General features: G+C 48.0%; 43 protein-coding genes (1 of these 43 running past the window's edge). 5 read left to right on the top strand and 38 right to left on the bottom strand.

Features of this window, described 5'->3' with window-relative positions:
* Window positions 1-140 precede the first annotated feature (140 nt).
* The 4 genes from SB752_RS27455 to SB752_RS27440 are packed head-to-tail and all read right to left on the bottom strand — an operon-like array spanning window position 141 to window position 3,208.
* Complete coding sequence (locus SB752_RS27455; RefSeq protein WP_289139023.1) at window positions 141-464, bottom strand: antibiotic biosynthesis monooxygenase family protein; 324 nt, start codon at window positions 462-464, stop codon at window positions 141-143.
* On the bottom strand, window positions 464-1,171 hold the full coding sequence (locus SB752_RS27450) for an aspartate/glutamate racemase family protein (protein ID WP_410718642.1): 708 nt from the start codon (window positions 1,169-1,171) through the stop codon (window positions 464-466). The genes SB752_RS27455 and SB752_RS27450 overlap by 1 nt, the downstream gene beginning before the upstream one ends.
* Window positions 1,168-2,313 carry a phosphodiester glycosidase family protein gene (locus SB752_RS27445; RefSeq protein ID WP_410718641.1) on the bottom strand — a complete coding sequence of 382 codons (1,146 nt, stop codon included), beginning with the start codon at window positions 2,311-2,313 and terminating at the stop codon, window positions 1,168-1,170. Before SB752_RS27445 ends, SB752_RS27450 begins: the two co-directional genes overlap by 4 nt.
* A gap of 52 nt (window positions 2,314-2,365) precedes the next feature.
* A complete protein-coding gene (locus SB752_RS27440) occupies window positions 2,366-3,208 on the bottom strand; it encodes an NAD-dependent epimerase/dehydratase family protein (protein ID WP_410718640.1) in 843 nt (280 codons plus the stop codon).
* A 124-nt stretch (window positions 3,209-3,332) separates the two neighbouring features.
* Between SB752_RS27440 and SB752_RS27435 the strand changes: the two genes are divergently transcribed.
* On the top strand, window positions 3,333-4,247 hold the full coding sequence (locus SB752_RS27435) for a TIGR01777 family oxidoreductase (protein ID WP_410718639.1): 915 nt from the start codon (window positions 3,333-3,335) through the stop codon (window positions 4,245-4,247).
* A 355-nt stretch (window positions 4,248-4,602) separates the two neighbouring features.
* Here the strand turns inward: SB752_RS27435 and SB752_RS27430 are convergent, their stop codons facing one another.
* From SB752_RS27430 to SB752_RS27400, 7 genes are all read right to left on the bottom strand, one after another.
* Window positions 4,603-6,162 carry a xanthine permease gene (locus SB752_RS27430; protein ID WP_410718638.1) on the bottom strand — a complete coding sequence of 520 codons (1,560 nt, stop codon included), beginning with the start codon at window positions 6,160-6,162 and terminating at the stop codon, window positions 4,603-4,605.
* Window positions 6,163-6,403: 241 nt separating this feature from the next.
* The gene (locus SB752_RS27425; RefSeq protein WP_410718637.1) at window positions 6,404-7,354 is read right to left on the bottom strand and encodes a carbamate kinase family protein; all 951 of its coding nucleotides are present in this window, start codon (window positions 7,352-7,354) and stop codon (window positions 6,404-6,406) included.
* A gap of 17 nt (window positions 7,355-7,371) precedes the next feature.
* On the bottom strand, window positions 7,372-8,853 hold the full coding sequence (locus SB752_RS27420; RefSeq protein WP_410718636.1) for a cytosine permease: 1,482 nt from the start codon (window positions 8,851-8,853) through the stop codon (window positions 7,372-7,374).
* Window positions 8,854-8,950: 97 nt separating this feature from the next.
* Window positions 8,951-10,375 (bottom strand): YlbE family protein, encoded by a 1,425-nt coding sequence (locus tag SB752_RS27415; protein ID WP_410718635.1) that lies wholly within the window; start codon window positions 10,373-10,375, stop codon window positions 8,951-8,953.
* Between the two features lie 2 nt (window positions 10,376-10,377).
* Entirely contained in the window at window positions 10,378-11,922 is a 1,545-nt protein-coding gene (gene fdrA / locus SB752_RS27410) for an acyl-CoA synthetase FdrA (protein WP_410718634.1), read from the bottom strand.
* A complete protein-coding gene (locus SB752_RS27405) occupies window positions 11,904-12,806 on the bottom strand; it encodes an oxamate carbamoyltransferase subunit AllH family protein (RefSeq protein WP_410718633.1) in 903 nt (300 codons plus the stop codon). Before SB752_RS27405 ends, fdrA begins: the two co-directional genes overlap by 19 nt.
* Window positions 12,807-12,813: 7 nt before the next feature.
* Complete coding sequence (locus SB752_RS27400; protein WP_410718632.1) at window positions 12,814-13,422, bottom strand: ankyrin repeat domain-containing protein; 609 nt, start codon at window positions 13,420-13,422, stop codon at window positions 12,814-12,816.
* Between the two features lie 215 nt (window positions 13,423-13,637).
* Here SB752_RS27400 and SB752_RS27395 point away from each other — a divergent pair, with 215 nt between their 5' ends.
* Both SB752_RS27395 and SB752_RS27390 read left to right on the top strand, forming a co-directional pair.
* Window positions 13,638-15,332: a PucR family transcriptional regulator gene (locus SB752_RS27395; RefSeq protein WP_410718631.1), complete on the top strand. Its 1,695-nt coding sequence runs from the start codon at window positions 13,638-13,640 to the stop codon at window positions 15,330-15,332.
* Window positions 15,333-15,481: 149 nt separating this feature from the next.
* Window positions 15,482-16,336 (top strand): DNA/RNA non-specific endonuclease, encoded by an 855-nt coding sequence (locus SB752_RS27390; protein WP_410718630.1) that lies wholly within the window; start codon window positions 15,482-15,484, stop codon window positions 16,334-16,336.
* 30 nt (window positions 16,337-16,366) lie between these two features.
* Here the strand turns inward: SB752_RS27390 and SB752_RS27385 are convergent, their stop codons facing one another.
* The 14 genes from SB752_RS27385 to SB752_RS27320 all read right to left on the bottom strand — a co-directional run bounded on the left by SB752_RS27385 (window position 16,367) and on the right by SB752_RS27320 (window position 33,883).
* Entirely contained in the window at window positions 16,367-17,101 is a 735-nt protein-coding gene (locus SB752_RS27385) for a GNAT family N-acetyltransferase (RefSeq protein ID WP_410718629.1), read from the bottom strand.
* Window positions 17,102-17,263: 162 nt separating this feature from the next.
* The gene (locus SB752_RS27380) at window positions 17,264-17,821 is read right to left on the bottom strand and encodes a nitroreductase family protein (protein ID WP_410718628.1); all 558 of its coding nucleotides are present in this window, start codon (window positions 17,819-17,821) and stop codon (window positions 17,264-17,266) included.
* Window positions 17,822-17,944: 123 nt separating this feature from the next.
* The gene (locus tag SB752_RS27375) at window positions 17,945-18,202 is read right to left on the bottom strand and encodes a hypothetical protein (protein ID WP_410718627.1); all 258 of its coding nucleotides are present in this window, start codon (window positions 18,200-18,202) and stop codon (window positions 17,945-17,947) included.
* A 112-nt stretch (window positions 18,203-18,314) separates the two neighbouring features.
* A complete protein-coding gene (locus SB752_RS27370; RefSeq protein ID WP_410718626.1) occupies window positions 18,315-18,551 on the bottom strand; it encodes a hypothetical protein in 237 nt (78 codons plus the stop codon).
* Window positions 18,552-18,711: 160 nt separating this feature from the next.
* On the bottom strand, window positions 18,712-19,449 hold the full coding sequence (locus tag SB752_RS27365) for a PIG-L deacetylase family protein (protein WP_410718625.1): 738 nt from the start codon (window positions 19,447-19,449) through the stop codon (window positions 18,712-18,714).
* A gap of 11 nt (window positions 19,450-19,460) precedes the next feature.
* Window positions 19,461-20,480: an N-acetylglucosamine kinase gene (locus tag SB752_RS27360; protein WP_410718624.1), complete on the bottom strand. Its 1,020-nt coding sequence runs from the start codon at window positions 20,478-20,480 to the stop codon at window positions 19,461-19,463.
* Entirely contained in the window at window positions 20,480-21,988 is a 1,509-nt protein-coding gene (gene argH / locus SB752_RS27355) for an argininosuccinate lyase (RefSeq protein ID WP_410718623.1), read from the bottom strand. Before argH ends, SB752_RS27360 begins: the two co-directional genes overlap by 1 nt.
* 151 nt (window positions 21,989-22,139) lie before the next feature.
* Entirely contained in the window at window positions 22,140-24,671 is a 2,532-nt protein-coding gene (locus SB752_RS27350) for an NEW3 domain-containing protein (RefSeq protein ID WP_410718622.1), read from the bottom strand.
* Window positions 24,672-24,849: 178 nt separating this feature from the next.
* Complete coding sequence (locus tag SB752_RS27345; RefSeq protein ID WP_410718621.1) at window positions 24,850-27,378, bottom strand: NEW3 domain-containing protein; 2,529 nt, start codon at window positions 27,376-27,378, stop codon at window positions 24,850-24,852.
* 100 nt (window positions 27,379-27,478) lie between these two features.
* On the bottom strand, window positions 27,479-29,206 hold the full coding sequence (locus SB752_RS27340) for an ABC transporter permease (protein ID WP_103106670.1): 1,728 nt from the start codon (window positions 29,204-29,206) through the stop codon (window positions 27,479-27,481).
* 14 nt (window positions 29,207-29,220) lie between these two features.
* On the bottom strand, window positions 29,221-30,297 hold the full coding sequence (locus SB752_RS27335) for an ABC transporter ATP-binding protein (protein ID WP_410718620.1): 1,077 nt from the start codon (window positions 30,295-30,297) through the stop codon (window positions 29,221-29,223).
* A 104-nt stretch (window positions 30,298-30,401) separates the two neighbouring features.
* Entirely contained in the window at window positions 30,402-31,505 is a 1,104-nt protein-coding gene (locus SB752_RS27330; protein WP_410718644.1) for an extracellular solute-binding protein, read from the bottom strand.
* A gap of 53 nt (window positions 31,506-31,558) precedes the next feature.
* Window positions 31,559-32,740: an ROK family protein gene (locus SB752_RS27325; RefSeq protein WP_410718619.1), complete on the bottom strand. Its 1,182-nt coding sequence runs from the start codon at window positions 32,738-32,740 to the stop codon at window positions 31,559-31,561.
* 291 nt (window positions 32,741-33,031) lie between these two features.
* Entirely contained in the window at window positions 33,032-33,883 is an 852-nt protein-coding gene (locus SB752_RS27320) for an aldo/keto reductase (RefSeq protein WP_410718618.1), read from the bottom strand.
* A 206-nt stretch (window positions 33,884-34,089) separates the two neighbouring features.
* On the opposite strand from SB752_RS27320, the gene SB752_RS27315 reads away from it, so the two are divergent.
* A complete protein-coding gene (locus SB752_RS27315) occupies window positions 34,090-34,983 on the top strand; it encodes an AraC family transcriptional regulator (RefSeq protein WP_410718617.1) in 894 nt (297 codons plus the stop codon).
* 64 nt (window positions 34,984-35,047) lie between these two features.
* Here SB752_RS27315 and SB752_RS27310 read toward each other — a convergent pair whose 3' ends face one another.
* The 6 genes from SB752_RS27310 to SB752_RS27285 all read right to left on the bottom strand — a co-directional run bounded on the left by SB752_RS27310 (window position 35,048) and on the right by SB752_RS27285 (window position 41,963).
* Window positions 35,048-35,929, bottom strand: a complete 882-nt coding sequence (locus SB752_RS27310) for a LysR family transcriptional regulator (RefSeq protein ID WP_410718616.1) — start codon at window positions 35,927-35,929, stop codon at window positions 35,048-35,050.
* Window positions 35,930-36,086: 157 nt separating this feature from the next.
* Complete coding sequence (locus tag SB752_RS27305; protein ID WP_410718615.1) at window positions 36,087-37,058, bottom strand: threonine ammonia-lyase; 972 nt, start codon at window positions 37,056-37,058, stop codon at window positions 36,087-36,089.
* Window positions 37,059-37,086: 28 nt separating this feature from the next.
* Window positions 37,087-38,232, bottom strand: a complete 1,146-nt coding sequence (locus tag SB752_RS27300; RefSeq protein WP_410718614.1) for a M20 metallopeptidase family protein — start codon at window positions 38,230-38,232, stop codon at window positions 37,087-37,089.
* 18 nt (window positions 38,233-38,250) lie between these two features.
* Window positions 38,251-39,666: a YfcC family protein gene (locus tag SB752_RS27295; RefSeq protein WP_410718613.1), complete on the bottom strand. Its 1,416-nt coding sequence runs from the start codon at window positions 39,664-39,666 to the stop codon at window positions 38,251-38,253.
* An 83-nt stretch (window positions 39,667-39,749) separates the two neighbouring features.
* The gene (locus tag SB752_RS27290; RefSeq protein WP_410718612.1) at window positions 39,750-40,880 is read right to left on the bottom strand and encodes an aminotransferase; all 1,131 of its coding nucleotides are present in this window, start codon (window positions 40,878-40,880) and stop codon (window positions 39,750-39,752) included.
* Window positions 40,881-40,913: 33 nt separating this feature from the next.
* Entirely contained in the window at window positions 40,914-41,963 is a 1,050-nt protein-coding gene (locus SB752_RS27285) for an ornithine cyclodeaminase family protein (RefSeq protein WP_410718611.1), read from the bottom strand.
* A gap of 323 nt (window positions 41,964-42,286) precedes the next feature.
* On the opposite strand from SB752_RS27285, the gene SB752_RS27280 reads away from it, so the two are divergent.
* On the top strand, window positions 42,287-43,024 hold the full coding sequence (locus SB752_RS27280) for an SDR family NAD(P)-dependent oxidoreductase (protein ID WP_410718610.1): 738 nt from the start codon (window positions 42,287-42,289) through the stop codon (window positions 43,022-43,024).
* A 59-nt stretch (window positions 43,025-43,083) separates the two neighbouring features.
* Here SB752_RS27280 and SB752_RS27275 read toward each other — a convergent pair whose 3' ends face one another.
* The 7 genes from SB752_RS27275 to SB752_RS27245 all read right to left on the bottom strand — a co-directional run.
* Entirely contained in the window at window positions 43,084-43,851 is a 768-nt protein-coding gene (locus SB752_RS27275; protein ID WP_410718609.1) for an IclR family transcriptional regulator, read from the bottom strand.
* A gap of 98 nt (window positions 43,852-43,949) precedes the next feature.
* The gene (locus SB752_RS27270) at window positions 43,950-44,636 is read right to left on the bottom strand and encodes a GntR family transcriptional regulator (protein WP_410718608.1); all 687 of its coding nucleotides are present in this window, start codon (window positions 44,634-44,636) and stop codon (window positions 43,950-43,952) included.
* Between the two features lie 167 nt (window positions 44,637-44,803).
* Window positions 44,804-45,529 (bottom strand): maleate cis-trans isomerase family protein, encoded by a 726-nt coding sequence (locus SB752_RS27265; protein ID WP_410718607.1) that lies wholly within the window; start codon window positions 45,527-45,529, stop codon window positions 44,804-44,806.
* 12 nt (window positions 45,530-45,541) lie between these two features.
* Window positions 45,542-46,852: an MFS transporter gene (locus SB752_RS27260; protein ID WP_410718606.1), complete on the bottom strand. Its 1,311-nt coding sequence runs from the start codon at window positions 46,850-46,852 to the stop codon at window positions 45,542-45,544.
* 161 nt (window positions 46,853-47,013) lie between these two features.
* A complete protein-coding gene (locus tag SB752_RS27255; protein ID WP_410718605.1) occupies window positions 47,014-47,679 on the bottom strand; it encodes a GntR family transcriptional regulator in 666 nt (221 codons plus the stop codon).
* Window positions 47,676-48,605, bottom strand: coding sequence for a fumarylacetoacetate hydrolase family protein (locus tag SB752_RS27250; protein ID WP_410718604.1), 930 nt, complete (start codon window positions 48,603-48,605; stop codon window positions 47,676-47,678). The genes SB752_RS27255 and SB752_RS27250 overlap by 4 nt, the downstream gene beginning before the upstream one ends.
* Window positions 48,606-48,915: 310 nt before the next feature.
* Window positions 48,916-50,137 carry the 3' portion of a sodium:solute symporter family protein gene (locus SB752_RS27245; RefSeq protein ID WP_410718603.1) on the bottom strand. The gene runs 254 nt beyond the window's last position, so 1,222 of the gene's 1,476 nt are visible here — the last part of the coding sequence; its start codon lies beyond the right edge, outside the window; its stop codon occupies window positions 48,916-48,918.

Raw genomic sequence — 50,137 nt, 5'->3', positions numbered from 1 at the left:
TTAGGCTAATGGCTACTACTGCCTTCACCATTCGGGACTTTAACCCTAGAGATAACGCCCATGCTGGGCGCACATGATAAAGACGCTCCCATTGGAAGCGTCTTTTTTGGTGTTTTTGGCCGGCCCCTTGTTCTTACGCCCTACAATGTGTAATCCCGTTCCACCTTGCAAATGCGAGTAATGTAATAGCCGTACCACATTTCTCTCCCTTTTTCCTGCGCTACCCGGTGCTCCTCATCACGCTTCCAATCGCGGATCGCTTCGAGTGAGGACCAGTACGAAACCGTAATGCCAAAGCCAGATGCATCCCGGACACTTTCAACCCCAAGAAAGCCCGGCTGACCTGTCGCCAGCTCTACCATACGGTCTGCCATTTCCCCATAGCCATGATCGCCTTCTGTTCGCTGTGACGAAAAGATCACGGCATAGTACGGAGGTGCTGGTGTTTTGGCGAAGTTCTCCATCATGACTGCACCTCTTCTTCGAGCGCAGCTTCAACCGCGATCCGCGCATGAATTGCCGTCGTATCAAAAACCGGAACCGGGCTGTCCTCTGCTGAAATCAACAAACCGATCTCTGTACAGCCCAGGATCACAGCCTCTGCCCCTTGCTCAGCCAATCGCTCGATGATTTGGACGTACCGCTGCTTGGACTGCTCGCGTATGACACCGACACAAAGCTCATGATAGATGATCTCATGGACACTGTTGCGCTCCTCCTCATCTGGAAGCAAGACCTCGAGGCCATGCGCATCACGCAGTCTTCCGGTATAAAAATCTTGTTCCATCGTAAAACGTGTGGCGAGTAGCGCAACACGCCTATGTCCTTTTTCCAGGATGGCTGCCGCTGTCGCATCAGCAATATGCAAAAAGGGCAGCTTCGTCGCTTCCTCAATAGCAGAAGTCAGCTTGTGCATCGTATTGGTGCAAAGAACGATCAAATCAGCTCCTGCTGCCTCCAGGCTTCTCGCAGCTTTTGCCATCTCTTGTCCCGCTTCGTCCCATCTCGCTTCGCGCTGCAAGCGTTCAATTTCAGCGAAATCAACCGAGTACAGCACACATTTAGCGGAATGAAGTCCGCCCAATCGCGCCTTCACCTCTTCATTAAGCAGGCGGTAATAGACAAGAGAGGATTCCCAGCTCATTCCCCCGATTAACCCAATCGTTTTCATGGTTTGTCGTTCTCTCCTTTCGTTGCAATGGTTGCTGTTCTCGATTGAGAGTCCCACTGCACGCTAGTATCTAGCATCTCTGCGGCAAAACGAATAGGTATCATCAGTTTTCCGGCGATCATACGAGACCGAACCGGTGTTGTGGGATTTCCTCCATCAACCGTAATTCCTCCGCTTTCCCACAAATGAATCTCTCTTCCTTCTTTCGTTACAGCTATTATTTTTTCCTGTTGGATAATCGTCACTTTTGCCCCCAGCTTCGCAAAGATTTCTTCAGCCAAAACATAGACACTACCATTTATAATGACAGGCTGACGTGAAAAGGAGAGTACCTGTGAATCCCATTTCACTTGTATGGGAGATGACTTACGCTGTACCACGATCAATGTGTTGCTCAAATTTCTACCTGGTCTAGTTAACAGCTTTCCTTTTGCATACAGGCCAGATGATGCTCCACCATCAAGATTCATGGCCGCTTGCAATCCCATTGACTGACAAATGACGGCTAATTGGTTTAACGTAACGTTTGGCACGGTGCCCATCACCAATTGATTATCTGCGGTATAACCGATAAAGGAACGCTGGGCACTCAGTGTTGTCAGCTTTGGGTCCTGCATCCCTTCGCCCAACGGGTCTACAACAACTTTTCCATCTTGTACGAGTGTCGGTCCAGCACTTGTGATCTGTTCAAAGGAGTTTTCATTCATATTCCTGCTAGTCATGATCACAGGACGCAGGTTTCCGTTAAAGCCTATGGAAGAGCCGCTCGTTTTTTCATTCTTCTTTTCGAAATCAATCACGATCATTCCCCACGGTGGCTTGGGATCTTCCTTGTTATAAGCCATAAAAAAGGTTCCGTTGATGGCCGCTAACGCATTGTTCTGCTTCGCCATCTCTTGGAGGCTTTGCGTCTTTCCTATTTCATTAAAAGCAAGGACAGGCCGTACCTCCAAACGGGAGTCATTGAGATTAATTCTGACAATTTGTGCGGTTCGTTTTCCCGACGATGTTGTAAATGTTTGACTCATTGTACTTATACTTTTGGTTATTTCCTGTTGCTCTCCCTTTACACTAACAGCAGGTTGTGCAGTAAGTGATGCAATCAGAATAATGGAAACGACCCATTTTCCAACTTTCACCATTTTCCCTCCATCACAGTTGGCTTCAAACCATTTCGAACTTTCTCATTAACAATTACACCAGACGAAAACGAGTCCGTAGTACTCTACATGCCAGACGTGTATCCAGTGAAGTATCCAGAGGTACTCCCCGCTCACGAGCTTCATCTTCGGCAAGGCTACTCTCTTTAATCAGTTCAGCATCCAGCCCTAGTGAACCAGCCAGCTTGTGAAAAAAGGAATAGTAGCTCTCTTTTTCCTGCGGCCCCAGATGAAGCAGCCCCGTAAACTCTCCTGCGACCAGCTCACAGATGGCATGAGCTACATCCCCCACATGAACGAATGTTTTATACAGATTTCCAGGACGTAGCATCTCTCGTCCTGCTAAAAGCTCTGAAAGCATAAATGTTACTCGTTTATCCCAATTTCCAGCCGAGTTGCGGCCATAAATCGGACCAACCCTTACGATAACATGGTTGTCATGCCCCGTCTGGACAAGCACCTCGCCCATTCGCTTGGCATGAGAATATGGCGCCAGCGGGTTGACATCAGCTAGCGGAACTACCTCATCAGCCTCTACAAACGCTCCAGTGCCTTGTCCAAAAATACCGTCTGAGGATATGTAAATAAACCTGCTTTCTATCGGCAAATGCTCCAGCAGCGTATTCATTCCGCTCTTGATTATCGTGGGTTCATCGGTACTGCTCATCAACGCCCAAATGACGACATCAGGGGAAATCTCCTGCAAAAGCCGAACAAAAGAAGGCCCGTCCGTCACATCCAGTCGGATGAAATCATCTGCTTGTCTCTTAGAATAACAAGTAGCGATAACTTCATGTTCACCATTCTGCCTAAGGCAATCGTAAATTTGTGTTCCTAAATAACCACTTCCTCCAAGCAGTAGTACCCGTCGCCTCACACGCTTCGCTCCCTCATCCCGAATTCGTCTTACTTTTTCCTGTATTATCCAGTACAATGTTTATTATAACGCCTATCTTCCCCTCCCGCCCGTTCAAAAGTTCAGATAGAAAGAAGGGTGTCTCATGAATCAAACGATCGTTCTTGCAGGAGGCTCCGGATTTTTAGGAAAAGCGCTCGCGACATTTTTGCAGCAAAACGGATTCGAGGTAGTGATCCTCACCAGAGGAGCGTCACATGTCCGCGATCATATTCGCTATGTTCAGTGGGATGGAGCAACTCTCGGTGAGTGGACGAAAGAAATAGAGGGTAGCCGAGCTGTCGTCAACTTCACAGGAAAAAGCGTCAATTGTCTCTATACAAAGAAAAACAGAGAAGAAATCATTCGCTCGCGGCTTGATTCTGTTCAGGTACTCACAGATACGATTTTAGGCTGCAAAAAGCCCCCACCTGTATTCATCCAGGCAGGCTCTCTCGCTATTTTCGGTGACACCAGAGAAATTTGTACCGAGGAAGCCCCGCACGGCACTGGTTTTTCCGTAGAGGTTTGCCAGCTATGGGAGCAGGCTTTTTTTGCACGTGAGCTGCCCCAGACGCGAAAGGTTTTGCTGCGGATCGGCTTTGCCTTGGGGAAAAACGGCGGAGCGCTCGAGCCACTTGTTAATCTGGCCCGTTATCGTTTAGGCGGTACAGTAAGCTCTGGAAATCAATACATTAGCTGGCTGCACATCGATGATCTGAATCAGATGTTCCTCGCCGCGATCGAGGACGAGCAGCTAAATGGCATTTTCAATGCGACAGGTCCGACACCAGTTACAAACAAGGAATTCATGTCTACCCTGCGCAGCGTAATGAACAAAGGCTGGGCGCCCCCCACTCCAACCCCTTTTGTCTGGATCGGCGCCTATCTCGTCATGGGAACAGACCCGAGTCTTGCCTTGAGCGGGAGAAATTGTCTCCCCCAAAAGCTTTTGGACCATGGGTTCTCCTTTGCCCACTCCGATTTGAAGACAGCACTACGTGACTTGCTCCAAGACTAAAGAAAAAAGAGCCAGGCGAAAATCGAATACGGTGGTCGTTGAGACTGTAGTGGGGGGAGGAAAAAGGAGAAAACGCTCCAGCTTCTTGGGTCCCCTGCTAAGGTGATTGACTGCACTCTCCATTGCAAAAGCGAAACCGCGTCCAAAGTAGCCAGATCACGAAGTTATTCAGGGGTGGACGCTTAATGGCGTGTTTCGCTTTTTCCACTCCGCCTCGGTCGGGCCCCAAAGAGCTTCGGTTTTCTCCTTTTTCCTCGGCGAGACAGCCTATATACCAATAAAGAAACCAGTCCCTGAAGACTGGTTTCTTTACGTAATACCTTTCTAAAAAGCTGCTATTACTTTTTTCAGTCGTTTACGCTTTTAGTTTTGCCTCTGCCTCTTGCAGCTGGGCTTGCGGTGTATTGCGATCCATCATGTGCTTGCCTACAAAAATGGCGGTGATCATGAGGTAGGAGTACACAAATTGCATGGACGATTCAAGAGCGAAGCCGACCGTTGGCGAGTGGATAATGCCAAAGATAGAGAGGATCGCTCCCGCTGCCGCAGCGATGGCTGCACGCAGTGGTTTATCGGTAATGGCAAAAATCGCGATGCATCCCCACACCATGCTGCTGATCGGCGCGCCGTTGCCCAGATGAACCAGTCCGTTGTAGTACACACCTTTATTGGCCATGACGGCTGCCCCTACCTTTGCCCCGGTGGTTCCCGCTGCGGAAAGCACATTGTTGGTCAACGTCAGCGCCCAGTTTGCAATCCATGGAAACATGCAAATAAAGATAACCGGGACTTCCAGCTTAGGCGTTTCGCGCACGACCTGGTTGGCCGTGACAATCCCAATGTAGACCAAAATCGGCACAATCGCAGCGACAGGAATGACAGCCAGTAAAAAGGCTCCGATTCCGAACAAAGAAATGATGAACATCGACAAGCCCGTAGCTACCGTGTAGCCAATTCCAGCCCCGAGAGACTTCCAACCAGCATGTCCGACGTACACTGTCACTGGGTACGGATTTCCGCAAAAGCAGCCGATAATGGAAGAAATTCCGTTTGCCAGCATCACTTTTCGCGTGTTGTATTCGTCTCCTGCTGCATGTGCGCTTTCGATATTTTCCAGGTCAAAAATATAGTTGGCGAGGCCAAGCGGCACAGCCGAGGCCAGGTAAGGAAGCGCGTGCGGTAACCCTTGGATGAGACTATCAATATGGACAGTAGGTGGGTTGAAGCCAAATGATTGCATGGATGCAGCGATTGCTGCCGGGTCTTGCAGGCCGAATATCCAAGCCAGTGCCGTTCCTGTTGCGAGCAGCAGAAAGCCTGTCGGGATTTTGGCGAATAGCGGTTTTTTACCAAACCAGTTGAGGAAAATGATAATCAGGACAGCAAAAGCAACGACAGGAGTTTCAAACGATTGCAGCATCGGATTCATCGCTAGTAAGAGCAGGCCAAGACCCGACAAGCAGGATAAGAGAACCGTTCGCGGGATCATTCTTCTAATCGTATCGCCTAAAAACGAACCGACTACGAGAATCATCGCTTCAAAAAAGCACCAAACAAGGGCAATCTGAAAGGCAAATTCAGCATTTTTCGTAGAGAGATAAACGGGGAGAATAACGAGAAAGGTAACAGTAAAGATAGACGGTGCACTAGGTCCGGATGGGAGTGCGGTTACATTCCTTCTTCCGGTTGCTTTGGCAAGAGAGTAACCGAATATAAAATAGCAGGCACTTGCTAAAAAGATGGCGAGTCCAAAAGAAGGAACAACTCTTCCATATACAATCTCTTCTGGAAAGCCTACAACAAAAAGCAACAGGGCAATCATCGTCAACAAATTGGTTAAATTATTTGCCAGCAAGCCAAAATAGGCAGCCCAGTCCCCTTTTTTCCATAGTAACTCTTTCATTGCTTGATCCATTTCAAATCACCCCTACCGATTGGTTTATGAATCGTGACTAAAGAGTGTGGGATATTTGATAGCGCTTTCAAAAATTGAAGCTATCACCAATCTAAGATGTCTTGGATGTATGTTATCGTGCTAGGAGCAGCAACAAGCACAATGAATCGATTGCTGCCGCTGCTCTTTTGCACAGGAAGGTTGCACGCCTCAAAATGATGATGCAAAGGATATTCACCATCCAGGTCGAGGCTAAACATGCTTATTTAACAATGTGTGTCCCTGCTTTGTTCATAATCGCATCTTTTAGACTTTCGGGATTGGTGATGATTACACTTGTCCCATTTTTCTCCAAAAAGCTCAAGCTGGCCTCGATTTTTGGCAGCATGCTGCCTTTCGCGAAATGCTCTTCAGCCACATATTGCTTGGTTTCCTCAACGGTGATACGCTCCAGCGCCTTTTGATTCGGTTTGCCGAAGTTGATGCATACCTGTGGAACACCCGTGGTAATAATCAGCGTCTCTGCATCGATTTGCTCTGCCAGCAAGCTGGTAGCAAAATCTTTGTCAATAACGGCATCGATGCCCTCGTACGTATTTTCACTTGTTTTCACAACCGGGATACCGCCTCCGCCAACAGCGACCACCACATATCCCGCTTCAATCAACGATTTGATAGCGTCTTTTTCTACAATGTCGATCGGCTTTGGTGAAGAAACGACTCTTCTGTACCCGCGACCGGAATCTTCGATAAACACCCAATCCGAATGCTCTTTTTGCATTTCTTCCATTTGCTCCAGCGTGAAAAAGGAGCCGACTGGCTTCGTAGGATTTTGGAAATTCAGGTCTTCACTGCTGACTTCTACCTGTGTGATTACGCTAGCAACTTTTTTATTGATTCCTCTTTTGGCAAACTCGTTTGTTAAGGCTTGCTGGATCTGGTATCCAATTCCCCCCTGTGTATCTGCAACGCAATTCACTAGTGGGACTAAAGGCATCTGTGCTACTTCGCTCGCAATTTCGCATCTTTGAAGAGCAAATCCAACCTGCGGCCCGTTTCCATGAGTAACGACCACATTGTATCCCTCTTGAACCATATCAGCGATATTTACCGCCGTTTCACACACAGCCTCGTATTGGTCTTGAATGGTATTGCGACCATTATCCTTGACCAATGAATTTCCTCCAATTGCAACAATAACTAATTTTTCCACTGAACTGACTCCTTTTGTCATGATACTTTTGCAAGTGTTTCTTGCTTTTCGTTGATGCTTGGTTTAGTCAATTTGTAGCAAAGGGCATACAAGATGCTCGATATGATCAACCCGCTAATGAACGCAGACTTACTGATCGTGGCCAGCACTATCACATTCGGCAAGAAAGCACCGGATAACGTAATAATAAAGCTGACGATCAATACGCCACATGCCGTCATATTAAATCCGTTTTTGTATTCCCCGTTTTCACCAGGCTTCACGTAGATCGCAGATAAGTCGAGCTTCCTTTTTCGTTCCATGAAGAAACTGACCAGCATGATCCCCGTAATAGGTCCGTACATGGAGCCTATAAAACTATAGAACATATACAGCGCTGCTGTTCCATTCACCAGCTTCCAGGGCAAAATGATGGTGCCTAGAATGGCTGTTACAATTGCCGCTGATTTTACACTAAATACTTTTGGAAAAAGCGCAGTCATTTGCAAACCAGATGGGAGTAGATTACCAAACACAACATAGCTAGTCGAACCTATATTCAGTGCCAGTAATAAGATAATCACGGCAACAGGATTACCAATTTGATCAATCGCAGCTACTATATCGAAATTAGTTAAGCCAAACGCGATTTGCGTGCCAACCAACAATCCTACTGACGTAATCGCAAATAGGATATAGGATACAATCATCCCCAGCGGTAAACCCACCAGAGGAGCCTTTGACGTTTTTGCTCTTTGAGTAAGGTCTGCAATGTTTACAATGGGGCCACCCCAGTTTGATACCAATGCACTTACACACGCGATAAATACGAGCCAATTTTCGATTGGTTTGGCAGGTACATAGGCAAAGATCGGACCAAATCCGCCAGCCACATTGATCGCCCAAATCGCTGCGCCAACGATGAAAATATAGATGATCGGCGAAGACCATTTGCTAAACAAGCTGAGAATTTTCATCCCGCCCAAGAACAATCCAACCGTAATGACCCACAGGATGACAAAGGAAAGGAGAGTCGGGAAATCTATTCCGAGAAAATCAAACCCTGGGAGCAAATCCATATAGCCAGGGAATATTTTTGTGAAAATAACATTAAACGATTGTGCACCAATAATCGTTTTTGTGCCGAAAAACACAACACCAGCAATAAGCCCGCGACATATTGCAGGAATGACCGACCCTTTTACACCAAAGGAGCTTCGCAATAACATCGAATAACCTATTCCATATTTCGTTCCTGCATAGCCGTTCAACACATAGCCAATGGAAACGATTATGGCAGCAGTCATGACTGCCCATAAAACTTGTGGAACGGAAAGTCCGAGCACAAAGAAACCGGCAACTGTCATATACGACATGAGATTGTGCACGGCGCCCATCCAAACCGTAACGTAGTTATAGACGCCCCAATCTCGTGTCTCAGCTGTTTTTGGTAAAACTTCTTCTGAATAACCGTACGATTTCAGTTCTTCATGAGAAATGCTCAATTTCGATAGCTCCATGTTGTCACCCTCCTGTGCGTCCATCCTTCAACCCGACTTTCGCAGCAAAAATTGCGAGAGTCGGGTCATTACTAGATGAGCACCTGGCAAATTGGTATTAGCTGATTTTCTCACTCAATGCAAGCAGCGCTTTTTCAAACGCTTCCATCGGCGGGTGCGTAATACCCGCACCAATCATGCCAATCCCTGCGTCCTTATGGGCAATCGCTGTATTTATAATCGGCAGGATGCCTGTTTGCACCACTTGGCGAATATCGATACCAGTAGGTACACCCTGGAAGTTCAACAGTGGGATCGTCACGTTTGGATTTTCACCCAATGTGATTTCTTTCATTTTGGTAGAATAGCCGATTGCTTCATCAACCGTTCCACCTACCAGTGCTACGATAGCTGGTGCTGCTGCCATCGCAAAGCCGCCAATGCCGTATGTCTCGGTGATCGCACTGTCGCCGATATCCAGACCGGAATCTTCTGGCTTGTAGCCGGCAAACATAGGTCCTACTACTTTTTGTGCTGGACCCACAAACCATGTATTGCCTGGCATTCCGCTTACACGAATACCGAAATCAACGCCGTTACGAGCCATGGTTGTGACAACGGTGGAGTATTCAATTCCATGTGCTGCGTCAAGCGCACATTTGCTCATTGCCATCCAGGTCGGACCAGAGAAGTAGTCGCTGCTTGCTACGAAGTCGAATACTTCACGCTTTTGTTCCTTGGTGAAATCTGTCTCTAAGATGTAAGGAGTCAGTGCTTGAATCAACAGACTTGTACCTGCATTGTTGCGGTTGTGGCACTCGTCACCCATGTGCAGAGCTTGGGCAAGCATGAGGCGCAAATCGATTTCGCCTGCGATTTTCATCGCGTCGCGCAGCATTGGACCCAACACGTCGCGCATCCAGTTCAAACGAGTGATCACACTTTCATCGTTTGCACCCATGCGCAAGATTTTTGCCATTTGCTCACTCATGTTAGTGTAAGCGATGTTGCCATATGTTTTGTTTTTGACCACGTGCATGAACATCGATGCGGAAGTCACACCCGCCATGGAGCCTACGCAATCGTGCTCGTGGCAAGGAGAGAACGTGATCTCGCCAGAAGCTGCTACCTTCTCCGCTTCCTCGATGTCTTTTGCCAGTCCTTCAAATACGATCGCCCCGGTAACAGCACCTCTCATTGAACCGCACATGCGATCCCAAGTAATTGGCGGACCGGAGTGCAGAATCGTTGTTTTGGTCATACCTGGAACGACGTTAATCGCTTGGTCGTAGCCGATCAGTACAGGCTGTGAATTGATGATGCGCTCAACAGCCAGCTTGTTTGCTTCCTCAATTTTTTGTTCCAGCGTAGCGTTTTCCAGGCTGTCCAATGCTTGGATGATTTCTGGCTTTCCGCCGCCTGGAGGCTTCCATTCCAAATGAATGGCGTCTGCATTTTGCTTTTTGATATCATCTTTGAAAAATTCGATCCCTACGTTGATCGCATGAATTTTACTGGTAAAAAGCTCGTTGATTTTACTCATGGTTAAACCCCTTTCGCCACAAATTCTCTAGCCAGCAGACCAGCATTGGTACTGCTGCTTGCGATTGTTACGCCTGCGTCCATCAGCTTTTGCACTTGATCCTCGAATTTAGGGCTGTCGAGATCGGTTCCCATTACATAGCCGAGGATTTCCAAGTGTCTGCCTTCTTTTTCTGCCAGTTGCTTCACTTCGATGATCGCAGGCAGCATAACGCCAACTGGATCTTCATGAGAACCAAAGCCCAGGATAAAGTCCATCACAATCACGCCAACAGAAGGATCCTTTGCTTCCTGCAAGAATCTGGCGATACGCGTGGACGGATCGATCATTGGATGCGGCTTGCCGTTTGTGAAATCGTCATCTCCCATGTCGAGGAACGTATGAGCGATACTCTCATGCAGGTTTTTCAGCTTATAATCCGGATTCTTCTGAATGTTGCTGTATACATCTTCATAAGTGTCCATGGCCAGGTACATCGCTTCATCACACAGCGTTCCGCCGCAGAACAATCCGCGAATGTACTTTTGCTCCGGTGTCAATTTTGCGCGTACTTCTTCAATCAAAGGCCAATTGAGTGCACGCTTGTTAAGCTCATCCTCGTTGGCACCTGCCAGAACTACTGCTTTGAGGGCTGCTTCTTTTGTCGTTTTGGCAAAATGTCCGCCTGCGGCTACGACTGCGGTTTCTTCTCCGCCGATGAAGTAGACAACGACTGGCTTTTTGCAATTTTTGATCTGTGCCAATACTTTTTCTTCAACACTTGGTGCTGGTGGCTTGGAAATGAGTACGATTACTTTTGTCGCCTCGTCCTCGTCCAGTGCCTTCATTCCGTCCAGCATCATGATGCCGCCTACTTGCTCGCTCAAATCACGGCCACCTGTACCAATCAGCTGGGTAATACCACCACCGAAGTCGTGAATACGCACGCTTACCTCTTGGCTGCCTGTACCGGATGCGCCGACGATTCCGATGTTGCCTTTGCGAACAGCGTTTCCGAAGCACAGCGCTACGTTGCCAATGATCGCAGTACCGCAGTCAGGTCCCATCATCAACAGGCCTTTTTCATGAGCGAACTGCTTCAGTGCGATTTCATCCTCGATGCTTACGTTGTCAGAGAACAGCATTACGTGCAGATCGTTTTCCAACGCTTTTCTCGCTTCTCGTGCTGCGAACGCACCGTTCACGGAAATAACAGCCAGTTTTGCTTCCGGAATGGATTTTGCTGCAGAATCGATCGTTGCGTATTTGATCTCGCTTTTTCCTTTGGTGTCACCTTTTTTCGTGAACAGCTCCTCGATACCCACATACGCACTCTCGCACAGCTCATCTGTCGCTGCTTTTACTACGATCATTAAATCACTTGTTTTCGCTGCTTCCAGCTCAGGTGTGATTAGCCCTACGTTGCGCAGTACCTCTTTGTTCATTTCTGTCCCCATGGCAATAACGGCTTGCTCTACGCCTTCAATCTGATTCGCTTTGGTCGAAAGCGACATCAGAGACACGGAGTCAAAATACGTGCTCTCTTTAATCACGACTTTAATAGACATGCCCTACCTCCTGCTTCTATATTGAGTTCCAAGCCACAGACCAGCCCCAGCGCCATATCTGTTCCTGATGATGAACCGATGGACAGCACCTTTTCCAAAGCACCCAGCAGCTCGCTCGCCGTGCCCTTGGACAAGGCTTGCAGCAAATTCACTACTGACTCTCGCACTTGACCGCAGACTGCCTTTTTTACCATCATGTAGCTGATTTCGTTTGTTAATCGTTTAGCTTTTATTGCTATTTCTTCTAAAAAGTGGCATGACAAATAGTAGGGGGTGCCCTGCATATTCGCTATGCTGAACAATCCCACTAAAAAATCGTCACCAGAAGGTGTTAATCCTGGTCCAAGACCCACAAGCCCTAGTGCATGCTGCACAGCAACCTCATTCTTGCCTGCTGCCAAAGCTTCTCGCAGCAAGCCTGATCGCTGGAGCAGCATATTGGACATTTCCTCTTCAAACGGTGTGGACGGTCGGGAATTCCTTTTCATGCCGCCGCACTTGCCATGAGCGGCAATATATTCCTTCATGAACGCTATATCTACTTTTAGAGTTTCTATGTTGGAAGGATAGGGAGGCAGTGTGCACTCCCACTCTTTTGCTTGCGTAGCTGCGATTTCTATTTTATTTCCAATCTGTAGCGTCTGCCCCTGTGACAGAACGCGGTCGCCCACTTCCAGCCCCGTCTTATGAAAGCGTTTTACATCAAGGACTAGCGTGTTCGGCCCATTATCCAGCTGATCACAGGCGATGGTGTATAACTCGTCATTTTGATCACACTTCAGATTGATCGTTCGCTCGAAAATACTGTGAACCTTCCCGCTAAAGCATGAGCTTGCCAATATCCGTAAAAACTCGGCATCGCCAGACAGTGCGTGGATGTGCATGGAGGAATTACTTCGCTCCCGCTTCTAAAAGGATTTGCTCGATTTCGGTGTAGCCTTTTCTTCTAGCCAGCTCAAGTGGAGTGACGCCGTATTTATCAACCATGTGAACATTGGCACCATGCTCAATCAAAAGCTTGATGATCGTCTGCTGTCTTTCTCCGCCGTCATTCAAGATGATTGCCTCGATGAGTGGCGTCCAACCGCAAATGTTGGTATGATTCACATTGATTTCAGTCGTAGTCAAAAGCTCACGTACGATTTCAACATGACCTTTTTCACTTGCAGGTGTAATCCCTACCCCGCCAAAGCGAGTGAGCAAATCAATGTCTGTATTCGCTTGTATCATCATTTTGACAAGCTCCAGCTTGTTGTTGATACAACCGTACAAGAACGGATTGAAGCAAGTTTCATCCTGCAAATCAACGTTTGCACCTGCGTCTACCAAAAACTGTACGGCTTCATACTGGTCGTTCATTGCAGCAATGAGGATGGCTGTGCGCTTTTGTCTGTTTCTGACATTGATATCAATGCCTTGCTCAAGATGCTGCTTCAATGCATCGATATCGCCCTGGGCTGCGGCATCGTGAAATGCTTGTACTACGCTTTTGTCCGTCATATTTGCCCTCCATGTACCCGTATTCAATAGCTAGTTTTTTCGCGTACTCGCCTTTTTCTTGAAAAATAAATTAGACAAGTAAACCATTCTTACAGCATTATTTTAGACAGGAAGTATGCAAACGTCATTGTGTATCGAAACTAAAAAAACTCAGGTCCAATTGTGCACATTGCACAAACACATAGATGTCTAACATACCGAGGGAGTGAATACGGATGCTAACCATTAAAGATTTGCTCCAGATCAAATCGATAGACGGAATTAAAATTATTGCTGGAGAACAAGGCATCGATAATGTCGTCTCGATCGTCAATATCATGGAAAACCCGGATGCTTTCGACTGGCTTTCTTCTAATGAATTGCTTTTATCGACTGGTTATATTTTCAAGGACAATGAGGAATTGCAAAATAAAATCATCAAAGAGCTGGCAGAAATCAATTGCTCGGGACTATGTATAAAAATGCATCGTTACTTTGATCGTATACCGCAAAACATGATCGATCATGCCAACAAATATGGCTTGCCACTGTTGGCGCTGCCTTTTGAATATACGTTGTCCAAAGTAATTGCCATTATCAATGAAAAAGCATCAGGGCGCTATGATTTGTTGAACCGTAAAACATTGGATATGCACAATGCCCTCTTTCGCATCGCACTGGAGGGAGGAGGAATTGACCGGATTACCTCTGAGCTGGCGGAGACCATCAGCAATCCGCTGCTTATTTTGGACAGAGATTGGAATCTGCTTCACTATACCGAGATCGATCATAATCCCGTTCCCTTGAAGTCCTCCCTGACACTCGTAAAAAACAGACCAGTCTTTACGCGTGAATTCACTGACAGCATCCCGAAAAATATTAGTCAGATTAAAAAATCAATTAAGCGCATTTATCATGGAAAAGATCAGGAAATCAAGTGCAGAGTGCTGCCCGTAGCAGTCGCTAACTACATTTACGGCTATATCGTCGTCTGGCAAACCGTTCGGGAGCTGACCGAATTTGACTATATCGTCCTCGAACAAGCCTCGACGATCATGGCATTGGATCGCATAAAAGCCCGGGAGATTGAGGAAGTAAAGCTGAAAATCAGGCAAGACTTTTTCGACGATCTGCTTACGGGAAAAATTACATCGAGCGATTCGATCCAGACGCTGTGTGACCTGCATGGCTTAAAATCGACGTACATGTACTACTGTGCCGTCATCAACATCGAGCCGATAGAGCTGGAAAATTTGCAGGACATGGTCGATCGCAAATACGAGCTGGATCGGATCGCCAAAAAATGTGTGGATATCGTCTATGATTATGCGAACAAAGCCCACGGGGAGATCACCTGCTTTTATCGCAACAACCGGATTATCATTCTTGTGGGACAAAATGAGCACAAGCCGCCAATCTCTGTCAGCGAAGCCAGACAGTTCGCTACCGAGCTGCGCACGACTCTGCAAGAAAAGATCAAGAAAACGACGTTCTACATGGGCATCGGCAGACAATACAAAACGATTACTTCCTTGCACAAAAGCTTTTCGGAAGCACATGAAGCGATCAGGCTGATGCAAAAATTCGATAGCAAAGAGAACGTCTCTCACTTTGACGACTACTCCGTCTACCATTTTCTCGATTCCAATATTAAAGACATCGAACTGGAGGATTTCTTCTTAAAACAGCTGGGCACCCTCTATGAGCACGACCATGCTTTTGGTACAAGCTTTATGAGTACACTGGAAAATTACTTTGCTTATAACCAAAATGTGAGTGAAGCAGCCAAAGCGATGTTTATTCACCGCAATACGTTTATTTATCGGATCGACAAGATCAAGGAGCTACTGAACATGGATCTGAAAAATTCCGAGGAGCTTTTGCAAATTCAGCTCGCCCTCAAAATTGGCAAGCTGCTGCATAAGGAATAAAAGCAGGTGCTACTTTTTGAACACCCATTTCTAGTTCATTGGACAGAGTGCCTAATCGCGCCAAAATTTGTATAATCGAAATAAGAACGAGTGGCTTCTGCTAGTTTTACCCTTTTGCCAAATACATCTTCCTTAGGAGGAGAGGTTGCATGGGTACAAGCTATGATCCACATTTTCTCAGTGATGGGCACCCTGTTTATTTGCCTCAGCTATTGGGTGACACGGCCAAAGGCTCTTTGGCTGGAGGAAAGGTCTTTGATTTTTGTCATTTTGCAATCGCCATGAGCGAGCAAACGAAATTTGCCATTTTCTCTGCGGCATGCGTAGACAAGACACGAGCAGTCCCTGTCACAAGAGACAATACTTCCTGGCATTTTGATGAGCGAATTGGCATGGAAAATCAGGTAGGGCCAGAATATTACGCTGAAAATGATTATGATCGCGGCCATTTGACGCGCAGGAAAGATGTTTGCTGGGGAGACGTGCAAGAGGCTAGACAAGCCAACTACGACTCTTTTTGCTATGCGAATATCTCGCTCCAGCATCACAACTTTAATACAGGGATTTGGAACTGCCTGGAGGATTGGGTCCTGGAGAGAGTCCGGACACAAAAGCTGATCGTCATCACAGGTCCCTTTCACAAAGCAGAGGACGAAGAATATTGCGGTGTTCGAGGCAAACCGGGGTGTGCCGTGAAGGTTCCGTTTGGTTTTTGGAAAAGCGTTTTTTATGTAAATGAAGGGCAGCAGCTTACATGTCTCTCGTTTCTCATCCGGCAAAGCACAGAACGTTCAAAAGATCGCTGCGAGTATGATAGACTCGTCACCTATCAAGTCCCTCTAGACACGATAACAAAAGAAGCGCAGCTGCAATTCGAGGACAGCTTTTATGAACTCAATCCGCTCGTGTCAAAACTAGGCGTTACGAGACCTGCTTTCGACCAGCCTGCTCCAGTCATAAAAAGGATTTTACAGCCCAGCGATATCGAGCTCGGCTCCAAGTGATTTGTCCCCTTTTTGAATTTGCATGAAGCCCTACTCTTTTATCCGATACCAATGCACGTACTGTTCATGGTAGCCGATTTTTTCATAGAGTCGCAGAGCAGGCTGGTTGTCTTTCATCACCTGCAAATACGAATATTTTGCCCCTTTTTCCTGCCCCCACTGCAACAGGTGTAAGACCAGCTGCTCGCCCAGACCTTGATTCCGATACAATTCATCTGTCACGATATCAAATAGTCCGATATACTCTCGCTCCACTACTCCAAGTCCGCATGCTACGATTTTGTTGTCCAAATAAAGCGCGGCATAACAAGCAGGAGGGATTATTTTTCCCAGTGTCTTGGTCATCGTCTCTTTCGCCTTTTCTCCTTGGTGGCTTAGTCTGCAATAGGCGTCTCTCCACTCCTCTGTGCAATGCTCGTCAAAACGGGCAAGGTGGAGAGACGGCGCTGCCACATTATCCAGCGATACGGCCTGCATGCTCGTAAACGCTTGGGCGACATATCCCTTTGCTTCGAGTAACTCATCAAGATTGTCGGGCTCGGCGAACGGTGTCATTTTAAAAATGGTGGGAAGCCCCTTCCTCTGATAGTAGGCTTCACAAGCAGCTATTTTACTCTCCAGCTCCTCCGTTGAAGGATACAGGGGACATACAGCGTTTGCCCGTTTGGTATAGCCATCTGCGAACCGTAGCAACCAGCCGTCATATACCATCGTTTCTAATGCGGGCCAGGCGTTTAACGACAGCTCTTCTAGTTTTGGGTACAAGGTAATTACCTCCAATTTTTATAACAATACATTAATATGAATAATTATACATGTAGTGAATGAGTTCTTTCCAGTAGCAAAAACATGTACAAAAAGCCGCAGCATGCCCTGTTAATGCAGAACATACTACGGCTTATTACATCCAATGATCTATTTACGAAATTAAAGCCAAGTCGTTTTGTTCTCAGCAGCCACACGATCCGTCTCAGGAGTATCTCCATCCGGGTATCCGATAAAGAGCGTGCCAATCACTTTCCTGTTCTCAGTAGAACCGAGGAATTGCAGCAAGCGCTCGTCCCGAACCAATCCCACTCCTCTTGTACGCCATACCATTCCCAGTCCCAGCTCCCTGGCAGCTAGCCACATCGAATGAATCGCACAGCATACCGCGTATTCATTGTCTTCTGACGAAGCTTCATCGCCAGGAATCACATCTGCTGTTGCAACGATCACAAGAGGTGTTTTTTCCAGGACTTCCAGTGAACTGTTCACAAGATTCGGTTTGGTTGGAAAACGCTCCAGCAAAAACGCCTTCGCAATGTCCTCAAAGCGTTGCTTGGCTTCTCCTCTGATCACATAAAAATGCCACGGCTGACGCAAACGGTCATTTGGAGCGAGGACAGCGCAATCGAGCAGCGCTTGAATTTTTTCCGTTTCTACTTCTTTCTGAATATAGTTTCGTACAGCTCTGCGGTTTTTTAGTAGGTCTTGTACGATCACTTTGCATCCTCCTTAAAGTCCAAGCAGCTTTCACAAATTTACCATTCATTATATACAAGCCCGTTTGGTTCGTATAGCTTCATGCGTCACGGAAAGGACATTTACATGTGCCACTTGGGTGCGTCATTTCGCATGAATCGCCATTTGGGCTTTATGCTCGTCATCTTTTTTGACATAGATATCATACTGAGTAAAATCGTTCCTGGGAAAAAGGCCAAAGACTGGCGAGCCGAATTGATTCCCCTGCTGGGAATAAGTCCTGGTCCGAAACTGCACGCCAGCTGCCCTTAGCTTGTGAACGATTTGCAAATATTTTTCATGACCAAATGCTGTGTAAATCAGGCATTTATACTTGGAAAAAAGGGCATGGAAAAAACTCATTTCATCCCGCCTCTCGTTTCGTTGTGAAGGAAAGCTGGTACTATGGGGGGAAGAGAAAGTGGAAGGTTGCTTACATACGGTGAAATTTCCTCATACATAAAAAAGACTCTTACTAAAAGTCCCTTGGATTTGAATCACAATCGATTTTTAAAGACTTGAACCAATTCCTCAAGAAAGTACGCGTTTCGATGACTACTTTAGAGCTATCACCTTTTTGAATATCGAGATATAAGCTGTAGCCATCATCGGATTTGGATTCGATCGGAATCAAATCAATCCATTCGTTAAAATCTTTGACTGCTGAGGTGACACGATCTATTTGTGGCTGGGTTACATCACTTACGATCATTAAAAACTGCCTTTTCAATTATACACCCCATCGTTTTCTCTTTATTATATCACAGTTATTAGGATGGGGTAGGATGGGGCAAACGTGGATTATTGATAATAAGACCAGTCTAAAACATATCTTTCATGTTTTGACTGGTCTCTCGCATTTCTATGTCATATCACAGCTCGATAAGCGGAATTCCATTTGACGCTACTACAGGCTCGACTGCTTTTCCTGCGGAACGAACCAAGGTGTAATATTCATAGCAGCCGATCACTCCGAAATCCCCGTCAATTACGCCAGGATAGGCACGATTTACAGAATATACCTGACTTTGATGGGCCCTTAGAGCTTCCCCTTTTTGCGTTCGGTATAGAGTGATGTCCACTTTTCCCGTAATCGGTACAGCTGCTTTTGGTCCGCGATCCGGGCAGTGGTCATAGTAGTGAGGGATCGACACATAGTACAAATCAGGATATTCATCAGTTGTCAGCTGAAGCTCTGCTCGCTCTACTGCGATCGTGGTTGCCTCGCATGTGACGATATGATCTGGATGTCCTGTTACACCGTCTGGCGGAAAGGTAACCACTACATTTGGCTTCCAATCGACAATCGCTGCCTGGATTTTTGCAATCAGCTCCTCCCGATCCGCATGCTCCAGGGAGCCGTCCGGGTAACGGAACAAATCAAGCCGATTGATCCCCAGCACTTCCGCTGCTTTGCCCAGCTCCTGTTCGCGATGACGCGCCAGCTTCTCGCGGCAATCGATATCAAACGGACCCGAACGTCCCTTGCACCCCGATGTGATGCATAATAGGCATGTTTGTTGTCCTTGATCCCGGCATTTTGCAAGCGTGCCCCCGCATGCAAATGATTCATCATCTGGATGGGGGAACACAATCATTACTTTTTTCATGTAAAAGCACCTCATTTACCGTTCGCCTGGTTCTCCTGACTGTCAAGATAAGCCAAGCCTTTCGCAATCACTCCATATATGGGAGCATTCTGCGCATTTTCAATAACGACCTGCGAGGCATAGCGTTTGACCCGCTCTACGACAATCTCCCGCACACGCTCGTCGTTTTGCAAAACGCCTCCCTGCAAGATCATCTGGAACGATTTATTTTTCATTTCCAGCTGGTCAATGACAGCACGAACCGCTAAAAACAGCTCTTCGCCCGCTGCTTGCAGAATCGCTTGCGCCACCTGATCGTTGGCGTTTGCTGCCTGACTTACGAGTGGCGACAGCTCGGCTACCTTGTCTACCGAGTAATGCGAGCTATAGGTCCAGTTAAACAATTCATCTACACGCGTAAGTCCGACATAGGGGAGAAGCAGTTCTTTGAGGATCGTTTTCTCTCCTCTGCCGTCCGCATGCTTTAAAACGGCCATAATTGCTTGCTTCCCGATCCAGTAGCCGCTGCCTTCGTCTCCAACCCGATGCCCCCAGCCACCTGCACGCGCTGTTTGTTGACTCTCATTTACCCCAAACGCGATCGAGCCTGTTCCTGCTATCACCAAAATACCAGGCTTACCGCCAGTTGCGCCAAGCAGCGCAGCAAAGCCGTCGTTTTCTACGATCAAATGGCGGACGCGGATGTTTAGCAACGTAAGTACTTTCTCCACCATGCCACAAATCACCTGCCGGTCATGCTCGGTATCCAGTCCAGCAAGACCAAACACCGCACACTCCACTTCCCACTCCACCTGTTCGTCAATCTGAGATTGTGACTGAGCGATTAACCCGTTACGTGCTTTTGCATCTTCCAGTGCCTGTGCGATCGCAGCAATCAGCTCACGTGATGCCGCTTCCTCTCCAATTCCCTGATAATTACATGAGCCGGAACGACCTATTCCGACTTCTTGGTTGGATCGGTCCACCAGCACCGCCAGGCACTTGGTGCCTCCTCCGTCCACTGCCAGAAGAGGAATCCGCACCACTGCCATTACCCCACACTCCATTCGGCTGTCATTTGGTCGAGCTTTTGCGCTGCAGCCGTGCATGACTGCTTCGCCTGCGCAAGCCATGCCGCCTCTTCCTGCCATACTTTTTGGCGTTCGCCGATCATCCGTTTGATCTCATCTGGACTCGGACCGCCAGGCAGCTTGCGAATCGCAACGAAATGAACCGGGTCCAAAGCGAGCGCCAGCTCTTCTGCTGTGAGTACCAGTCCTCTGCCGATGACGGCTTGCGCTGCGCGATTTACTAGTTCGAGACTGATTTGATTTGCTGCCAGCCCGGCGCTCATGGCTTCCTTTACAACACTGCTTACGATGTGATGCGCCTTGCGAAACGAGATGCGATCTGTGCGCACCAAAGTATCAGCCAGCTCTGTTACCGTAGCATAGCTTTCTTTTGCCCGTTCCAGAAGAACATCCTTGTTTACCTCCATTGTTCCTACCACGCACGCCATGAGTCGATACATTTGCTCCAGCACGGACATGCCGCGCCACGCATAAGGCTGCATATCGTCCTCGGTATCCACAATATCTCCGAACGGCGTATTGTGCATCATAGTCAGAACGGTCGTCGCATTCCCTGCACAACTGGACAATAAGGAACGCATATGTTCAAAGGAAACCGGATTTCGTTTTTGCGGCATGATCGAGCTGATCTGAACATAGGGGCTTGCTACTTTTAGTCCGGCAAATTCCTGTGTGCACCACAGCAGCATATCTTGTACGGTACGACCCAGGTTGATCGCTGCCAATTGTACCGCAGTCGCAACTTCCCCTAAGTAATCAGCCCCACATACAGCATCATAGGAATTTTCTACCAATTCGTCAAATCCGAGCAATTCCTTCATTCGCTCGCGACTGATTGCAAAGCCCGATGTCGTCAGTGCAGCTGCCCCCATCGGACTTCGGTTGCACGTGCGGTACGCTTGGATAAGCCTTTTGATATCACGGCTGAGCAAATCAGTAGCAGCCAACATGTAATGAGCCATCGTCGTTGGCTGTGCCTGCTGCGTATGCGTATAGCCAATCATCACCGTCTCCGCATGTTCATGTGCAAAGAGGAGCAAATGCTCTTTCAGATAGAGGGCAGATGCCAGGGTCACAAGCAGTTTTTCACGCAGCACCATGCGGTAAATCGTAATCCCCATGTCATTGCGGCTTCTTGCCAGATGCAGATTGCCCGCTACATCCGGTGCCAGCTCCAGCAGACGGCTCTCTACCTGAAAGAACAAATCTTCAAACTGCCCGGTATACGAAGAGCGACGCAGTTCATCCAGCTCAATACCACTGAGTGCACGAGCAATCATTCTCGCTTCATCATCGGTAATCAATTCCTGTTCTCGCAGCATGATCAGATGCGCCTTGTTGATGGCCATCATCGGTTCCAAGAGATGGTTTTTGGCCTCGTTAAAAGCAGGCTCCAACACAGCCTCCACATACGTCCTCCCAGGGAAACTAGCCCCCTCCTGCTGAAAAATCCGTTCTCTGTAATCCATCTTTTCGCATCTCCTTCCCTGCCGATTCGTTGGCTACGTTTTCTGCGACGAAATCTCTTTCGCAGATGGGGTGAAGCGACCCCAAAAAGAGAATCGCTTCACCACTCCGCGAAAAGATCGTGATCCTACTACGGACCGCGAAATGCTGCTTTTACTGATGCAGGCTGACCATGTTTACAAACATCCGAATCGCACCAGGCACCAGAGCAGGAATTTCTCGGTACCAGACAAGCGAGCTGTAGGTATAGGTTCCTTTGCCGTATTTGGCAGAGAGGAACGTTCCTGTAAACTCATTCTCTCCCGGGTCACCATTTGAGATCAGCTCGGTATATTCCTTGCCCCACTCAGCCGGGTTGTAAGCCGAGCGGTCTTGAATCCAGTTGTCCCAATCCCCATCTGTAATCTTGTTTGGCGTGTTGAACAGCGGATGATCTGGTGCCAGCATCGTGACTTTGGAGTTTTCATCCGTCACGCGCCACTGAATCAACGGCGCACCGATTTTGATTGGATAAGGAGCGAGCTCCGGCTTCCATTTGTCTTCGGGCTTATGATACTGCACTACGAGATTGCCGCCGTTTTCCACGTACTTCAGCAAACGCTCATTGCTCGGAATCAGCTCGGGACGGAAGCCGTATGCGCGAATACCCAAAACGATAGTGTTGTACTGGCTAAGATCGCCTGACTCAATATCTTTCGCAGTCAAATTCGTCACATTGACGCCGACCTGCGACAAGTATTGATCGATATTGTCAAAGCCACTGGATACGTAGCCGACCTTGAGACCGGCGGGTACCTTGAGATCAAACGCCTGGATCGCAACTGTCGAAGGCTGCACGAAGTAAGTCGTACCCAGATGCGGATAACGAATGACCTGTACGCCATGACGGCTTTCTTTTCCGCCACCTGTTGCGACAGCCGTGATCGTGTATTGATCAGGCTTAACAGAAGCAGCAGCTTTTACCGTAAAGGCAACTGACTTCGTTTCTCCTTTTGCGTCAAAAGCGAGTGGCGCCGCTTTAGGTTCTACTATCCAGCCTTTTGGTACATCGAGAGAAATGTTCGTTTGTGCTGCACCAGGATTGTAGTTTTTCACCGTTACTTTGACGGGAATTGGCTCCTCCGGTTTTTGCGTATTCAATACGGTAGCGCTTGGGCTTGGTACCAGCGAAAAAGATGGAAGGACTGCAATTGCATCAGCTGGCACAACATGGCTATTAGCTGCTTGGCCGGATAGGCTGTATGAAACGTCAGCCGTAATCGCTGGCGCTGCATACGGTTGGAACAAGTTCGCATTCGCTGGAACGGATACGTCAAACGTCGTTTTTACCGTCTGATTGTAGCCCAACTGCGAAAAGCTCGTAGTGGACAAAGCTTTTGCCGTCCAGCCCGCTGGAACGTTTAATTTCAAATCAACCTTGCTGATTTTGCTTTGCCCTCCGTTGTAAGCAGTCACGGTTACTTTTGTCTTCTGACCAGCCACCAGCTCGGTAGTCTCCGGCTTCACCTTTGCCACCAGAGAAAGTGCCTCGGCACTTGCCTTGTTCAGCTGTGCCTGCTTGACATCCAGTCGGTGCAGCAGGTCTGTTTTTGTGTCGGCAGGCAGGTTAGCTGCCTTTACAGTCGCTGTTGTTTTTTGCACGTCAGCGAGCATTTCATGTACTTCCTTGGCTACCGTCGCAAACTGCGGATACGCTGCAATTACTTCGGATGAATCCTTTTGCAGCTTTTTCAGATCGGCAGCTATTTTTTCTCCGCCAGGCTGGTTTGCGACCTCCTTGGCTAAATCGTCAAAGGTATAAGCGATTCCATCGAAAAAGTCCGTTTCTTTCTTTTTGCTCTCCACTACAGCCTGCTCCAGCTTGTAGTAGTTGAAGGTCGGTCCTTCATCGTAGTGGCGTCCCATTCCTTGGCTCTTATGCATAAAACGGGATTCCTCACCCAGCTGTAAATACGAAGCGCCGTAAATTTCGTCGTAGTCGCCGACAGGAACACTCACAGAGTAGTCGGATTCCTTTGCTGGCAAATACAGCTTTTTCACTTGCCATGGTGCGAGCCCTTCTTTTAGCTGCTCGGGAAAAACGTTCGGATCGGCTGCATCCTTGAAAGCTCGCACGGTAATCACATTAATCGCACGATGATGGCCGTGAGTCGAAGGTTCGTTCAGAAATGCGGGTATTACTACATCAGGTCTGATTGTACGGATTTTACGAATCAGCTTTTCGTACGCAACTTGCTCTCCCCATTTTTCCAGTGTTTCATCAGGACTCTTGGAAAAGCCGAAATCAAAAATCGGGTCATCGATTTTTTCACTCAGATTCTCCAAATGGATGTTGGTGATTTTGGAAGCCTCCTGTAATTCGCGTGTGCGGATAATCCCCAGTGCATTACCCAGCTCACTTCCAATTTCGTTTTGGCCACCTTCCCCCCTGTTTGCGATGACGCTGGACGTATCCACTCCCCTACCCAATGACAGATACGCGAGCATGGCACTGTGCTCGTCATCTGGATGGGCCCCGGTATTCATGGCGCTGGCAATTGTGGCGAGCGGTTTGATCGCTTTCCACAAATCGACAACCCCCCGGTCGGCATGGGCAGTCTGTGGTGCTACGGGCATAATCAAGCTACCTGCTAGCACCGCCGCTGTCGTAATCGTGTACAACTTGGCAAGCTTCCCCTTTTTCAATGAACTCTCCTCCATTCCCCTTTTCCGAGTCTGTTCAAAAAGCTGTGTTTCCGTACCTTTTGAGCATCCTCTTCAGATTGATGTCTATATCAATCATGGCTACTCTAGTAGCTTTTCCTGATGTGCCATGGATCGACCCTAAGAAAAACATAACGGAGTGGTGAAATGGGTGAATCGCTTACTGCTTTTGACTGATCATGTTTACAAACAGGCGGAATGCACCTGGCACAAGCTGCGGAATTTCTCTAAACCAAGCGAGTGAGCTGTATGTATACATCCCTTTGCCGTAATGCGCAGAGAGGAAAATCCCTCGAAACTCTGGCTCACCCGGATCACTTGTCGCAATCAACTCGGTATATTCACTGCCCCAGCGCGAAGGGTTGTAGATGGAGCGCTCCTGTACCCAACCATCCCAATCTGCTGACGTAATCAGATTTGGCTTGTGAAACATCAGGTGCTCCGGGGCAAGCATGCGTACATCTGACTGTTCATTCGTGACTCGCCAATCAATCAGCGATTCTCCGATAAAAATGGGATACGGTGCGAGCTGCGGCTTCCACTTATCCTCCGGCTTATGGTACTGCACGACGAGATTTCCGCCGTTTTCCACGTACTGCAGGAGGCGCTGATTGCTATCGATCAATTCTCTGCGGAAGCCGTATGCGCGAATACCGAGAATAATCGTGTCATAGCGGGACAAATCACCTGATTGAATCTCGTTGGCATCGAGGTTGATGCAGTTTACCCCTACCTGGCGCAAATATTTATCAATCCTGTCAAAGCCGCTGGATACGTAGCCAATCCGCTGATTCTCCGGAATGACCAGATCAAACGCCTGAACGATTAGTTCTGTTGGAAGGATCAAATAACTGCGACCTACGTGGGGATACTCAATGACCTGGACGTTGCGCCCATTCTCCGTCCCGCCATCTGTTCCTGTGACCTCCGCAATAATCTCGTACTTCCCGTTTTTTACCTTAGGAGTCGTTTTCACTGTAAATGAAATCGTCTTGGTCTCACCGCGGAAAGAAAACGGAACATCGACAATGTTTGGCTCGGCTGTCCATCCCTCCGGCAGCTGCAGGGATACTTTTGCAGTCGTAGTACCCGTGCGGTACTGCTTCAATGTCACTTTGACAGGGATTGTCTCATTGGTGTGCAGTGTATTGAAAACGACATTATCCGGTGTCAGTGCCAGCGAATAGGGTGGCAAAACGGCTACACAGGCTTCCGGTTCAACCCGAATCACACTCGCGGTATCAAAAGCAAAATACTGGGCCTCGACTTCGAGTGCAGGCGGCTTGTAGGGATGAAACAGGCTGGCATCAGAGGGAATCGACACCTCGTACACCGTGCAAACCGTCTGATTATATGGCAAACGCGGGAAAGCAGTTGGCGTCAGTGGTTTTGCTGTCCAGCCTTGTGGCACACGCAATCGCAGCTGGACATGCTCAATTTCTTTCGCTCCACCGTTGTAGGCTGTAACCGTGACTGTCGTCGTCTGTCCTGCCACCCATTCGCCTGTCTCCGGCTTGATCTTGACCACGAGCGAAAGAGCCTCGGCACTTGCCCGGTTTAGCTGCGCTTCCTTGATTCCTAGACGGTACATCAGATCTATTTTGACTGCCTTGTCGATGGAAGCAGTATGTACCTCCTGCTGAGCGGCATAGAGCAACGCTTTCATCCGGTGTACACGACTGGCTACCTCCGCAAAGCGCGGGTACGCTGCCAGGACATCCATCGCCGCATCGTTCAATCGTTGCAGGGCTTCTGCCAGCTCCGGCGCTCCTTTTTCCGCTACGTCCTCTGCCAAATCTGCAAAAGTAAACGGCAATCCGGAGAAGAAGTCTCGTTCCTTTTCTTGGGCAGGAACAACTGCTGCGTCTAGTCTGTAGTAGTTGTAAGTCGGTCCTTCATCGTAATGAACCCCCATGCCCTGCGTCTTATGCATGAAGCGCGAGCGCTCACCCAGCTGTACATAGGAGGAGCCGTAGTTTTGATCGTATTCTCCCACGGGAACCGCTACGTGGTAGTCGTCGTTATCGATCACTGGTACGTACAGCTTTTTGATTTGCCAGGGCAGCAGCCCACTCTCCTGATGCTGTGGAAATACGTCAGGATCCGCTGAGCCCTGAAAAGCTCGTTGGGTCAATAGTGTAATGGCTCGGTGATGTCCGTGCGTGGTCGGTTCATTTTCAAAGCACGCAATCACGACATCCGGGCGCAGCTCCCTGATTTTTCGCACCAGACGTTCGTAGACGACCTCTTCGCCCCACTTGCGAAAAGTTTCCTCTGCGCATTTGGAAAAGCCAAAATCATGGATCGGGTCAATGAGCTCTTCGCTTAAAATACCGAGTGTCACATTGCTTATCCGCGATGCTTCCTCCAGCTCTCTTGTACGGATAATACCCAGAGCAACACCTTGTTCGCAGCCAATCTCATTTTGTCCACCTTCGCCTCTGGTGGCGATGATACTCGAGGTGTACACGCCTCGTCCCATTGCGAGATAAGCGAGCATCGCACTGTGTTCATCATCCGGATGAGCACCCGTATTCATCGCGCTGGCTATCGTAGCAAGCGGCTTGATCGCTGTCCACAGATCGAGCAAGCCATGTTCCCCATGCCCTGCACGTGCAAATACAGGGATGGGAGGGCCAGGCAGCCTGGCACCCGAAATGTGCTTGTCGATTGACTCACTGCTTTCCATGTTAAAGCTCCTCCTTTATCACCTTGGCGGGTGATGAAACCGCGGCGTGGGGTGGCGAGTACCCGTTACTAAACTGCAGTACCGGCTTTTTGGGCTGTCACTAAACTGCTGTGCCAGCCTTATCCCCCGACAGCTTTCTGGAGATGAACAACACGATGATGATGACCACGATTTGCAAGACGCCGTAGGCACACGCGGTACCGAATTCAAAATTGTACATACGTTGGAAAACGGCTACGGACAAAGGTGTCGTCCGTGGCGTAAAGATCAGGATCGAAGCAACGAATTCTCCGATACACTGTACGAATGCCAATAGTGTCCCGGCGAGAATCCCGCCTAGAGCCATCGGAAACACAACACGTCTGAAGCTGTACCACCAGGAGGCTCCCAGATTGCGCGCTGCCTCTTCTACAGAAGGGTCCATCTGCATCAAGGTTGCCGAAGTTGAGCGGAACACCAATGGCAGATGGCGGACGAAGTAAGCAAGCGGAATGATCCAAAAGGTCCCGATCAACACCTGTCCAAAGCTAAACACGTTAGGCTGACTGAAGGCTGCAATCAGGTTTACGGCAACAACCGTACCAGGCAATGCCCACGGCAGCATGATCAGCACATCCAAAAGTGTTTTACCGCGGAACTTGAGACGAACCATCGAATAGGCAGCAGCTACACCGAATAGAACAATTCCGATGGACGCGATTGCAGAGAGCTGCAAGCTATTGGCGATCGGACGCCAAGTCTTGCTATCTGTAAACAAATCGATGTAATGACTCATCGTATATTGAGGAGGCAATATCTGTACCGTCCACGTACCATCCACCGAGAAGGAGATCAATACCAGGACGAGAATTGGCAGCATCAGGATAATCGTGCCGATAAACGACAGCACAATCGTTACGTAGCGCCCAGCTTTACTCTTGATCTCGGTGCGATGAACACTGACCCCTTTACTGAGGTTCTGATAATTGCGTGCGCCCTGATACCAGCGCATGATCAGCAAAAAGGCAATCGAAACGATAGACAAAATCGTCGATTGTGTAGCCGCCATGTCCAAGTCCCCATTGGTACGGGACAGGTAAATTTGCATGGTCATCGTACGGTCGATTCCAAAAATAAGCGGTGCGGTGTAAGAAGCCATCGAGATCATAAACACAAGAAGCGATGACGCTACAATCGCAGGTGTCAGCATTGGCAGGATGACGCGGCGCCAAACCGTAAATCGGTTAGCTCCAAGACTTGCTGCCGCCTCTTCCAGCGAAGGATCAAGTCCTTTGATGGCAGCCGTCGCCGTCATGAAAAAGTACGGGTACATCGTAAACGCATGGACCACAACTACTCCCCAAAAACCTTTCAGGGAGAAAGGCACTTGTGCCAGATCAAACAGTTCCTTGAACATTCGCGGGAAGATACCGCTCTCACCATATAAGAAGGTAAACGAAAGGACCCCAATCAGTGGCGGCAGTGCCATCGGAACAAGCGCCAGGACGGACAAGATTTTGCGTCCAGGGAATTCATAGCGCTCCAGCAAAAAGGCCATCGCCACACCGACAATTCCACAACTGATGACACTCAAGATGGAAATGTAGATGCTGGTCCAAAGCGCTTCCAGGTTGGCGGTATGCTCCAGACTGAAAAAGCGCGTGTAGTTTTTCCACGTAATTTGCTCATCGACATTGATACTTGCGATAAAGGTTTCAAACAACGGATAGATGACATACGCCAGTAAGATCAAAAAGAGCGGCGAAACCAGAACATAGACGAAGGCGGGTGAAGAAGTGATAGACTTCCGTCTGGCTAAAGCCGGCACTTGCTGCAAATCTGCTTTCAAAAGCTTCTTCCCCCTTATCCTGCGAAATAGATGCTCTCTTTCGGGATATGTAGCCCGATTGAGTCTCCCCGCTGTTTCACTGGCCGTCCCAGATTAATAGACATGCTGCGCAGCTGTTCTTGTCCGACCTTGGTCGTGTAATTGACGCATGCGCCTGTAAATTCGGACATCTCCACAGATCCGGATACAACATTGGCTCCCTCTGTCACTGTGCTCTCCTGAACGGATTCAGGTCGGATCGACATCGTAATCGTCTCCCCTTCCGCAAGACGAGCGCGTGGCGAAGCGTTTTGTTTCAGCCCGCTGAGCACATGACCGGAAGCGAGGCGTACTTTAACCTCTTCTCCTTCGATGCCGACAACAGTTCCTTCCCACAAATTCGTCTCGCCAATAAAGGAAGCGACAAAACGATTCACAGGGTAATGGTAAATCTCGTGCGGTGTGCCTATTTGCTGTACTTCTCCACTTTGCATAACCATGATCCGATCTGACATGGACATGGCTTCAGCCTGATCATGTGTCACGTAAATGGTTGTAATCCCGAGCTCCAGCTGCAGCCGCTTGATTTCAAAGCGGGTTTCCTCGCGCAGCTTGGCATCCAGATTGGACAACGGTTCATCCAGAAGCAGGATTTGCGGTTCAATGACGAGTGCCCGTGCCAGCGCAACCCTTTGCTGCTGTCCGCCAGAGAGCTGGTCAATACGCCTGTCTCCGTAGCCCTCCAATCGTACGAGCTTCATGATGCGCTCGACGCGTTCCTTTGTATCCGTCTTGTTGATTTTGCGCACCTGCAATCCAAATGCGATATTTTCAAAAACAGTCATATGCGGAAAAAGAGCATAGTTCTGGAAAACCATCCCCGTATTGCGCTTGTGAGGCGGCAGAGCCGTAACCTCCTGGCTGCCAAAACGGATTTGTCCGTCTGATGGAAAGTAAAAGCCCGCGATCATTCGCAAGGTGGTTGTTTTGCCGCAACCGCTTGGCCCCAAAAATGTGAAGAATTCACCTGATTCAATATGGATGTGAACGTCCTCGACTCCTTTTGCATTGCCAAACCGTTTGTATACATGATCAAGTGTTACGCTGCTCATCAGGTCTTCTTTCCTCCTTTGTGGCAAGTCGTGGCCACATGCCCTAGCATTGCATTGCACAAGTGACTAGACGGAAAGGAATCATCCTTCCCGTCTAGGCATCATTACTTCTTGCCTTTACCCTTAATGTTTTCATCCCAATGCTGCATCCACTCTTTTTCCTTTGCAGCCATAACGTCCCAATCGAGATCCATCGGCTTCAGCTCCAGATTTTTCATGAAGTCTGGCAAATCGTCTTTGCTGATATCGGTACGAGCAGGGAACTGGAAGCGCTCCTTAGCCAGCTGAGAAGCAATTTCCGGGCTCATCAGGAACTCCATGAAGTTTTTCGCCGCATCCATGTTTTTCGCGCCTTTGACGAGAGCGATACCGTCTACGAGAATAGGTGCTCCACTCTTTGGATAAATGAAATCATAAGGATGGTTATTCTTTTTGCCTTGCAACAGGACGTCTTGCAGGTTCCACAGGGAAATTACGCCTTCTTGACGATCTAGCTTGAGGTAGAGGTTGGTTGGGTCTTGGGTGTATTCCTTCGTGTTAGCATCCAGCTTCAACAGCCAGTCGTAGCCTTTTTCAGGTGTATCTGCACCCTGGCGGAAAATCATCGCGGAATAAATGGTGCGCATTGTGCCTGACGGCAGAACGTTACGAATCACGATTTTGTCCTTGAATTTCGGATCGAGCAATTCATCCCAATCTTGTGGCGCTTCTTCCGGCTTGAGCACATCCTTGTTGTACATGATGACCTCTGGCAAGAGCATTTCACCGTACCAACGATCTTGCGGGTCTTTATACAAATCAGGAACCTTGTCAGAGAAGGTAGGCTTGTAAGCTTCCAGTAGTCCTTCATTAGCAGCTGTGCTCAATGCGGACTGTGTGCCGCCCCACCAGAAGTCAGCCTGCGGGTTGGCTTTCTCTGCACGAACACGCTCCAAAATTTGTTGGGCGCCCATCTCCAGTGTTTCCACCTCGATGTTCGGATACTTCTCCTTGAACTTCGGCAGGACGACTTCAAAAATGTTCTTGTCGCGTCCTGTATAGATAACCAGCTTTTGCGGTTCTCCAGACGGAGCTGGTGTTGCCGGTTGTGCTGCTGGCTGTGAGCCAGATCCCCCACTGTTGTTATTGTCAGCAGGTGCTGATTGTTGTCCTCCACCTGAGCACGCAGCCACAGTCAAGGCCAAGGAACTGACGAATATACCTTGCATCCATTTTTTTATGCTGTTGGACTTTTTCAAAACTGACTCCCCCTCTTCTCATCTCACTCTTTGTCAAGCAGTCTGCTGAACGGAAACGCTTCCAAGACGCAATGCACTGCGCCAATCAAGCCTGCCCGCTCGCCTAAGCTTGCCTTTTCGAGACATGGCACCTCTGGCACCCACTCTTTCAGCCAATCGTGAATTCGTTTCACCCCTTCTTCGTCGACGTGGACCATCTCCCCGCTCAGGATTAACAGCTCCGGGTTCAATACACTTACGATGTTTGCCATGCCATACGCCCAATGTCGGTACACATCATCGAGAAGACGTTGTGCATCAGCGTTATTTTGCCGGGCGAGGCGGATGAGCTCTTCTATGACACTCGACCCTTCCTGAAGGTCGGAGAGAAATCCCTTTGCTTTCTGCAAAATTCCCGAGGTAGAATAATTCGTCTCAAAAACTCCAGACGCGTCATTCGGACGATTATGTACGGGACCGATCATCATAAAGCCGATCTCACCTGCTGCTTCTCGGCTTCCTCGATAAAATTGTCCGTCCAAAATGATTCCCGCGCCGATTCCTGTACCTACGTACATGTAGACGACATTGGAATGACCGACTCCTGCCCCACGAGCGTATTCGCCCAGTGTCATCATATTCACATCGTTATCGATGATGACAGGCAGTCCTAGCCGTTCCTCGATGGTTTGCTGGATCGGAGAACCCATCCAGCCCGTACTGGGTGAAAAGCTGACAGTACCGCTCCCACGTTGAGCAACACCCTGCAAGCCGACGCCAACACCGAGCAGTCGTTCTCGCTCGATACCGCTCTCTTCCAAAAGTTGCTCCAAGCCTGCCGCCAAGTCCTCAATGACGGTTTCACCATTGGATGGCAGAGCCAGTCGCTTTCGGTAGCGTGCCAAAAACTCGCCTTTCAAATCGGCAATCGCCATGTCCAGTGTGGTACCCTCAAAAATCACCCCTGCAATCGCATACGCCTGGTAATTGTATTCCAAGAGAATCGGCTTTCGCCCGCCTTTGGAATCTCCCATCCCTACCTCGTGCAGAAGACCTTCTTGAATCATCTCTTCTACCAGAGCAGAAACACACGGACGGCTGAGCATGGTCTCCTTGGATATATCGGCGCGGGAAATCTGACCGTGCTGTATGACCTGCTGTAAAACCTCTCCCTTGTTCAGCTTCTTCACCAGTTTGCTGTTGCCTGTTTTTCTGGGAACACGCACGCCTCACCAATCACCACCATAGAGTTAGTTAACTTTACTAACAAAGATTAACCAAATTATACCTGCCCAGTTCCGAATAGTCAAACAATTTTAGGTAGTCTCGTTACACGAATCCTTATAGGCGATATCAGCTCTCCAGCTGCATCTAGACTGTGTGCAGAGAGTAAGAAAGCATGAGACTCGCAATCGACTAACGAGCAGAATCGTTTAATAACATACATAGATTCTACAAACGAAATAGGAGCAGATTGCCTATGTGCATCTGCTCCTGGGTCTTCGAAATAGCGATATTTATATATCGAGTTTACGAGTACCGATCCACTTCACCATTTCAGGATCGTTATGCGAAAAGAACAGGCTCTGTTTCGTATCTAACGTAGTAATCGACTCCATATCCTCTTGGCTTAATTCAAAATCAAAGATATCGAAGTTCCCGATAATCCTTTCTTTACGAACAGACTTTGGAATCACAACGACTTCTCTTTGTGTCAACCAACGTAAAACCACCTGAGCAACGGATTTATTATACTTTTCTGCTATGGATACCAATACCTCATTCTGGAACAAGTTATTTTTTCCTTCAGCAAAAGGCGCCCAGGATTGGATCTGAACATTGCTTTCTTTCATGAATTTTGCACTTTCGATTTGCTGGTTGAAAGGGTGCGTTTCAACCTGGTTTACGGCAGGTGCTACTTCATTATGAATCATCAAATCGATCAAGCGATCCATCTGGAAGTTACTAACGCCAATTGCACGGACCTTTCCTTCACGATACAATTCCTCCATGGCACGCCAAGAGCCATACACATCGCCAAATGGCTGATGAATTAAATACAAATCCAAATAATCCAATTGCAACCTTTTCAATGATTTTTCAAATGCTGTTTTAGTGCTCTCAAAGCCAGTATCCTGAACCCAAAGTTTCGTAGTGATAAATAATTCCTCTCTTGCCACGCCACTCCGTTTGATCGCTGTGCCAACTGCTTCTTCATTTAGATAAGAGGCAGCTGTATCAATTAGCCGATAGCCTGCCATAATAGCGTGATAAACGCTTTGTTCACATTCTTTTGGATCTGCAATCTGATAAACTCCAAAACCGAGTAAAGGCATCTCAACACCATTGTTCAAAATGACTTTTTGCATATTAACTCCCCCTGTCTATTCCTCCGATACCAGCGCCAACTGCAAATCCAAGCTGTATGCTTCACATCCTTATTATCTACCAGATGACAAAGCGACCGTTATCCCATTCGTGCCAAATGTTTGCCTAATCCTCTCACTGCCACTTATCTCACATACGAATACGGACTATAATCGAACTATAATGAATGACGGAACGGGAGGAACAAATGTCTGAAATAATCACTAAACAGCAGAATGAGCTCGCCAAAATTATTGAGCGTTATTCAGAAAAGGACGGAGTTCACTCAACCGCAATTCCGTCTTTATTTTTCATGCGTGACTCGAATGTAACCGGACTACGCCACGGAGTTTACAAGCCCTCTTTTTGTATGGTGGTTCAAGGGGCAAAGGAAGTATGGCTGGCACAGGAGCGCTTTACATACAGTCCTGCCGATTACCTTGTTGCATCGGTTCATTTGCCAGTTACCGCCCAAGTCACTGAAGCCACTTCCGATGTTCCCTATTTGGGTTTCAAGCTTGAATTTACACCGAGTCAAATCCTAGAGGTTTTACATGATTCTGAAATTCAAGTTAATCCGAAAGAAAATCCTAAGCGAGCTATGTTTGTCAGCCAGTTGGAAACAGCTTTGATGGATGCGGTCATGAGGTTAGCTCGTTTGTTGGATAATCCTGAAGATATTCCGGTGCTTGCTCCATTATTTACGAAGGAAATTCTTTATCGGGTGCTGCAAGGTCAGAATGGGATTATTTTGGAGCAAGTTGTAATGGAAGGAAGCTCGACCTATCAAATCAAAGATGTTATTGAACAAATCATGAAAAACTATGATCGTTCTTTTCGAATTGAAGAACTTGCTGAAATAGCGAATATGAGTATTTCTTCGTTTCATCGGCACTTTAAAGAAGTAACTGCAATGAGCCCCATTCAGTTCCAAAAACAATTGAGGCTTCAGGAAGCCCGTCGCCTCCTATTAACCGAATCAGCAGATGCTGCTGATGTGGCATTTAGGGTAGGCTATGAGAGTCCGTCACAATTCAGCCGTGAGTATTCCCGAATGTTTGGCTATCCGCCTAGACAAGATATAAAGCGCCTAAAAGCATAAACGTTCTTTTCTTGATTACAACAAAAAGCGAATTCCTCACATACAGGAATCCGCTTTTTTCTCCCTACTCTTCACGTACTGTTTGCCATACGTCCTTTACCGATTCGATAAATGTTTGGATGGCTGCCTCGCCCTTTCGCCGCTCTAAACATACGAGCGAGGTCTCCGCTTTTTTTGAGAAGCGGTAGAGCTCTGTCAGCTCTTTCGTCCGCAGCTCCCTGGCTACCAAGGCCGTGCTGAGCAGTGCTACTCCGGTTTCGTTCAGCACAGCCCGCTTGATGGTTTCTTCGCTGCTGCATTTGATTACAGACGGAGGTACATACCCGATCTCCAGCAAGCACTGTGAGATGAATCCGTCAAGATTGCAGCCTTCCTGATAGGAGAGAAAGGGAAAAGCTGCCAAAGCCTCCTGCATAGAGCGTCCCTTGATCATGTCAGGTGAAGCGACGAGTGCAAATTCCTCCAGGTCTACTATCGTCGAAAAAATCTCGGACTGTGAGCTGGCACCCGCGATAATGCCAATATCTGCTTCATGTGCATGAATTTTTTTTAGTGTTTCCTGGCTTGTACACGAAATGACCTGCAAATTGACCTGCGGATGAGTCTCTACGTACGCTTTGAGCATTTGCGGCATGTATTGCGTGCAGTAAAACTCAGGTGCGGCTACAACAAGCGGGCCTACGGGCAAATGCAAGCTGTTGAGCCCTTCCTCCATATGCTGCAACACAAGAAACAGCTGATCTGTGTACTGCTTGACTGTTTTTCCTGCTGGAGTTAAAAATGTGCGCTTGCCTACCCGATTGAGCAGCGGATGCCCAAGCTCACGCTCCAATGCCTGAATCTGCACGGTAATGGTCGGCTGACTGTATCCCAACAGCTCAGCTGACTTGGTCAAGTTCAGATGCTCGGCTACCACCTGAAATGTTTTTAAATTGCGCAATTCCATAGTGGTTCCACTCCCCCCTTCCGATGCAATCCGTTTCCTGTGCCTATAGAGAGAAGTTTAGCCGAAGAGTAGACTTTTGATCAACCGCTGCGCTTTCTGGCTGCCCTTTTTGTCCAAAGAAAAGAGGCCGTTCGCAGATGCGGCGACCTCCACCATTTTAGCGCTCCGAATATTTGCTCACAATACCAGCGAGCTTTACTGCATCCACATTGCTGCCGCTGACAATAGTCAGTACCTTTTTCCCTTGCAGCTCAGGTACCGTGCCCTGCATCAATGCTGCAACCCCTACTGCCCCTGAACCCTCGACCATGAGATGATGCTCTTTTGCTAGCCAGTGCATCGCCTGGGCAACATGCTCCTCCTCTACGAGCAAAAAGTCGTCCACAATCTCAAGCGCCAAATCCAAATTTCCCTGCGTAATTCCGCCGTGCAGACCATCCGCGAGAGAATCGCTGTACTCAACATCCGCCAGTCGCTTTTCACGGAAGGAATAGTACCATGGCGGCGAAGCGTGCGTCTGTATCCCTATCACTTTTACATCTGGCTTGATCGCCTTCGCGGCAAGCGCTACCCCGCAAATCAATCCGCCGCCACCTGCTGGCACGAGGATGACGTCAAAATCAGGCTCCTCCAGAAGCGCCTCCAGCCCGGCTGTACCTTGACCTGCAATAATCTGATCATCTTCAAATGCGTGAACAAACGTCCTGCCTGTCTCTTCAGCCAATTGGTACGCATAGCTTTCTGCTTCATCGTAGTTGTCTCCATGTACGACCAGCTCCGCGCCGTAGCGCTTGATCCCGGCTTTTTTCGTCTCTGGTGCTGTTTTCGGCACTACGATCAGGGCCGAAATGCCTCTTAGGGAAGCCGCATAGGCAACTCCCTGCGCGTGGTTACCGGCAGAAGCAGTGATGACTCCCCGCGCGAGCTCGTCTTCACGCAGAGAGGCGATCTTGTTGAGTGCGCCCCGCGCCTTGAACGATCCTGTTTTTTGATGGCACTCCAGCTTCATCCATACATCCGCTCCAGACAAGCTGGACAAGGCAGCCGACTGAATGAGCGGTGTCTGAATAACTTGCCCTCTCAAATGTTTATGTGCTTTGACAATATCGAGAAAAGATACGGTTAGCATCTGCTACATCCTCCTTTTGTACGATCTGTTAGAACTGCTTGACCAATTGAATAAATAGCTCGACACCTGTCGGGATTACATCCTCGTCGATATCAAAACGGGGATGATGGTGCGGATAGGAGCTTTTGTCTCCTCCCATCCCGATAAAAACAAAGGAACCAGGCTTACTCTCCAGATAATAGGAGAAGTCTTCTCCCCCCATGACCGGCTCTACATAGCATAGCACTTCTTCCCCCCAATGATCGGCGACGACTCCTGCGACATACTGGCTCATCTGCTTGTCATTCACGACAGGCGGCGTGCCCCAGTCCACGATTACCTCACCCGTCGCGCCCCAGGCGCTGCATATCGCTTCAATCGTTTGCTTAAGCTCGGCAACCAGCAATTGCCTCGTCTTTTCAGATTGCGCGCGGATCGTTCCGTAGAGAATGGCCGCGCTCGGGATAATATTGTAGGTGGTGCCAGACTCCATCCGACAAATCGAAATAACTGCCGGCTCCATCGGGTTTATCCTCCGGGACACAATCCCTTGGACTGCTGTAATGACCTGGCTGGCTACAAAGATCGGATCAACGGTCTCATGCGGCATCGAGCCATGTCCACCGTAACCTGTAATCACGATACGCAAATCATCGGAGGAGGCCATCATCGATCCGTTGCTAACTCCGATTTTGCCTTTCGCAAGCGGCTGCCAGAGATGAAGTCCAAACACGGCGTCGACGTCGTCCACCACACCTTGGCGAACAAGCGCTTCCGCACCGCTCGGGAGCATCTCCTCAGACGATTGGAACAGAAACAGTACGTTGGGCCGTACTTCCCCTCTGTTCTCAGAAAGCCATTTCGCTGCTGCAAGCAAAATGGCGGTGTGACCGTCATGCCCACATACATGAGCGACACCCGGATTTTTGGAAAGATAAGCTTTATCCCCTTCTTCGTTCACAGGCAGTGCGTCTATATCTGCGCGCAGCGCAATCGTTTTGCTACCAACAGTTCCGCGCAAAAAACCGACCACGCTGGGAGGCTCGCATGGAATCAGCTCAATTTGCCATTCTTGCAGCCATTTTCGAATATAAGCGGCAGTCTGATACTCCTTGCCAGACAGCTCCGGGTACTGATGCAAATATCGCCGCTCGTTCACCGTCCATTGGGCAAGAGTCGAGGTACAAAGTGTCATGGCCTACTCTCCTTTTTATCAAAATGGTCCGTACCCGATCAGATGCGCAACAAACACCGCAACAGCCGCAACAGCGTATTGCATCATAATCAGCGGGAAAATCCACTTCATCCAGCGCGTCCATGGAATGCCTGCCAGTGCCAGTCCAGCCATAAAATAACCGGATGTCGGGATAAAAATATTCGAGATTCCATCCCCGAACTGATAGGCGAGCACCGCTGTCTGGCGCGTCACCCCGACAAGCTCTGCCAATGGCGCCATGATCGGCATCGTCAATGCAGCCATTCCGCTACCAGAAGGAACGATAAAGCTGATGATTGTTTGCAAGACGAGCATCCCGAGAGCCGTGAAGGTACTAGGTAGCTGATTTAGCACCCCTGCGGAATAGTACAGAATCGTATCCAAAATATGACCATCATTGAGGACGCCCACGACTGCTCGCGCGACTCCGATGACTAATGCGCCGGCAATCAGCCCGGCTGCCCCTTTCATGAAAGCGTCTACGATATGATTGACGCTAAGCTTGCCTGTGAATCCGATGATGATCCCGAGGAGCAGGAAGAGTCCGGATAGCTCAGTCAAATACCAGCCATACTCGATCACGCCAAAAACCAGAACACCGAAGTTTAGGACAAACAAGGATAAGATCCATTTGTGCCTGACCGTTAATTGAATATCCTCACGCAAAAGCTCACTCGTGCTTTTTCCTTCAAACAGACCAAAGAAGCCAGCTGAGCGATCCTTTTTCACTTTTGATGCATACCGCAAAATAAAGGCGGTAGAAACGATGTACATCACGACAAAAACAGCAATGCGATAGCCCATGCCGGAGAAGGGAGGTAATTCGGCGATTCCTTGGGCAACCCCCACTGTAAACGGATTCATAAGCGCCGACGTAAAACCGACAGACGCTCCTACCAAAACAATCGCCGCACCCGTAATCGCATCAAAGCCAAGTGCGATAGCTAGTGGAATCATGATTGCGATATAAGGCAGCGTCTCCTCAGCCATACCCATGAGGGAGCCTCCCGCGGCAAAAAACAGCATCATGATTGGAATCAGCCATTTTTCCTGATTTCGCAATAGCTTGGATAGAGTGACGATGAGTGCTTCAATCGCGCCAGTAGCCGTTATAATTCCGAATGTTCCGCCAATTATAAGAACAAAAAAGATGACTCCAGAGGCTTCAACCAAGCCGGTATGCACACTGTTGACCAGTCCCAGCGGCTTTACAGGAGAAGCTTCGATGAATTGAAAGGTAGCTGGGTCAATCACGTTTCTTCCATTTACTTCTACTCTTCCATATTCACCAGCAGGCAGTAAATACGTAAGCACAACTGCACTTGCAAGAACGACGAAGAGCAAGGCGAACACGTTGATATCCCATAGCTTTTTCTGCTTTTTCGGCTGCACGTCCACATGTAACTGACTCATGATAACCCCCCATTTGGTATCAGATCAGATGATCGGGAGAGAAGCCTCCTCCATCGCATGAAGGAGACTCTACCTGCCCGAGCCTATTGCGTTACTTTTTGTGTAGCGAGAAACTCAGATACCTTTTCCAAGCCAGCCTTCAGTACCTCAGTAGAGCAGGCATAACCGATTCGGACCCAGCCCTCCATGTCAAAGCAGCTACCTGGTGTCAAGAACGCTCCTGTTGACCGGAATAAATCGATGCAAAATGCTTCTGACGGAATCTCCAGCTCGTATTTCAGCATCGCGGTTGTTCCCGCCTGTGGCTTCACGTAAGAAACCAACGGCTCCTTTGCTACCCATTCATCTAATATTTGCAGATTATCGCGTACGATCTTCAGATTGCGCTCCATGATTTTGTCGCGATTTTTCAAGGCATGCACAGCCAACATATCATCGAGCATCCCACAGCTGATCGTTGTGTAGTCGCGATGCTGGAAGCAGTTTTTGATCACATCTACAGGTGCTGCGATCCAGCCCAGACGCAGGCCAGCGAGGGAAAATACTTTGGACATACTGCTTGTCGCAATTCCTTTCTCATACAGATCCACAATCGAAGGAACCGTAATCTCCGGATCCTGGTGCAAATTGCGATAGACCTCGTCACATAGCAGATAGGCATTTACAGAACGGGCAATCTCAACGATTTCACGGAGAATGACTTCGTCCATCAGCGCACCTGACGGATTATTCGGGTTGTTGATGCAAATCAGCTTGGTCTTGTCCGTTACAAGCGAACGCAGCTCATCGAGGTCAGGTAAAAACTGATTTTCCGGCAGCAATCTGAGCAGCTTCACCTTCGCGCCAAACGATTCTGGCACGGAGTAGATTTGCTGGTAGGTAGGATGAACCGTAATGACCTCGTCTCCTGGCTGCACGAGCGAGAACAAGGTAAGGAAATTTGCTCCGATCGCCCCATTCATCGCCAGGATGTTCTCTGGCTGCATCGTCTTGTACATGCCTGCTACCAGGCTGCGAAATTCCGGTGAGCCTTCGATATGACCATACGTCAGCTTTTGTGCTGCCATCTCTTTGAAAAAATCTTCTGGTTCAGCAGATAGACGAATCAGCTCTTCGACTGTCAGAGAGTCAACACATGTCTCGGCAATATTGTAGACAGCCTCAAGCTCGTACTCATTCATCCATTCTTCTACTTTAAAAGGGGCAATTCTCATCACTCATTCTCTCCTTTACTCGTCCATTTCCTCTTACAGATCGACAATCGTGCCAGCACCGCGTTTATCTGCCACTTTCAAAATATGGGTAGCCGTCAGCAAATCTTGAATAGCAATCCCTGTACTGTCAAAGATCGTGATTTCCTCTGCTGTTTTTCTGCCGGCAGCACGCCCTAAGATCACGTTGCCGATCTCCGCGGCGATGTCACTCTCGGTGATGACTCCTTTTTTGATCGGAACCTCTGTTTCTCCTACACGTACAGCCTGCCCGACATCGTCCACGAAGACACGTCCTGCTGCAAACAGGCGCTCATCGATCTCCTGCTTGCCTTCCATATCTGCACCGATACACGTGATATGTGTACCTGGTTTTACCCAATCCTTTTGAATCATCGGCTTACGAGAAGGTGTAGCAGTAATGATAATATCTGCTTGTCTGACGGCATCCTCGATATTTTCCACCGCGATAAATTCTACATCGCAGCGACTCGCATAACGCTCGTATTCATCTCCTGTATACTTCGAGACGAATTTTTTAAGAAGCTTGTCCTTGATCTGCGCTCTAAAGTTCTGTGCTTTTTCAGGTGATTTCGGGTGGCAAATATAGACTCGTTTAATATGCTCCATGGCCATGAGCGTCGCCATGATTTGAAAAGGTGCCTGATGACCCGTACCCACGATGAGGAGGTTTTCTGATTCTGGACGTGCCAAATATTTGGCGCCAATCCCGCCTGCTGCTCCCGTACGCATGCAAGTGATGTGCTCCCCGCTCAAAATCCCGAGCGGAACACCTGTCTGACTGTCCAGCACCATGACGGTTCCGACCAATTGTGGCAACCCTTTTTCTGCGTTGTCTCCAAACCATGAAACGAGCTTGAGCCCAAACACATCGGCTGCTGGCAAATGGCCCGATTTAATATCCATATCGGCCCTGCCCTCTACGAATTCATGAAAGATGAGTGGGAACAATGTCGCCTGCTGATTTGACTTCATTTGATAGGCCTGCTCTACCACTTCGATCACACTGGCCATATCCAGTACGTCTTCGGTAGTTTCCTGATTGATTACGCGAAATGGAAACATGTGTCTCGCTCCTCCCCTCGATTTCCTTCACACTAACACAGTTTTCTGTCACTAAAAAATTGAAAGTTCCAATAGTTAGTATTAAGAAAAGTAAAGCCTCCAAATCCACGTCAAATCATGGGCTTTCATGAAAAAGCATTGAACTTCTATTCCTCGTTTGTTACTATTTTCCTTAAAAAAGAAACTGACTTTCGCAATACGAAACAAACGTGAATAGTCTGAAAGTTCGTACAAAAATGCCACCGAGCCCTCTGCAGGGAAGGAAGATCGTGTATATTCATACTAATACGTTTACGTTCACTAAAGAAAAGGGGGAGATTTTATTGTTAAAAGGAAAAGTGGCCTTGATCACAGGAGCGGCAACCGGAATCGGACGTGCTACAGCCTTGCGTTTGGCAAAGGAAGGCGTACATGTCACGATTAATTATTCCAGATCAGAGCAAGAGGCGCGTGAGACGCAAAGGGAGGTAGAAGCTCTCGGGGTTCAAAGTCTTTTATACCAAGCGGATGTATCAGCTGATGAGGCTGTCCGTCTCATGGTGAAAGAAACTATCCAGACATTTGGACGCTTGGATATTTTGATCAATAACGCAGGTGTCACTACTTTTGTTGACCATCGCGACCTGGAAGGACTAAAGGATGAATACTGGGACAAAGTCATGGACGTCAATGTAAAGGGAATGTTTCATTGCTGCCGGGCAGCTGCTGACGAGCTTAGAAAGCAAAAAGGCTGTATCATAAACATTACCTCGATCGCGGGCATGACTGGGCTCGGCAGCTCCATCGCATATGCGGCTTCCAAGGCCGCAGCCATCAGCGTAACAAAATCTTTGGCTAGAGTCATGGCGCCGGAAGTCAGAGTAAACTGCGTTTCCCCAGGCGTCGTCCAAACCCGCTGGGTGGAAGGTCAGGATGAGCACGTCCAACGTCTTGCCGAAGGAACACCATTGGGAAGGGTTGCTTCTCCTGAGGACGTATCTGAAGTCATCTATTCCTTGCTCGCTCACTCCCGCTTCGTAACCGGTCAGAACATGGTTGTCGATGGCGGTATGTTTATTTAAAGCAAACGTTCAAAAAAGCAGTGAACACAACGCCCATGCATGTGTGCACTGCTTTTTTGCTATTCTCGATACCCCAATCGTCCTGAAATCTTCTTGGCGATGCCTACAATATGCTCTTGCAATTCTTCCAACCTCTCTGCTGTCATACGCATCGTAGGTCCTGAAATACTCACTGCTGCAACAACCTTCCCGTTATGCTCGAAGATCGGAGCGGCAATGCAGGAAATGCCCATTTCATTTTCTTCTAGGTCATACGCAAACCCGTTGCTTTTGATTTCTTTGAGTGCATTCAGTAAAACGTCTTTATCGACAATCGTATGAACGGTATACGCCTCCATAGGCTGTCGATCGATTATTTTGGTTACTTCTGACGACGGCAAGTACGCCATAATCACTTTCCCAACCCCTGTACAATGCATGGGAGCCCGCGTACCGACCTTGGAGTGCATGCGCAGTGTTTCGTTTCCTTCGAGCTTTTCAATATAGACGACCTCGCCACGATCATACACAACGAGGTGAATCACTTCGTTTGTCACATTCCCGAGCTCTTTTAAAAATGGCTTCGCCTCTGTTCGCAAATCGATAGAGTCGAGCAAAGCCGAGCTCAATTCCAATACTTTATAGCCTAATTTATATTTCTCGGTTTCTGCATCCTGCTCAACATAGCCATGCCGAACGAAGGTAGACAACATGCGATAAACCGATGTTTTGTTCAACCCGATCTCTTTGGATATTTCTGTTACGCCATATCCTCCCCTGCGAGAGCCAAGTACTTCAAATATCTGCAAGGCTCGATCAAGAGATTTAACCAAGTTATCACTCGACATAGTGGAGACACCCCAAATCTATTAGTAAGAAAACCGATAAGAATCTACTCCTACTATAACATACATCCTGGTAATCAAAGGATGGATGGAGCGATCCACTAAGATGGCGACCTGAACTCTTTGAAAATGTCGACTAAAGAAGTTGGTACATCCTCCGCTTCGTCAAAATCTAATGACTGCTCGATCAGCGTCAGATGCTCGACAATGAGTCGTTCTGCAGATGACTCGTCTTTTTGACGGATTGCATTCAAAATTTGCATATGTTCGTCAGAGCTGCAGTACATCAATTGCTTGTAGCCATAAAAGGCAATGATGACATAGGTCAGCGAAATCAATTCTTCCAGATACCTGATGTAATACGAATTCCCTGCTATTTCAGCGATCTTCAAATGAAAATCACCGGATATTTGCAACACGGCAAACATGTCACCTTGGGCATGAGCCTCGTGTTCTTCTTCAATCAGAGAATGCAGACGAGCGATGTGCTCTGCATCTGCTCGCTTACAGGCTTGTCGGATAGCTGCCGCTTCCAGTACCCTGCGCATTTCAAAAACTTCCTTGGCATCAGCAACTGCGGGACAGGAGACGAACGTTCCCTTATGTGGGATAATCGTCACCAGCTTTTCATACGCCAGACGTCGCAGAACGTTGCGGACTGGTGTGCGGCTCACGCCAAATGATTCCGCAATCACGTCCTCTACGAGCTGCATATTCGGGCGGAGCTTTTGCTGCAAAATTGCTTGCTTGATCGTTTTGTAAATGTCTGCTTCGTTGGACTGGATCATTGCTTGGACCCTCTCTATCCATCATGTATTCAAGCAGGTAACGACGTTAGTACATTATAACATCAAACGTTTTCATTTACATAAATTTTCCGAAAACAAGTACTATTCTCCTCTTGAAAAAAGAAAGGAGCATTCAGCAGATGTACAGGCTGAATACTCCTTTCAGTTCAGCTTTGAAACAGTTTTCCCCAGCCTGTTACCTTTTTCGGATCAATATCCACCATTCGCAAGCATTGCCATACGAGGACGGCAATCGTATCATACATAGTCTGGTTGTAGGTTTGCTCATAGTATTCTACCTTGTTCACTGCTGGAAAGTTGGTACAAACAATACTTAATCCATCTGCCGGGGATTTCGCTACCTCTTTGATCATCTCTTCTATTCTTTCATCTTTCACCAAACTAAAGGAGCGGTTCACCGTTTGTGCACACCCCTGAACATTCACAACCTCGATACCGCCGTACTGCAAGTATTGTTTGGCAAGAAGTACATTAATTTCTGGTATATAGGGGGTTACCAGATGGAGAGTTTTTACATGATTTTGAGCAAACGCTTCCATTTGTGCGAGCATGGATGTCGTTGCAGGGATGCCTGTTCGCTTGGTAATTAATTCGCACAGCTTCTCGTCGACATCCAATCCCAGCCACCCTCCTGATGTTCCATTCCAGGCAATGACATCCACCTCTGCATGTGCCAACAACTCTGCAGCACGAAGCATTGGTTCATAATCAAATTGCTTGAGTGCATCCTGTTCCAACGAGATTTTGGTCACTTCAAATCGTGAATAATGACAGGTGACCTCAGAGATCTCATGTAGCATCCGAGAGCATACAGGCTCCAGAATGGTGTTGGAAGACGGGGTGAGCATGCCAATCTTTTTCGGTTCAGTCATTTTCGATTCCTCCTATACGGTGCTGCCGATTTTTTTCGAATAATTAATGAGCGATGAAGCTGTGGCTAAAAGTAATCCGGCCAAGGCGAAAAGCATCAGTGCAATAAAGTAGGAGCCCGTAGCCGATACGATAAATCCGACATAGATCGGGGTGATGATGCCCGCAATATTCCCAGAAAAATTCATGCATCCGCCGACAGTACCTACGTGCTCGCGCTGCGAAATGGCTGCAGGCACGCTCCAATATAAACCACCCCAGCGAAGGAAGAACAAAGCAACGGATAAGAGAGTGATCGCCATCGTCAGAGATGTGGAGCTACCTAACATAAAGATGGAAATCGAGGTCATGATTCCTGCAACCGAAAGCAAGGTACGCATAACCGTGTTATGACTGCCGCCCTTGGCCCGCCACGTATCCGCGATCCATCCGCCAATGATTTCCCCGACAAAACCGGCACCAAAAATGATCAGGACAGAACCACCCAAGCTTTTGATATCGAGATTTTGCGTTTTCGCCAAATAAGAGGGTCCCCATGTCATCAGGCCATAAAAAACGGTGTTAAAGGAAAACCAGCCTAAGCACATACACCAAAAGTTTCGTGCCTTCATGTAATCCTTTACTCCAGCCTTAATCCCCACCTGTTTTTTGTGCGCCTCATATTCCTCGTCCAGCGCTTTTTGAATATAATCTCGCTCTGCATCATTCATTTTTTTGTTTGTGCTCGGTGAACCCTTGATTACGAGCCAAGCCAGCCAGGCAATGATGAGGGTCAATAGACCTGCCCCGATCAAAGCACCACGCCATCCACCGAACCACGCCATAAACGCCACAATAATCGGTCCACCGATCGCTGTTCCAAGCGGCGCACCACTATCCAAAATAGTAGCTCCCCGCCCTCTTTCGTTGGAGGACAACCAGACTGACTGAAGTTTGGCCCCACCTGGATAGACCGGTGCCTCAGTAATGCCTAGCAGGACCCGTAAGAAAATGAGCACTTTACTGCTGCTTACAAATCCAGTTAACGTCTGCACGATTCCCCAGGCAAAGGCAGCACCAATCACTACTTTATCTGGCCGATAACGATCAGCGAGCCAACCGGACGGGATTTGCATGAGAGCATACCCCCAGAAAAACGAGCTCAAAATCAAACCAACTATTGCAGGATCAAAGTCGAGGTCTTTGCTGATCTCCGGCATGGCAATGGACAAAACGGCACGATCTACATAGTTGATCGTTACTAGTGCGAGAAGCATGAGAAAAACATGCCAGCGAACTTTTGTCGGTTTAACGGAAGTACCTAGATTTGCATGAAGATCTGACATCCAAATCAACTCCCCAATGTTCAGTATAATTTTTGAAAATTACAAAAATTAAACACATGAGTCACCGCCCTCCCACTTTTCCTACTCGCTAGAAATCAATCCCCTCCTTTCTTTATATCTGTCGGCTGTCGACAGTTTTGTTCATCTGGAATGCTTCTCTTTCATTCCAGAATCTGTTTAAGATGCTGCAAATCGTTATGGATATGTGTAGACATAAGTTGCCCTGCATTTTCATCATCTCGCCGTTTCATGCAATCAAAAATTTCCTGATGCTCCGCAAAGATGATCCATTTTCTACGCTCTCCTTTCAGGTTGATCAGCATGTAATAGTGCGTCAACGCTTTCAACTCACTCAGTTGCTTTTGCAGGCGGTTATTTTTACTAAGCTGGAGGATTAAATCGTGGAAGCGCGCATTTAGACTGATGATGACTTCTTTATCAGGCTCTTCTTTGCCCTCCAAGTATTTTTTTGTTTGAACCAGTACCCCTTCGATTTCCTTTAGCTCCCGGTTCGTAGCGTGCTCAGTCGCCAATTTGGCTGCGAGTGATTCTAACACCATTCGGCATTGATAAATTTCCTCGACATCTTTCATCGTGGGCTTGTATACCGTCATCCTCGATTTTTCATCGATTACTAGCAATCCCTCTTTTTCTAACGCTCTTATGGCTTCTCTGATAGGACTTCGGCTCAGATTGAAGTCTCTGGCAATTTTGGCTTCATAGATTCTATCGCCGGGTTGGAAAATTCCTTCGTGGATCATCTGTTTAATCGAATGATAGACCTGGTCATAATAGGGTATGGATTTTGCGAGGGCAAACTTGTTCATCTTTTTCCCCTTTCCTTGTCGTCTGTCGACACCTTTTCATTTGCTATGAATGTATTGGTCAAACGACCCAGCCTTTCAATCTCGACACTCACTTCATCACCTGCCTGTAGCCATACCCGCTGCTCCTCTGGATATCCCATGATAACTCCTTCTGGTGTACCAGTAAGAATGATATCCCCTGGGAAGAGCGTCATATGTGCGGAAATGTAGCTGATAAGCTCTGCGCAATCAAAAATCATGTCAGACGTATTCGAGTCCTGACGCAAGTGTCCATTTACAAAGGTGCGGATTCGCAAATCGTTTGGGTTGCCCACTTCATCCTGGCTTACCAGGTATGGTCCAATTGGACAAAACCCATCGCACGTTTTGCCAAGCAGCCATTGGGAAGTGGCAAATTGCAAATCTCTTGCAGATAGATCGTTTGCATTACAGTAACCGTACACATAAGAGAGGGCATTCTCTTTTTCTACGTTGATTGCTTTTGTACCGATTACGATGGCAATTTCCGCTTCGTAATCTACTTGTGAAGACGTAATTGGCAGTCTCACACGCTCTTTATGTCCTGCAAGAGTATTGTTGCATTTGCTAAATAAGAGCGGAAACGGTGGAAAAGGCTGATCGATTTCCATCGCATGTTTCTTGTAGTTCAAGCCGGCACAAATGATTTTTTGAGGGTGGGGTACACAAGGCCCGAATTCAAGTGAATCTTCCTCATAGAATAAAGAATCTTCATTCCATGCCTTTTGGATCAATTGAGCTATTAACTCACGTACCTCATTGCCTTTGTTAATCAGCTCGGCAACCGTTCTCGGTACCCCCGCTATTTCAGGAAATTTCAGTAAGGCAGCATCAACATCCAAGATTCCTTTATTCGTTTTTATGCCCAAAACAAGTTGGTTTTCTTTGACAAAAGTTACTGAAATCATGCTTTCTCCTCCATCAGCAATCACTTTTGTTTCTTATTAAGGAACAATGTTTCTTATTTTTTCGCTTAACTTGATAGTACCAAACGCAATATCCAAATTCAATCTTATTTTTTTGAAAATACAGAAAATATTAGTGCGCACGCGTCCTTTGGCTGCTTGGTTAGTCAAACTATGGTGGAGAAGAAGGGAGATGACCCCTGATGTGTTCAGGAGTCATCTGTTGACAGCCTAATAAAGGCTTCTTCTCGAAAGAGTCTTCAAATACGGTCACTGATCAGGACAGTGGCTCTTTTCTTATTGTGCGATGTGACTAAGCCACGCGTGATTGTCTGTCGTCTATCGAAACATTATCCTTCGTTATCAAACTGACGATGGTCATCACCACCAGATTGATTAGCAGGGCGATAATACCCTGGTTCAAATCTTGGATGGACTGCGGCAACAATGGGAACAGTGTCCCGATTGTAGTATTGCTAATCGTAACGTATGCTACCATAGACACACCAGCAATGATTCCCGCTGCTGCACCCTGTTTCGTGACAAAATTTCGTTTCATCAAGCTGAACACCAGTGACGGGCACAATTGCGTCACGAGGCTGTAGCCCATCAAGAGCAAGGTCACGAGCGTGTCGCCGCCCTCAAATGTGAAATATAGGGAGATCAAGGCCACCACAGGTACGAGATATCTCGCCAGCCTGGAGACTTGTGCATCCGTCGTGTTTGGAACGATTACCTTGTACACATTTTTGGCCAAAAGAGTCGATGCCGACATCAGCATCATCGACCCCGGTACGATGGCAGTCAAAAGACCAGCCGCGCCGATGATACCGACGAACCACGGATCAAAGGTTTGGATAGAGAGACGCAAGAGTGATAGGTCGCCATCCGCACCTTTTAGACCAGGGACTTGCATGATAGCTGCGAATCCGACGAAAAAGACGAACAAGAGCACTAATTGATACATGGGCATGATGAAAGCATTCTTGCGGAACACTTTTTCGTTTTGTGCGGAGTAAATCGAACCAAAGGTATGAGGCCACGCATAAAACCCAATTGCTGTAAGGAGTACTGTTGAGACAAACCAGGACGGGCTCAATCCCTTGTCCGGTAATGCGAGGAATCCCGGTTTTGCCGTCTCAATTGCTTGAAACATCTCGCCGATGCTGCCATAGTAATGGTACGGCAGGTATATACCGAGGAAGACGACGACACCTAGTATGGTGATATCTTTTACCACAGCCGTCCAAGCCGATCCATGAATCCCGGAAATCATGACATAAACGGTAACAGCCATCGTTCCGATCCAGATCGCTGCAGTCGAGGAAATGCTACCGTAAGAGGCTTCCGATACAATCAGACCCAAACCTTTTAATTGCAGTACGAGATAAGGTATCAGTGCTAAGACTCCTACCAGCGAAACGAGTACACCCAGATAAGGGCTTTTGTACTTACTGACGAAAAAGTCAGATTGCGACATCAAATTGTTTTCTTTTGCATAGCGCCAAATGGCAGGCAACAACCAATACGAGATA

Origin of the sequence: Brevibacillus sp. SIMBA_040, from assembly GCF_046535075.1 — a bacterium.
Taxonomy (GTDB): Bacteria; Bacillota; Bacilli; order Brevibacillales; family Brevibacillaceae; genus Brevibacillus.
This window is presented reverse-complemented; position numbering and strand designations above follow the sequence as displayed.

Coding starts and splice junctions, on each gene's coding strand:
- SB752_RS27455 (WP_289139023.1), bottom strand. CDS start 464: ATGGAGAACTTCGCCAAAACACCAGCACCTCCGTACTATGCCGTGATC.
- SB752_RS27450 (WP_410718642.1), bottom strand. CDS start 1,171: ATGAAAACGATTGGGTTAATCGGGGGAATGAGCTGGGAATCCTCTCTT.
- SB752_RS27445 (WP_410718641.1), bottom strand. CDS start 2,313: ATGGTGAAAGTTGGAAAATGGGTCGTTTCCATTATTCTGATTGCATCA.
- SB752_RS27435 (WP_410718639.1), top strand. CDS start 3,333: ATGAATCAAACGATCGTTCTTGCAGGAGGCTCCGGATTTTTAGGAAAA.
- SB752_RS27430 (WP_410718638.1), bottom strand. CDS start 6,162: ATGGATCAAGCAATGAAAGAGTTACTATGGAAAAAAGGGGACTGGGCT.
- SB752_RS27420 (WP_410718636.1), bottom strand. CDS start 8,853: ATGGAGCTATCGAAATTGAGCATTTCTCATGAAGAACTGAAATCGTAC.
- SB752_RS27415 (WP_410718635.1), bottom strand. CDS start 10,375: ATGAGTAAAATCAACGAGCTTTTTACCAGTAAAATTCATGCGATCAAC.
- fdrA (WP_410718634.1), bottom strand. CDS start 11,922: ATGTCTATTAAAGTCGTGATTAAAGAGAGCACGTATTTTGACTCCGTG.
- SB752_RS27405 (WP_410718633.1), bottom strand. CDS start 12,806: ATGCACATCCACGCACTGTCTGGCGATGCCGAGTTTTTACGGATATTG.
- SB752_RS27400 (WP_410718632.1), bottom strand. CDS start 13,422: ATGACGGACAAAAGCGTAGTACAAGCATTTCACGATGCCGCAGCCCAG.
- SB752_RS27395 (WP_410718631.1), top strand. CDS start 13,638: ATGCTAACCATTAAAGATTTGCTCCAGATCAAATCGATAGACGGAATT.
- SB752_RS27390 (WP_410718630.1), top strand. CDS start 15,482: ATGGGTACAAGCTATGATCCACATTTTCTCAGTGATGGGCACCCTGTT.
- SB752_RS27375 (WP_410718627.1), bottom strand. CDS start 18,202: ATGAGTTTTTTCCATGCCCTTTTTTCCAAGTATAAATGCCTGATTTAC.
- SB752_RS27370 (WP_410718626.1), bottom strand. CDS start 18,551: ATGATCGTAAGTGATGTAACCCAGCCACAAATAGATCGTGTCACCTCA.
- SB752_RS27365 (WP_410718625.1), bottom strand. CDS start 19,449: ATGAAAAAAGTAATGATTGTGTTCCCCCATCCAGATGATGAATCATTT.
- SB752_RS27360 (WP_410718624.1), bottom strand. CDS start 20,480: ATGGCAGTGGTGCGGATTCCTCTTCTGGCAGTGGACGGAGGAGGCACC.
- argH (WP_410718623.1), bottom strand. CDS start 21,988: ATGGATTACAGAGAACGGATTTTTCAGCAGGAGGGGGCTAGTTTCCCT.
- SB752_RS27345 (WP_410718621.1), bottom strand. CDS start 27,378: ATGGAAAGCAGTGAGTCAATCGACAAGCACATTTCGGGTGCCAGGCTG.
- SB752_RS27335 (WP_410718620.1), bottom strand. CDS start 30,297: ATGAGCAGCGTAACACTTGATCATGTATACAAACGGTTTGGCAATGCA.
- SB752_RS27330 (WP_410718644.1), bottom strand. CDS start 31,505: ATGCAAGGTATATTCGTCAGTTCCTTGGCCTTGACTGTGGCTGCGTGC.
- SB752_RS27320 (WP_410718618.1), bottom strand. CDS start 33,883: ATGCAAAAAGTCATTTTGAACAATGGTGTTGAGATGCCTTTACTCGGT.
- SB752_RS27315 (WP_410718617.1), top strand. CDS start 34,090: ATGTCTGAAATAATCACTAAACAGCAGAATGAGCTCGCCAAAATTATT.
- SB752_RS27310 (WP_410718616.1), bottom strand. CDS start 35,929: ATGGAATTGCGCAATTTAAAAACATTTCAGGTGGTAGCCGAGCATCTG.
- SB752_RS27305 (WP_410718615.1), bottom strand. CDS start 37,058: ATGCTAACCGTATCTTTTCTCGATATTGTCAAAGCACATAAACATTTG.
- SB752_RS27300 (WP_410718614.1), bottom strand. CDS start 38,232: ATGACACTTTGTACCTCGACTCTTGCCCAATGGACGGTGAACGAGCGG.
- SB752_RS27295 (WP_410718613.1), bottom strand. CDS start 39,666: ATGAGTCAGTTACATGTGGACGTGCAGCCGAAAAAGCAGAAAAAGCTA.
- SB752_RS27290 (WP_410718612.1), bottom strand. CDS start 40,880: ATGAGAATTGCCCCTTTTAAAGTAGAAGAATGGATGAATGAGTACGAG.
- SB752_RS27285 (WP_410718611.1), bottom strand. CDS start 41,963: ATGTTTCCATTTCGCGTAATCAATCAGGAAACTACCGAAGACGTACTG.
- SB752_RS27275 (WP_410718609.1), bottom strand. CDS start 43,851: ATGTCGAGTGATAACTTGGTTAAATCTCTTGATCGAGCCTTGCAGATA.
- SB752_RS27270 (WP_410718608.1), bottom strand. CDS start 44,636: ATGATCCAGTCCAACGAAGCAGACATTTACAAAACGATCAAGCAAGCA.
- SB752_RS27265 (WP_410718607.1), bottom strand. CDS start 45,529: ATGACTGAACCGAAAAAGATTGGCATGCTCACCCCGTCTTCCAACACC.
- SB752_RS27260 (WP_410718606.1), bottom strand. CDS start 46,852: ATGTCAGATCTTCATGCAAATCTAGGTACTTCCGTTAAACCGACAAAA.
- SB752_RS27255 (WP_410718605.1), bottom strand. CDS start 47,679: ATGAACAAGTTTGCCCTCGCAAAATCCATACCCTATTATGACCAGGTC.
- SB752_RS27250 (WP_410718604.1), bottom strand. CDS start 48,605: ATGATTTCAGTAACTTTTGTCAAAGAAAACCAACTTGTTTTGGGCATA.